The 57,158-nt window shown below is 73.2% G+C and carries 50 protein-coding genes and 5 tRNA genes (2 of these 55 cut by a window edge); 46 read left to right on the top strand and 9 right to left on the bottom strand.

All coding sequences use genetic code 11. From position 1 onward, the window contains the following. Positions 1-2,439, bottom strand: partial view of a nitrate- and nitrite sensing domain-containing protein gene (locus ACIQI7_RS34125; protein ID WP_401117589.1) — the 5' portion only. Its footprint begins 1,329 nt before the window's first position; 2,439 of the gene's 3,768 nt are visible here — the first part of the coding sequence; its start codon is at positions 2,437-2,439; its stop codon lies beyond the left edge, outside the window. Between the two features lie 638 nt (positions 2,440-3,077). On the opposite strand from ACIQI7_RS34125, the gene ACIQI7_RS34120 reads away from it, so the two are divergent. The 12 genes from ACIQI7_RS34120 (at position 3,078) to ACIQI7_RS34065 (ending at position 10,631) form a co-directional block, all read left to right on the top strand. Then, entirely contained in the window at positions 3,078-3,296 is a 219-nt protein-coding gene (locus tag ACIQI7_RS34120) for a hypothetical protein (protein ID WP_360349040.1), read from the top strand. A 538-nt stretch (positions 3,297-3,834) separates the two neighbouring features. Further along, entirely contained in the window at positions 3,835-4,635 is an 801-nt protein-coding gene (locus tag ACIQI7_RS34115; protein WP_387759307.1) for a fumarylacetoacetate hydrolase family protein, read from the top strand. Positions 4,636-4,696: 61 nt separating this feature from the next. After that, entirely contained in the window at positions 4,697-6,127 is a 1,431-nt protein-coding gene (gene gltX, locus ACIQI7_RS34110) for a glutamate--tRNA ligase (protein ID WP_401117603.1), read from the top strand. A 238-nt stretch (positions 6,128-6,365) separates the two neighbouring features. Then, a tRNA-Gln gene (locus ACIQI7_RS34105) sits at positions 6,366-6,437 on the top strand. A 36-nt stretch (positions 6,438-6,473) separates the two neighbouring features. Further along, a tRNA-Glu gene (locus ACIQI7_RS34100) sits at positions 6,474-6,546 on the top strand. Between the two features lie 27 nt (positions 6,547-6,573). Next, positions 6,574-6,646: transfer RNA gene (locus ACIQI7_RS34095), tRNA-Glu, on the top strand. A 26-nt stretch (positions 6,647-6,672) separates the two neighbouring features. Next, positions 6,673-6,745 (top strand) — tRNA-Glu (locus ACIQI7_RS34090). Positions 6,746-6,794: 49 nt separating this feature from the next. Beyond that, positions 6,795-6,869: transfer RNA gene (locus tag ACIQI7_RS34085), tRNA-Gln, on the top strand. A 324-nt stretch (positions 6,870-7,193) separates the two neighbouring features. Beyond that, positions 7,194-8,618, top strand: coding sequence for a 3-isopropylmalate dehydratase large subunit (gene leuC, locus ACIQI7_RS34080; RefSeq protein WP_401117587.1), 1,425 nt, complete (start codon positions 7,194-7,196; stop codon positions 8,616-8,618). A 3-nt stretch (positions 8,619-8,621) separates the two neighbouring features. Beyond that, positions 8,622-9,218: a 3-isopropylmalate dehydratase small subunit gene (gene leuD, locus ACIQI7_RS34075; protein ID WP_401117585.1), complete on the top strand. Its 597-nt coding sequence runs from the start codon at positions 8,622-8,624 to the stop codon at positions 9,216-9,218. A 182-nt stretch (positions 9,219-9,400) separates the two neighbouring features. Beyond that, on the top strand, positions 9,401-9,748 hold the full coding sequence (locus ACIQI7_RS34070) for a hypothetical protein (RefSeq protein ID WP_387759310.1): 348 nt from the start codon (positions 9,401-9,403) through the stop codon (positions 9,746-9,748). A gap of 133 nt (positions 9,749-9,881) precedes the next feature. After that, positions 9,882-10,631, top strand: a complete 750-nt coding sequence (locus ACIQI7_RS34065; protein ID WP_401117582.1) for an HU family DNA-binding protein — start codon at positions 9,882-9,884, stop codon at positions 10,629-10,631. A 174-nt stretch (positions 10,632-10,805) separates the two neighbouring features. On the opposite strand, the gene ACIQI7_RS34060 is transcribed toward ACIQI7_RS34065, so the two are convergent. Together ACIQI7_RS34060 and cofC are read right to left on the bottom strand one after the other, a co-directional pair. After that, positions 10,806-11,027 carry a hypothetical protein gene (locus tag ACIQI7_RS34060; protein WP_189923473.1) on the bottom strand — a complete coding sequence of 74 codons (222 nt, stop codon included), beginning with the start codon at positions 11,025-11,027 and terminating at the stop codon, positions 10,806-10,808. Between the two features lie 109 nt (positions 11,028-11,136). Next, positions 11,137-11,820, bottom strand: a complete 684-nt coding sequence (gene cofC, locus ACIQI7_RS34055) for a 2-phospho-L-lactate guanylyltransferase (protein ID WP_401117580.1) — start codon at positions 11,818-11,820, stop codon at positions 11,137-11,139. 228 nt (positions 11,821-12,048) lie between these two features. On the opposite strand from cofC, the gene ACIQI7_RS34050 reads away from it, so the two are divergent. From ACIQI7_RS34050 to ACIQI7_RS34040, 3 genes are all read left to right on the top strand, one after another. Continuing rightward, entirely contained in the window at positions 12,049-12,879 is an 831-nt protein-coding gene (locus ACIQI7_RS34050) for a lysophospholipid acyltransferase family protein (protein WP_387759315.1), read from the top strand. Beyond that, a complete protein-coding gene (locus tag ACIQI7_RS34045) occupies positions 12,876-13,877 on the top strand; it encodes an NAD(P)H-dependent glycerol-3-phosphate dehydrogenase (protein ID WP_387759317.1) in 1,002 nt (333 codons plus the stop codon). The genes ACIQI7_RS34050 and ACIQI7_RS34045 overlap by 4 nt, the downstream gene beginning before the upstream one ends. Before the next feature lie 133 nt (positions 13,878-14,010). Beyond that, positions 14,011-15,156, top strand: coding sequence for a D-alanine--D-alanine ligase family protein (locus ACIQI7_RS34040; RefSeq protein WP_401117577.1), 1,146 nt, complete (start codon positions 14,011-14,013; stop codon positions 15,154-15,156). A gap of 80 nt (positions 15,157-15,236) precedes the next feature. Here the strand turns inward: ACIQI7_RS34040 and ACIQI7_RS34035 are convergent, their stop codons facing one another. After that, on the bottom strand, positions 15,237-15,755 hold the full coding sequence (locus ACIQI7_RS34035) for a DUF3515 family protein (RefSeq protein ID WP_401117575.1): 519 nt from the start codon (positions 15,753-15,755) through the stop codon (positions 15,237-15,239). Between the two features lie 51 nt (positions 15,756-15,806). Beyond that, entirely contained in the window at positions 15,807-16,040 is a 234-nt protein-coding gene (locus ACIQI7_RS34030; RefSeq protein WP_355265517.1) for an Lrp/AsnC ligand binding domain-containing protein, read from the bottom strand. Positions 16,041-16,247: 207 nt separating this feature from the next. On the opposite strand from ACIQI7_RS34030, the gene ACIQI7_RS34025 reads away from it, so the two are divergent. The 3 genes from ACIQI7_RS34025 (at position 16,248) to thiD (ending at position 19,222) form a co-directional block, all read left to right on the top strand. After that, positions 16,248-17,213 carry a thiamine-phosphate kinase gene (locus ACIQI7_RS34025; RefSeq protein WP_355265520.1) on the top strand — a complete coding sequence of 322 codons (966 nt, stop codon included), beginning with the start codon at positions 16,248-16,250 and terminating at the stop codon, positions 17,211-17,213. A 161-nt stretch (positions 17,214-17,374) separates the two neighbouring features. Next, the gene (locus ACIQI7_RS34020) at positions 17,375-18,400 is read left to right on the top strand and encodes an ATP-dependent 6-phosphofructokinase (RefSeq protein ID WP_401117572.1); all 1,026 of its coding nucleotides are present in this window, start codon (positions 17,375-17,377) and stop codon (positions 18,398-18,400) included. 24 nt (positions 18,401-18,424) lie between these two features. Continuing rightward, positions 18,425-19,222 carry a bifunctional hydroxymethylpyrimidine kinase/phosphomethylpyrimidine kinase gene (thiD, locus tag ACIQI7_RS34015; protein ID WP_401117570.1) on the top strand — a complete coding sequence of 266 codons (798 nt, stop codon included), beginning with the start codon at positions 18,425-18,427 and terminating at the stop codon, positions 19,220-19,222. A gap of 223 nt (positions 19,223-19,445) precedes the next feature. Here the strand turns inward: thiD and rpmB are convergent, their stop codons facing one another. Next, positions 19,446-19,631 (bottom strand): 50S ribosomal protein L28, encoded by a 186-nt coding sequence (gene rpmB / locus ACIQI7_RS34010; protein WP_014138233.1) that lies wholly within the window; start codon positions 19,629-19,631, stop codon positions 19,446-19,448. A gap of 300 nt (positions 19,632-19,931) precedes the next feature. Between rpmB and ACIQI7_RS34005 the strand changes: the two genes are divergently transcribed. The 10 genes from ACIQI7_RS34005 to mutM all read left to right on the top strand — a co-directional run bounded on the left by ACIQI7_RS34005 (position 19,932) and on the right by mutM (position 29,843). Then, positions 19,932-21,563, top strand: a complete 1,632-nt coding sequence (locus ACIQI7_RS34005; protein ID WP_401117567.1) for a DAK2 domain-containing protein — start codon at positions 19,932-19,934, stop codon at positions 21,561-21,563. Between the two features lie 38 nt (positions 21,564-21,601). Next, positions 21,602-23,821: an ATP-dependent DNA helicase RecG gene (gene recG / locus ACIQI7_RS34000; RefSeq protein ID WP_401117565.1), complete on the top strand. Its 2,220-nt coding sequence runs from the start codon at positions 21,602-21,604 to the stop codon at positions 23,819-23,821. Positions 23,822-23,924: 103 nt separating this feature from the next. Then, positions 23,925-24,458: a hypothetical protein gene (locus ACIQI7_RS33995; protein ID WP_387759335.1), complete on the top strand. Its 534-nt coding sequence runs from the start codon at positions 23,925-23,927 to the stop codon at positions 24,456-24,458. Between the two features lie 113 nt (positions 24,459-24,571). Further along, positions 24,572-25,156: a 16S rRNA (guanine(966)-N(2))-methyltransferase RsmD gene (gene rsmD, locus ACIQI7_RS33990; protein ID WP_387759337.1), complete on the top strand. Its 585-nt coding sequence runs from the start codon at positions 24,572-24,574 to the stop codon at positions 25,154-25,156. 49 nt (positions 25,157-25,205) lie between these two features. Further along, positions 25,206-25,697, top strand: coding sequence for a pantetheine-phosphate adenylyltransferase (coaD, locus tag ACIQI7_RS33985; protein WP_401117562.1), 492 nt, complete (start codon positions 25,206-25,208; stop codon positions 25,695-25,697). Positions 25,698-25,884: 187 nt separating this feature from the next. Continuing rightward, the gene (locus ACIQI7_RS33980; protein ID WP_401117560.1) at positions 25,885-27,078 is read left to right on the top strand and encodes an ATP synthase F0 subunit B; all 1,194 of its coding nucleotides are present in this window, start codon (positions 25,885-25,887) and stop codon (positions 27,076-27,078) included. 164 nt (positions 27,079-27,242) lie between these two features. After that, on the top strand, positions 27,243-27,887 hold the full coding sequence (locus tag ACIQI7_RS33975) for a YceD family protein (protein ID WP_387759344.1): 645 nt from the start codon (positions 27,243-27,245) through the stop codon (positions 27,885-27,887). 2 nt (positions 27,888-27,889) lie between these two features. Then, positions 27,890-28,063 carry a 50S ribosomal protein L32 gene (gene rpmF, locus ACIQI7_RS33970; protein WP_030056747.1) on the top strand — a complete coding sequence of 58 codons (174 nt, stop codon included), beginning with the start codon at positions 27,890-27,892 and terminating at the stop codon, positions 28,061-28,063. Between the two features lie 20 nt (positions 28,064-28,083). Further along, complete coding sequence (gene rnc, locus ACIQI7_RS33965) at positions 28,084-28,875, top strand: ribonuclease III (protein ID WP_401117557.1); 792 nt, start codon at positions 28,084-28,086, stop codon at positions 28,873-28,875. A gap of 89 nt (positions 28,876-28,964) precedes the next feature. Continuing rightward, the gene (mutM, locus tag ACIQI7_RS33960; protein ID WP_401117555.1) at positions 28,965-29,843 is read left to right on the top strand and encodes a bifunctional DNA-formamidopyrimidine glycosylase/DNA-(apurinic or apyrimidinic site) lyase; all 879 of its coding nucleotides are present in this window, start codon (positions 28,965-28,967) and stop codon (positions 29,841-29,843) included. A 62-nt stretch (positions 29,844-29,905) separates the two neighbouring features. Here mutM and ACIQI7_RS33955 read toward each other — a convergent pair whose 3' ends face one another. Further along, positions 29,906-30,826 (bottom strand): hypothetical protein, encoded by a 921-nt coding sequence (locus ACIQI7_RS33955; RefSeq protein ID WP_387759350.1) that lies wholly within the window; start codon positions 30,824-30,826, stop codon positions 29,906-29,908. Positions 30,827-31,146: 320 nt separating this feature from the next. Between ACIQI7_RS33955 and ACIQI7_RS33950 the strand changes: the two genes are divergently transcribed. The 5 genes from ACIQI7_RS33950 to ftsY all read left to right on the top strand — a co-directional run bounded on the left by ACIQI7_RS33950 (position 31,147) and on the right by ftsY (position 38,705). Continuing rightward, a complete protein-coding gene (locus tag ACIQI7_RS33950) occupies positions 31,147-32,505 on the top strand; it encodes a hypothetical protein (protein WP_401117552.1) in 1,359 nt (452 codons plus the stop codon). A gap of 153 nt (positions 32,506-32,658) precedes the next feature. After that, positions 32,659-32,958, top strand: a complete 300-nt coding sequence (locus tag ACIQI7_RS33945) for an acylphosphatase (RefSeq protein WP_387759354.1) — start codon at positions 32,659-32,661, stop codon at positions 32,956-32,958. Between the two features lie 447 nt (positions 32,959-33,405). Continuing rightward, on the top strand, positions 33,406-33,609 hold the full coding sequence (locus tag ACIQI7_RS33940; RefSeq protein ID WP_270143783.1) for a hypothetical protein: 204 nt from the start codon (positions 33,406-33,408) through the stop codon (positions 33,607-33,609). Positions 33,610-33,765: 156 nt separating this feature from the next. Next, positions 33,766-37,440 carry a chromosome segregation protein SMC gene (smc, locus tag ACIQI7_RS33935; protein ID WP_401117549.1) on the top strand — a complete coding sequence of 1,225 codons (3,675 nt, stop codon included), beginning with the start codon at positions 33,766-33,768 and terminating at the stop codon, positions 37,438-37,440. 47 nt (positions 37,441-37,487) lie between these two features. Beyond that, complete coding sequence (gene ftsY / locus ACIQI7_RS33930) at positions 37,488-38,705, top strand: signal recognition particle-docking protein FtsY (RefSeq protein WP_387759357.1); 1,218 nt, start codon at positions 37,488-37,490, stop codon at positions 38,703-38,705. Between the two features lie 106 nt (positions 38,706-38,811). On the opposite strand, the gene ACIQI7_RS33925 is transcribed toward ftsY, so the two are convergent. Beyond that, the gene (locus tag ACIQI7_RS33925) at positions 38,812-39,519 is read right to left on the bottom strand and encodes a bifunctional DNA primase/polymerase (protein WP_401117547.1); all 708 of its coding nucleotides are present in this window, start codon (positions 39,517-39,519) and stop codon (positions 38,812-38,814) included. 638 nt (positions 39,520-40,157) lie between these two features. Between ACIQI7_RS33925 and ACIQI7_RS33920 the strand changes: the two genes are divergently transcribed. From ACIQI7_RS33920 to ftsH, 7 genes are all read left to right on the top strand, one after another. Further along, the gene (locus ACIQI7_RS33920; RefSeq protein WP_387759360.1) at positions 40,158-41,612 is read left to right on the top strand and encodes a hypothetical protein; all 1,455 of its coding nucleotides are present in this window, start codon (positions 40,158-40,160) and stop codon (positions 41,610-41,612) included. 308 nt (positions 41,613-41,920) lie between these two features. After that, complete coding sequence (locus tag ACIQI7_RS33915; RefSeq protein WP_401117544.1) at positions 41,921-43,342, top strand: ammonium transporter; 1,422 nt, start codon at positions 41,921-41,923, stop codon at positions 43,340-43,342. Continuing rightward, positions 43,339-43,677 (top strand): P-II family nitrogen regulator, encoded by a 339-nt coding sequence (locus ACIQI7_RS33910; RefSeq protein WP_359829808.1) that lies wholly within the window; start codon positions 43,339-43,341, stop codon positions 43,675-43,677. Before ACIQI7_RS33915 ends, ACIQI7_RS33910 begins: the two co-directional genes overlap by 4 nt. A 254-nt stretch (positions 43,678-43,931) precedes the next feature. Then, positions 43,932-46,373, top strand: a complete 2,442-nt coding sequence (locus ACIQI7_RS33905) for a [protein-PII] uridylyltransferase (RefSeq protein WP_401117541.1) — start codon at positions 43,932-43,934, stop codon at positions 46,371-46,373. Between the two features lie 201 nt (positions 46,374-46,574). Further along, the gene (gene ffh, locus ACIQI7_RS33900) at positions 46,575-48,140 is read left to right on the top strand and encodes a signal recognition particle protein (RefSeq protein ID WP_401117601.1); all 1,566 of its coding nucleotides are present in this window, start codon (positions 46,575-46,577) and stop codon (positions 48,138-48,140) included. Between the two features lie 129 nt (positions 48,141-48,269). Then, positions 48,270-48,794, top strand: coding sequence for a GNAT family N-acetyltransferase (locus ACIQI7_RS33895; protein WP_401117539.1), 525 nt, complete (start codon positions 48,270-48,272; stop codon positions 48,792-48,794). Between the two features lie 93 nt (positions 48,795-48,887). Further along, the gene (gene ftsH, locus ACIQI7_RS33890) at positions 48,888-50,906 is read left to right on the top strand and encodes an ATP-dependent zinc metalloprotease FtsH (RefSeq protein WP_401117537.1); all 2,019 of its coding nucleotides are present in this window, start codon (positions 48,888-48,890) and stop codon (positions 50,904-50,906) included. 52 nt (positions 50,907-50,958) lie between these two features. Here the strand turns inward: ftsH and ACIQI7_RS33885 are convergent, their stop codons facing one another. Continuing rightward, on the bottom strand, positions 50,959-51,663 hold the full coding sequence (locus ACIQI7_RS33885; protein ID WP_401117535.1) for a class I SAM-dependent methyltransferase: 705 nt from the start codon (positions 51,661-51,663) through the stop codon (positions 50,959-50,961). A 332-nt stretch (positions 51,664-51,995) separates the two neighbouring features. Here ACIQI7_RS33885 and proS point away from each other — a divergent pair, with 332 nt between their 5' ends. From proS to trmD, 6 genes are all read left to right on the top strand, one after another. Continuing rightward, the gene (proS, locus tag ACIQI7_RS33880) at positions 51,996-53,408 is read left to right on the top strand and encodes a proline--tRNA ligase (RefSeq protein WP_387759371.1); all 1,413 of its coding nucleotides are present in this window, start codon (positions 51,996-51,998) and stop codon (positions 53,406-53,408) included. Positions 53,409-53,852: 444 nt separating this feature from the next. Next, positions 53,853-54,431, top strand: coding sequence for a hypothetical protein (locus ACIQI7_RS33875; RefSeq protein ID WP_049650398.1), 579 nt, complete (start codon positions 53,853-53,855; stop codon positions 54,429-54,431). A 390-nt stretch (positions 54,432-54,821) separates the two neighbouring features. After that, positions 54,822-55,250 carry a 30S ribosomal protein S16 gene (rpsP, locus tag ACIQI7_RS33870; RefSeq protein ID WP_045700219.1) on the top strand — a complete coding sequence of 143 codons (429 nt, stop codon included), beginning with the start codon at positions 54,822-54,824 and terminating at the stop codon, positions 55,248-55,250. A gap of 2 nt (positions 55,251-55,252) precedes the next feature. Further along, complete coding sequence (locus ACIQI7_RS33865; protein WP_030056773.1) at positions 55,253-55,492, top strand: RNA-binding protein; 240 nt, start codon at positions 55,253-55,255, stop codon at positions 55,490-55,492. A 157-nt stretch (positions 55,493-55,649) separates the two neighbouring features. Next, the gene (gene rimM / locus ACIQI7_RS33860) at positions 55,650-56,240 is read left to right on the top strand and encodes a ribosome maturation factor RimM (protein ID WP_401117532.1); all 591 of its coding nucleotides are present in this window, start codon (positions 55,650-55,652) and stop codon (positions 56,238-56,240) included. A gap of 125 nt (positions 56,241-56,365) precedes the next feature. Then, on the top strand, positions 56,366-57,158 hold the 5' portion of the coding sequence (gene trmD, locus ACIQI7_RS33855; protein ID WP_401117599.1) for a tRNA (guanosine(37)-N1)-methyltransferase TrmD. 26 nt of this gene lie beyond the right edge of the window; only the first 793 of its 819 coding nucleotides appear in the window; its start codon is at positions 56,366-56,368; its stop codon lies off the right edge, out of view.

Genomic DNA, 57,158 nt, shown 5'->3' with positions numbered 1-57,158 from the left:
CTGCGGGGCCGGCTGCTGCTGCGGCTGGGCGGGCTTGCGGCCCTGGCCCTGCTGACCGCCGCCCTGCGGGACGACGGGGTTGTCCCGCAGCGACTTGCCGACCTGGCGGGTCGGCAGACCGCCGCCGGGCGCACCCGGGCCGGCCTGCCCACCGGGACCGGCCTGCGGACCGGTCGGAGCGGCCGGACCGCCCTGGCCGAGCTGCGGACGGCTGCCCTGCGGGGCACCGCCGGCCGCCGGGCCCTGGCCCAGCGCGGCCGGAGCGCCCTGGCGGCCGGGCGCCATCTGGCGCTGCTGGCGCGGCGTCGGGGCGACCCCGCGCTGCTGCTTGCCCTGGGCGGCACCGGCCCGGCCGGAGCCGGCGCCGCGGCGGTCGCCGGAGTTGGTGACGTCCACCGGGAGCATGACCAGCGCGGTGGTGCCGCCGGAGTCGCTGGGGCGCAGCTGGATCCGGATGCCGTGGCGCAGCGACAGGCGGCCGACCACGAAGAGGCCCATGCGGCGGGAGACGGAGACGTCCACCGTCGGCGGGTTGGCGAGGCGCTCGTTGATCTCGGCGAGGTCGTCGGGGCTCAGGCCGATGCCGGTGTCGTGGATCTCGACCAGCACGCGGCCGTCCGGCAGCGCGTGGCCGGTGACCCGGACGCGGGTCTGCGGGCTGGAGAACGACGTGGCGTTCTCCAGCAGCTCGGCGAGCAGGTGGACGAGGTCGTTGACGACGCGGCCGGCGACCTCGGCCGACGGCACGGCGGCGAGCTCGATGCGCTCGTACTGCTCCACCTCGGAGGCGGCGGCGCGGAGCACGTCGACCAGCGGGACGGGACGGGTCCAGCGGCGGCCCGGGTCCTCACCGGCGAGGACGAGGAGGTTCTCGCCGTTGCGGCGCATGCGGGTCGCGAGGTGGTCCAGCTTGAAGAGGTTGGCCAGCTGGTCCGGGTCCGCCTCGCGGCTCTCCAGTTCGGAGATGAGCGACAGCTGGCGCTGGATGAGGCCCTGGCTGCGGCGCGAGAGGTTGGTGAACATCGCGTTGATGTTGCCGCGCAGGAGGGCCTGCTCGGCGGCGAGGCGGACGGCCTCGCTGTGCACCATGTCGAACGCGTGGGCCACGTGGCCGATCTCGTCCGTGGAGTCGACGGCGACCGGCTCCACCGTGGTGTCGACGTCGTGCGGGTCGGCCTCGGAGAGGGTCTTGACCAGCTCGGGCAGCCGGCGCTCGGCGACGTCCTCGGCCGCGGCCTGGAGGCGGGTCAGCGAGCGCACCATCGAGCGGGCGATCAGACCGGCGCCACCGAGGGCGACGAGCAGCACCAGGGCGACCGCGACACCGATGATCAGGGCGTCGGCGTCGGCCTGGGACTGGAGGTCCTGGGCCTTGCCGTCCAGGTTCTCGATGAGCTTGGACTCGATCCGGCGCTCGGCGGTGATCTTGGCGCTGGCCTTCTCGAACCAGTCCTTGTAGCTGACCGCCTCGGTCTGCCGGATGCCGCTCTGGGTGAGGATCGTGGAGGCGTAGCGGTCGGCGTCGGCGACCACCGAGTTGTAGCTCAGCTGGCTGCGCAGGTTGTCCAGGTCGTGCGCGGTGTAGATGTTGTTGAAGCTCGCGATCGCGTTGTCGTACGAGCTGCGCAGACGGATACCGAAGGACTCGTCGCTGGGGCTGAGGTCGGGGGTCTTCGGGTTGGCGAGCGCGGCGCTGATCAGGGCCCGCTGCTGGGAGGTCGCGTTCTTCGCCAGCGAGAACTGCTGGAGCGCGCGGGTGGAGACGACCAGGTCCTTGTTGTTCGACGCGAGCGCGATGTCCTGGGTGATGGACAGCAGGTCGCGGATGATCACGTCGTAGGCGGTGATCGTCGACTGGATGTTCTGGTTGTTCTGGTACGGCAGGCTGCGGGTGTCCGCGATCGAGTTCAGGTCCTTGCGGATCTGGAGCAACAGCGCCTTTCCGCCGGACAGTTCGAGGTTCTCGAACTTGTCGGAGGACGCGGTGAAGGTGCGGCTCAGGTCGTCGGTGGACTTGCGGGCCGCGACGATGTCGTCGTCCAGCGGGGCGGTCGGGTCGTGGGTGATCGGGCCGGCGCTGATGTCGCGCTCGGTCTGGAGCGCGTCCGCGAGGTTGGTCGCCTTCTTGGCCAGGTCGGACAGGTTGGCCATCTGGGCGAGTTGCTGCGAGTTCTCCATCGAGCTCTGGATGCGCAGCCCACCGAGGACCAGCGAGACCAGCACGGGGAGGGCGAGCAGCGCGATCAGACGGGTGCGGATGCGCCAGTTGCGCATCGCGAGCCGGTTCAGACCGGTGGCGCGGCGCCGGGTCAGGGACGTACGGAGTTTGTCCCGGGCGGTCTTGCGCTCCTGGCCGTCCTCCTCCGGGCGTCCGGGGCCCTCGGGCGTCACCGGCTCGGCCGGGCCACCGGGGGCCGCCGCCTGTTGAGGGGCTGCCACAGGCTCACGCGACTCCGGGTTTCCCGCGGCGCCGCTACCCCTTTTGAAACGTCCCTGCACTGGCGTCGCAACCTCTGGACCGGGCGTCCCGCCGCGTCGCCACGGCCTGGACGGTGTCGAGTTTCCATCCGCACCCCGGCCGGTCCGGGAGAGCGGGCACCGGGGTGGACCACTCCCTACCCACGGTCCGTCGCATTCCAGCACAGCCGGGGAATCCCAACAAGGGCCGCAGGAACCGGGCGCCCGACGCTACCGACCGCTTGCGCGATCTTACGGACTGTGCGGTAACCGGACCGGAATACCGCCCTTTTCGGACACTCGCCGGAGACATGCCAAGCGGGCCAGGGGTCGGGAAGAGTCGCAGACCTTCCGGAATGCCCCTTATCGGTGGAATGTCGGAAAATCCCGATGCGGCGAAATGTCGGATATCTGCGCTTTGCTCTGCATTTTGTGAGCAAAATCACAGTCTAATGTGTAGCTTTGGTCACGGTCTCTGTGGAATGAGATCTCGTAACCTGGCTGTCTCCGGAGCACGGCCCCGATCAGCCTGCCCAGAACCCCTCCGAATCAATCGGAATCCATCAGGCCGGTGCCGATCCGCCGCGATCGGCCCCGCCCATGAACACGAGGTGCTCTCGATGTCCCAGGCGAAGAACGCCACCAAGTCCACGCTGTCCTGCCGCCCCACGGCGAACCCGCGCCGGACGACGCTGGCCTCGGTCGAGGACTTCAGCAAGATCCCGGGCGCCCGCAAGCCCGAGGACGTCGTGACCTACGGCACCGAGCTGCCGGCCGCCACCGCCAACCCGCGCCGCACCCAGCTGATGGTGGCCCCGGTCGTCGTCGTGCGGGACTGACCCCGCCGCGTTCCGCCGAGGGCGCCGCCGTCACACCGGTGACGGCGGCGCCCTGCGTTATTCGCCCGCTCGCCTCCGGAGCGCTCGGGCCCGGTGCCGACGGTCGGCGCTCCGTCGCTCGTGCCTCGCTCCCTCGCTTCTCGCTTTCGGCACCGGCGCGCCCCTTCGGCTCGGGGCGGTGATTCGCCCGCTCGCCTCCGGGGCGCTCGGGCCCGGTGCCGACGGTCGGCGCTCCGTCGCTCGTTCCTCGCTCCCTCGCTCCCTCGCTTCTCGCTTTCGGCACCGGCGCGCCCCTTCGGCTCGGGGCGGTGATTCGCCCGCTCGCCTCCGGGGCGCTCGGCCCGGTGCCGACGGTCGGCGCTCCGGCCCGGGAGGGCGGATCCGCCCCGACCGTCCTGAACAGGGGCAAAGCGGTCAGCCGGGGCCCCACGCGATAGCCTGGAGGCCGATTGACGGGGCCGCGCCCACCGCGGGCGGCGCGCCCGACCAGCGCCCGGGCGCGCCCCGGGCGGCCGACGAAGCGAGGGGTAGCCCAGCCGTGCGCATTGCCAGGTTTTCCGTCCGGGAAGGGAGCCCTGCCGCCGGCAGCGTCTCCTTCGGCGTGGTGGAGGGCGACCCTTCCCAGCCCGACTCGCTGGTCGTCCACGCGCTGGCCGGCCACCCGTTCGGCCAGCCCCAGCCCACCGGTGAGAGCTACCGCTTCCAGGACGTCCGGCTGCTCAGCCCGATGCTCCCGAACAAGATCGTGGCGGTCGGCCGCAACTACGCGGCACACGCGGCGGAGCTGGGCAACGACGTCCCGGACGTCCCGCTCACCTTCTTCAAGCCGTCCACCTCGGTGATCGGCCCGACCGAGAGCATCGCCTACCCGCCGTTCTCCTCGGACGTCCACCACGAGGCGGAACTCGCCGTGGTGATCGGCCGGATGTGCCGCGAGGTGCCGCTGGACCGGGTGCCCGAGGTGATCCTCGGCTACACCTGCGCCAACGACGTCACCGCCCGGGACGTCCAGCAGCGCGAGGGCCAGTGGGCCCGGGCCAAGGGCTTCGACACGGCCTGCCCGCTGGGCCCGTGGATCGAGACCGACCTCGACCCGGGCGACCTCGCGATCACCTGCACGGTCAACGGCGAACTCCGCCAGACCGGCCGCACCTCCCTGATGATCCGCTCGGTCGCCGAGCTGATCGTCCACGTCTCCGAGGCCATGACGCTGCTGCCCGGCGACGTCATCCTCACCGGCACGCCCGCAGGGGTGGGCCCCCTCAACGTCGGCGACGAGGTCGCCGTCTCCATCGAAGGCATCGGCACTCTCACCAACAAGGTGATCAAGCGTGGCTAACACTGACCCGGCCGTCCGGGTTCGCTTCTGTCCCTCCCCGACCGGCAACCCCCACGTGGGGATGGTCCGCACGGCCCTCTTCAACTGGGCCTACGCCCGCCACAACGGCGGCACGCTGGTCTTCCGGATCGAGGACACCGACTCCGCCCGTGACTCCGAGGAGTCGTACGACCAGCTGCTCGAAGCCATGAGCTGGCTCGGCCTGGACTGGGACGAGGGTCCGGAGGTCGGCGGGCCGCACGCGCCGTACCGCCAGTCGCAGCGGATGGACATCTACGCCGATGTCGCCCGCCGCCTCCACGAGGCCGGCCACGCCTACCACTGCTACTGCTCCACCGAGGAGCTGGACGCCCGCCGCGAGGCCGCCCGCGCGGCCGGCAAGCCCTCCGGCTACGACGGCCACTGCCGTGAGCTGACGGAGGAGCAGCTGGCGGTCTTCAAGCTGGAGAAGCGCGAGCCGATCCTGCGCTTCCGGATGCCCGACAGGACCATCAGCTTCGACGACCTGGTCCGCGGCACGCTCACCTTCGAGCCGGAGAACGTGCCGGACTACGGCATCGTCCGGGCCAACGGCGCCCCGCTGTACACCCTGGTCAACCCGGTGGACGACGCCCTGATGGGCATCACCCACGTGCTGCGCGGCGAGGACCTGCTGTCCTCCACCCCGCGGCAGATCGCGCTGTACGCGGCGCTCGCCGAGATCGGCGTCGGCAACGGCACCACCCCGCGCTTCGGCCACCTGCCGTACGTGATGGGGGAGGGCAACAAGAAGCTCTCCAAGCGCGACCCGCAGTCCTCGCTGAACCTGTACCGCGAGCGCGGCTTCATCCGCGAGGGCCTGCTCAACTACCTGTCCCTGCTGGGCTGGTCGCTGGCCGAGGACCGCGACCTGTTCGACGTGGACGAGATGGTCGCCGCCTTCGACGTCACCAAGGTGAACGCCAACCCGGCCCGCTTCGACCTGAAGAAGTGCGAGGCGATCAACGCCGAGCACGTCCGCCGGCTCGCCCCGGAGGACTTCGTCCGCCGCCTGGTGCCGTTCCTCCAGGGCGCCGAGCTGCTACCGGCCGAGCCCACCGCCGAGCAGTTGGACCTGCTCGCCAAGGTGGCGCCGCTCACCCAGGAGCGGATGGTCGTGCTGAGCGAGATCGTGAACATGGCCGGCTTCCTGTTCGTGGCGCCGGAGAAGTTCGCCCTGGACCCGGACGACGCGGCCAAGGTGCTCACCTCGGACGCCCGCCCGGTGCTGGAGGCCAGCGTCAAGGCACTGGAGGAGCTCGCGGACTTCACCCCGGAGCCGATCCAGGCGGCGCTGCGCGCGGCGCTGGTGGACGGGCTGGGCATCAAGCCCAAGTTCGCCTTCACGCCGCTGCGGGTGGCCGTCACCGGCCGCCGGGTCTCCCCGCCGCTGTTCGAGTCCATGGAGCTGCTGGGACGCCCTGAGACGCTGCGCAGGCTGCGCGCCGCCCTGGACGCCCTGCCGGCCGCCTGAGCGGGCCGCCGAGCAGGCCGCGGGCCCGGCTTCGTGCCGGGCCCGCGGCGTACCCGGAGGTCATCCCCGGGCCTCCCGGCCGCTGCCTGGGGTTATCGATTTTGGAGCCTGGGCCGACGTCGGGTAATGTTCTTTCTGCGCCGCCCGGGAGGGAACGGACGAGGGAGCGAGAGCCCCTCGGAAGGGACCGACCGAGAGGCGCAACGCCTGAGAAGGGCCCGCAGGGGCTCAACTCTGGTGGGGTATGGTGTAATTGGCAGCACGAGTGATTCTGGTTCATTTAGTCTAGGTTCGAGTCCTGGTACCCCAGCGCAGTACGTCAGTACGGCACACAAAAGAAGATCAAGCCCCCGTTGTGTAGCGGCCTAGCACGCTGCCCTCTCACGGCAGTAGCGCCGGTTCGAATCCGGTCGGGGGTACTGATCCCGCAAGGGATCACCTGGAAAGCCCCCGTTGTGTAGCGGCCTAGCACGCTGCCCTCTCACGGCAGTAGCGCCGGTTCGAATCCGGTCGGGGGTACTGATCCCGCAAGGGATCGCCAGGAAGCCCCCGTTGTGTAGCGGCCTAGCACGCTGCCCTCTCACGGCAGTAGCGCCGGTTCGAATCCGGTCGGGGGTACTCCAGAGCAGGAAGCCGATGGGCTCGCCCATCGGCCCTTGCTTTGTGTTGGGGTATGGTGTAATTGGCAGCACGAGTGATTCTGGTTCACTTAGTCTAGGTTCGAGTCCTGGTACCCCAGCCAGAAATTGGAAAGGCCCCGGTTCCGGGGCCTTTTTCGTTTTGCGTCGAAGGTCCTCGAAAGGGCCCCACCCGGTCACGGGTGGGGCCCTTTCGGCGTTCCCGGGGCCTGCCGCGGGGCGGTCGGCCGGGGGCCGGGGCGCCGCTCGGGCACGCCCGCGCGCTGTCCATGCGCTAAGACTGCGGTCTCACTCCGCGAGACACAAGTTCAATCTCCGGCGAAAAGCGCCACCCTGGACGGGAGCGGCCCGGGAGTCTCAGGGCGGCGCACACGCTTTGACCTCGACACACGAGAAGGCCGGCAACGCGGCCGGCTGGAGGGAATCCGATGGGACGGACACTCGCAGAGAAGGTCTGGGACGACCACGTCGTGCGGCGCGCGGAGGGCGAACCCGACCTCCTCTTCATCGACCTGCACCTGCTCCACGAGGTCACCAGCCCGCAGGCCTTCGACGGGCTGCGGCTGGCCGGCCGCAAGGTCCGTCGCACCGACCTGACGATCGCCACCGAGGACCACAACACCCCCACCCTGGACATCGACAAGCCGATCGCCGACCCGGTCTCCAAGGTGCAGCTGGAGACCCTGCGCAGGAACGCCGCCGAGTTCGGCGTCCGGATCCACTCGCTCGGCGACGTCGAGCAGGGCGTCGTGCACGTAGTCGGCCCCCAGCTCGGCCTGACCCAGCCCGGCATGACCGTGGTCTGCGGTGACTCCCACACCTCCACCCACGGCGCGTTCGGCGCGCTGGCGTTCGGCATCGGCACCAGCCAGGTCGAGCACGTGCTGGCGACCCAGACCCTGCCGCTGGCGCCGTTCCGGACGATGGCGGTCACCGTCGAGGGCGAACTGCCCGAGGGCGTCACCGCCAAGGACCTGATCCTGGCCGTCATCGCGAAGATCGGCACCGGCGGCGGCCAGGGCTACGTCCTGGAGTACCGCGGTTCGGCGATCCGGAGCCTGTCCATGGAGGCCCGGATGACCGTCTGCAACATGTCGATCGAGGCCGGCGCCCGGGCCGGCATGATCGCCCCGGACGAGACCACCTTCGCCTACCTGGAGGGCCGCCCGCACGCCCCGAAGGGCGAGGACTGGGACGCCGCCGTCGCGTACTGGAAGACCCTGGGCACCGACGAGGACGCGGTCTTCGACCACGAGATCTTCATCGACGCGAACGAGCTGACCCCGTTCGTCACCTGGGGCACCAACCCCGGCCAGGGCGCCCCGCTGGGCGCGAACGTGCCGGACCCGGCCTCCTTCGCCGACCCGCAGGAGCGCCTGGCCGCCGAGAACGCCCTGGCGTACATGGGCCTGGAGGCCGGCACCCCACTGCGCGAGGTGAAGGTCGACGCGGTCTTCGTCGGCTCCTGCACCAACGGCCGGATCGAGGACCTGCGGGCCGCCGCGGCCGTCGTGGAGGGCCGCCGGATCGCCGACGGCGTACGGATGCTGGTGGTCCCCGGGTCCGTCCGGGTCGCCCTCCAGGCCGTCGAGGAGGGCCTGGACAAGGTGTTCACCGCGGCCGGCGCCGAGTGGCGCCACGCGGGCTGCTCGATGTGCCTGGGCATGAACCCCGACCAGCTCGCCCCCGGGGAGCGCTGCGCCTCCACCTCGAACCGCAACTTCGAGGGCCGGCAGGGCAAGGGCGGCCGCACCCACCTGGTCTCCCCGCAGGTCGCCGCCGCGACCGCCGTCCTGGGCCGGCTCGCGGCCCCCGCCGACCTGACCGCCGACGTCGCTGCCGTGGAGGCCTGAGCCATGGAGAAGTTCACCACCCACACCGGCCGGGCCGTCCCGCTGCGCCGCAGCAACGTGGACACCGACCAGATCATCCCCGCCCACTGGCTCAAGAAGGTCACCCGATCCGGTTTCGAGGGCGGCCTGTTCGAGGCCTGGCGCAAGGACGAGTCGTTCATCCTCAACCGGCCCGAGCGGCAGGGCGCCACGGTCCTGGTGGCCGGCCCCGAGTTCGGCACCGGCTCCTCCCGGGAGCACGCCGTCTGGGCGCTCCAGAACTACGGCTTCCACGCGGTCATCTCGTCCCGCTTCGCCGACATCTTCCGGGGCAACTCGCTGAAGAACGGCCTGCTGACGGTCGTCCTGCCGCAGGAGACCGTCGAGCGGCTCTGGGCGCTCACTGAGAGTGACCCCACCGCCGAGATCACCGTCGACCTGGAGGCGCGCGAAGTGCGTGCCGAGGGCGTCACGGCGGCCTTCGAACTGGACGACAACGTCCGGTGGCGGCTGCTCAACGGCCTGGACGACATCAGTATCACGCTGCGGAACGAGGCCGACATCGCGGCCTTCGAGGCGACCCGTCCGGCGTTCAAGCCCCGTACTCTGCCGGTCCCCTGAGTTCCCTTCAGAACAAGCATTCTGACGATCCGCCGGATGGCCCGCGCCCCCCTCGGGGGGGCCGGGCCATCCGGCGTTCCGGAGCACGAGTTAGCGCCGGGGGCCGCCCCGGATTGCCCATTTGGCTTTGCGGAAGAGGGCCCCGCGCAAGTACAACTGCGGGTAGATGGCACAATCAGTACATGCACCGGCACCATGAACCTCCGTACGCGGGCGGCGAACCCGCGGCTGAGGACTCCATGGGCCGGCCATCCGAACGCCGAATTGACGACCGGCCGGACGTCACCTCCGCGCCAGCTGAGGGGCCGGACGACCAGGAAGTCGCAGCGCTCTACGCGCTCGTGGCCGAGCGGTTGAAGCAAGCTCACGACCGCGTGCATGCGCTGAACGTGTCTGCCGATGCAAAGACCGCTCTCACCCGTCAACTCCTCATCGTCACCGAGGCCGCCAAGCGCGATCTTCCGGAGGCGGCAAGGCGGTTGAGTCGCTTTGTACATGACCTCGACGAGCGGCCCCCGCCGCTCGACTGAGGTCGCCGACGCGCAAATCCATTGCGACACTAGGGTGATTCGCGCGTTTGGTAATTGAAAGTCCGCAGATACATACCTAACGTGCGAAAAGAACGGATGGAATCATCCGGCGCCCGTTTCCGAAGGGGAAGACGTGAACAAGGCTCAGCTTGTCGAAGCGGTGGCCGAGCAGCTGGGCGGTCGCAAGGCTGCCGCAGAGGCCGTCGACGCAGTGCTCGACACCATGGTCCGTGCCGTTGTGGCCGGTGACCGGGTTTCGGTCACCGGGTTCGGCACCTTCGAGAAGGTGGAGCGCTCCGCGCGCTTCGCCCGCAACCCGCAGACCGGCGAGCGGGTCAAGGTCAAGAAGACCTCGGTCCCCCGCTTCCGTCCCGGCCAGGGCTTCAAGGACCTGGTCAGCGGCAGCAAGAAGCTGCCGAAGGAAGGCCCCTCGGTGAAGAAGGCCCCCAAGGGCTCCCTCACCCCGGGCAAGAGCGGCGTCGCCGCCACCCCGGCCGCCAAGCGTGCCGCCACCAAGCGCTCCGCCGCTGCCGCCGCCGCTCCGGCCACCAAGAAGGCCGCCGCCAAGAAGACGGCGACCACGGCCGCCGCCAAGAAGGCGACCGCCACCCCGGCCGCCGCCAAGAAGACCACGGCCACCGCCAAGAAGAGCGCCGCGAAGACCACGCCCGCGAAGACCACCGCCGCCAAGAAGACCACGGCGACCGCGACCAAGGCCGCCGCGACCAAGAAGACGGCCGCGGCGAAGAAGGCGACCACCACGGCCGCTGCCAAGAAGACCACGGCCACCGCCAAGAAGGCGACCGCCACGGCCAAGAAGACGGCGCCGGCGAAGAAGACCGCCACCCGCAAGACCACCGCGCGCAAGACCTCCGCCAAGTAAGGTCCCCGCGCGACCGTCCCAGGACGGCCTTCGGCTGAGAGCCGCGGCACCCCCTCCCGTGAACCACGGAGACCGGTCGCCGCGGCTCTTTCGATTTCCGGGCGCTTAGTCAGGATCCGAGGGCGTGCGGCGGCGTTCGCCGGGCCGCGGCGCGGCGCGGCGCGGGTCGGGCGGTCAGCCCTCGGCGGGATCGGGGAAGGTCTGCAGCGTCACGAAGACCACCCGGCGGGCCTCGCCGGCGCCCTCGGTGCGGATCCGCACCCGCTGGCCGGGGCGCAGCAGCCGCAGGCCGCCGGCGTCGAAGGCGGCCGCGTCGAACGGCACCGGGGTCCCGTCGTCGAGCAGCACGGAGCCGGCCCGGGTGGCGGGGTCGAAGGTGAACGCGGTGGCCTGCATGCGAGCAGCATAGCGAGCGGGCCGGTCCCGGCCGGGGATCAGGTCGCGGTCGGGCCCGGGCGCGTCCGGGACGCGCTCGGAAGGCGCTCAGGACGGGTCCGGGACGGGCTCAGGACAGGCTCAGACGGGCGAACAGCGCGCTGGTGTGCGGGCCGAGGCCGAGCGCCGCGGCCTCGCCGAGGTCCGTCCCGGTGTCCACGTCCCGGCGCACCGACTCCACGTCCGCGAGGCGCAGTTCGAGCGCCCCGCCGGCCGCGTGCCGGGCCCGCGAGCCGTCCCCGAAGGCGGGGGAGAGCGGGCGGCCCGGGGCGCAGGCGAGCAGGGTGGTGCCGAGGCCGGGGGAGTCCGCCAGGAAGGCCCGGCCGCCCGGCGGCACCGCGCCCAGCACCCGGGCCAGTTCGGCCGCGCGCAGTGCCGGGAGGTCCGCCGAGAGCGCCGCCAGCGGGGAGCACGGAGCCAGGGCCAGGGCGCTCGCGGCGCCGTGCGCCAGCGCCCGGTTGAGGCCGCCGCCGGGTTCGTCGGCGACCACCAGGGCGCCCAGCGCGGCCAGCCGGGCGCCGGCCGCGGCGTCCCGGGTGACCACCAGGACCCGGTCGACGCCCGGGGTCGCCAGGGCGGCGGTGACGGTGTCCAGGGCGAAGGACAGCGCCAGGTCGGCCCGGTGCGGCCCGGCGTACGGGGCCAGTCTGCTCTTGGCCAGGGCGAGCGGCTTGAGCGGAAGCACCAGCGACCAGCCGGCCGTGGGTGCGGGGGGCGCGACGGGCCCGCTGGGGCGTACGGTGTCCTGGGTCATCGGCGTCATTGTGACGCCGGTCCCGGAGCCCTCGCCAGGCCGTCCGAGCTGTGCGGACGTGCGTTTGATCACGCCCGCCGGGCGGGTTGGCGCGGTTGCTCGACAGCCGGTGAGCGGGCGGGCGACACTGTTCCGCGCCCGCGGCCCGGGCACCGGTCGGAACGGTGCGCGGCACCGGGACACCATGACCGCGGTAATCCGTGCCGCATCGGATGAGAAGGAGCTGGGGTGGCCCGCCGCTCGTACGCCAAGTTCGGCAACGCCGACTACGGCATCTGGTACCGCTTCGCGGCCGTGCTGGTGAAACCGGTGACAACCGCCCTGGTGAAGCCCGACTGGCGGGGCTGGGAGCACATTCCGAAGGACGGCGGCTTCATCGCCGCGGTGAACCACAATTCGATCATCGATCCGGTGATCTACGCGCACTGGCAGTACAACAGCGGACGTCCGCCGCGGATTCTCGGCAAGTCCTCGCTGTTCTCGATCCCCTTCATCGGATTCATGCTGCGCAAGACCGGCCAGATTCCGGTGTTCCGCGAGTCCACCGACGCCGCGCAGGCGTTCCGGGCCGCGATCGACGCGGTCAACGGCGGTCAGTGCGTGCAGTTCTACCCGGAGGGCACGCTCACCCGGGACCCGGACCTGTGGCCGATGACCGGCAAGAGCGGGGTCGCCCGGGTCGCGCTGATGACCGGCGCGCCGGTCATCCCGGTGGCGCACTGGGGCGCCCACGAGATCATCCCGCCGTACGGCCGGCCCGGTTTCGGGAAGGGCAGGTTCAACCTCTTCCCGCGGCACCGGGTCACCGTCGCGGCCGGGCCCGCGGTGGACCTGAGCAAGTACCAGGGGCAGGAGCTCACCGCCCAGGTGCTCGCCGACGCGACCGAGGACATCATGACGGCGATCACCGCCGTGCTGGCCGAGGTCCGGGGCGAGGAGCCGCCGGCCGAGCGCTACGACATGCGCAGGGCCGCCCGGGAGCGGGCCGCCGCCGCGCTGGCCGAGCGCCGGCGCGCCAAGGGCGAGCGGGGCAAGGGCACCGAGGAGGCCGGCAAGTGACCCGCTGCGCCGTGATGGGGACCGGCTCCTGGGGCACCGCGTTCGCGATGGTGCTCGCCGACGCGGGCTGCGAGGTCGTGCTGTGGGCCCGCCGCCAGGAGCTGGTGGACGCCGTCAACTCCACCCACGAGAACCCGGACTACCTGCCCGGCGTCCGGCTGCCCGACACCGTGCGGGCCACCACCGACGCCGCCGAGGCGCTGGCCGGCGCCGACTTCGCGGTGCTGGTGGTGCCCTCGCAGACGCTGCGCGACAACCTGGCCGCCTGGACGCCGCTGATCGAGCCGCAGACCGTGCTGGTGAGCCTGATGAAGGGCATCGAACTCGGCACCGCCAAGCGGATGAGCGAGGTGATCGACGAGGTCACCGGGGTCGGTCCGGAGCGCGTCGCGGTGGTCAGCGGGCCCAACCTGGCCAAGGAGATCGCCAACCGCCAGCCCGCGGCCAGCGTGGTCGCCTGCTCGGACGAGGCGGTCGCCAAGCGCCTCCAGGCGGCCTGCCACACGCCGTACTTCCGGCCGTACACCAACACCGACGTGGTGGGCTGCGAACTCGGCGGCGCGGTCAAGAACGTGATCGGCCTGGCGGTCGGCATGGCGGCCGGCATGGGGCTCGGCGACAACACCAAGGCGACCCTGATCACCCGCGGGCTGGCCGAGACCACCCGGCTCGGCGAGGTGCTGGGCGCGGACCCGCACACCTTCGCGGGCCTCGCCGGGATGGGCGACCTGGTGGCCACCTGCTCCTCGCCGCTGTCGCGCAACAACACCTTCGGCATGAACCTGGGCCGGGGCATGTCGCTGGCGGAGACCGTCGCGGCCACCCGGCAGACCGCCGAGGGCGTCAAGTCCTGCGAGTCGGTACTGGACCTGGCCCGGCGCAGCGGGGTCGACATGCCGATCGTCGAGGCCGTGGTGGACGTGGTGCACAACGGTCGGCCGACCCAGGAGGTGCTGCGGGCGCTGATGTCGCGTTCGGCGAAGGCGGAGCGGCGCTGAGCCCGGCCGGTCACCGTCCGGGCCGGCGGTCGCGGGCCGGGGCCGGCGGTCGCGGGCCGGGGCCGGCGCACGTCCGGTTCCCCGGCGCCGCTGACTTTCCGGAAACATCCCGCACGGTAGTCTCAAACCCGATATGAGCATCGAACAGACCTCCCCGAACCGGCCTGACCGGAAGCCGCGCGTCGCGCTGGTCTTCGGCGGGCGCAGCTCCGAGCACGCGATCTCGGTCTCCACCGCGGGCAGTGTGCTCAGGGCGATCGACCGCGACAAGTACGACGTGCTGCCGATCGGCATCACGCACGAGGGCCGCTGGGCGCTGACCAGCGACGAGCCGGCCCGGATGGCCATCACCGACGGCAGGCTGCCGGACGTGGCGCACGTCGCCGAGGGCGTCGACGGCCAGGTCGCGCTGCCGGTCGGCCCGGGCAGCCGCGAGGTGGTCCTGACCGAGCCGGGCAGCGCCCCCAAGGCGCTCGGCGAGGTCGACGTGGTGTTCCCGCTGCTGCACGGCCCGTGGGGCGAGGACGGCACGCTCCAGGGCCTGCTGGAGCTCTCCGGCGTCCCGTACGTCGGCAACGGCGTGCTGGCCAGCGCGGCCGGCATGGACAAGGAGTTCGCCAAGCGCATCCTGGCCTCGCACGGTCTGGACGTCGGCCGGTACACCATCGTGCGGCCGCGCGAGTGGGACTCCGAGGAGGGCCGCGCGGCGGTGCGCGAGCGGGCCGCCGAGCTGGGCCTGCCGCTGTTCGTGAAGCCCTGCCGGGCCGGCTCCAGCATCGGCATCACCAAGGTGAAGGACCTGGCCGACCTCGACGCCGCGATCGAGGAGGCCCGTCGGCACGACCCCAAGCTGATCATCGAGGCGGGCGTCACCGGCCGCGAGATCGAGTGCGGGGTGCTGGAGTTCGAGGACGGCCCGCGGGCCAGCGTGGCCGGCGAGATCCTGGTCGGCGAGGGCTTCGACTTCTACGACTTCGAGGCCAAGTACATCGACTCCTCGGACGTGAGGATCCCGGCGGACCTGACCGCCGGGGAGCTCGCCGAGATCCAGCGCCAGGCGGTCGAGGCCTTCGAGGCGCTCGGCTGCGAGGGCCTGGCCCGGGTGGACTTCTTCCTGCTGGAGGACGGCACCTGGATGATCAACGAGATCAACACCATGCCCGGCTTCACCCCGATCTCGGCCTACCCGAAGATGTGGGAGGCCAGCGGCGTCTCGTACCCGGAGCTGATCGACCGGCTGCTCGGGACGGCGCTGCGGCGCTCGACCGGACTGCGCTGACGCGTCCGCGGCGGAGGGCGGGCCGGGAAGCTCCCGGCCCGCCCTCGGTACGTCCCGTCAGCCGACGGCCGACGCCCGGCTCAGCCCGGGACGTTGGCCTTGACCACGCCGCTCAGGGCGGCCGCCGGGTCGAAGGGGTTCCGCGCGGCCCCGGCCGGGACGGTCACCTCGACGTACGCGGCGCGCATGGTCGTCACGAAGCGGTAGCCGCCGTCGGCGAGCTCCTGCGACCACCACGTGACGTCGTCGACGCTCGGGGACCAGTCCGCGGCGTGGGCGCCGTCCAGCTCCTCCGGCCGGTCGATGCCGCAGCGCAGCACCGTCCGGGGCGAACCCCCCCAGGCGGCCACGTACGGCGAGGCGGGCGACGGGTCCCGGCGGGCGTGCCCGAGCAGCTCGGCGGGCAGCGCGGCGGCGAGCGACCGGCAGTACCCGGCCGCCCGGCCGCTCGGCTGCGGGACCTCCACCTCCGGGTCGGCCGGGCCCCAGCTGCCGAGCAGCACCACGACCGTGGAGGTCAGCGCGACGGGCAGGGCCAGCCAGCGGACCGGGGCCGGCAGGGCGGTCAGCGCCTTGGGGACGCGCAGTTCTCTGGCCACCCGCCGATGGTAACCGGGGCCCGGGTGCCGGGGACGCGCCGGTGCGCCGGGTCAGAGGTGCACCACGGGGCAGGTGAGGGTGCGGGTGATGCCCTCGACCTTCTGGACCCGGGCCACCACCATGCGGCCCAGCTCGTCCACCGTCTCGGCCTCGGCCTTGACGATCACGTCGTAGGGGCCGGTGACGTCCTCGGCGGTGAGCACGCCGGGGATCTCGGCGATGGTCCGGGCCACGGCGGTGGCCTTCCCGACCTCGGTCTGGATCAGGATGTATGCCTGTACCACGGGGACCTCCCGGCGGGCGGTTAGGGGGATCGCCGCCGTGATCGCCCGGTCAGGCGCATTGGGTGGGACGGGCTCACCGGCAGTCTGATCACCACGCTACCGCGCAGCGGGCCGGGGAGGGGAGACCCCGGGGCCCGGGAAGGGCGTACGCTGCGCGCGGGGGAGCGCGACGGGGGCGAACCGGATGGAAACGCGAGAGGACGGCAGATGCAGGGGACCGTGGGCGAGCTCGGCGAGTTCGGACTCATCAGGGAGCTGACCGCCCGGGTACCGCTCACCGACGCGGTCGACCTCGGCCCGGGTGACGACGCCGCGGTGGTGCGGGCTCCGGACGGCCGGGTGGTGGCGACCACGGACGTCCTGATCGAGAACCGGCACTTCCGCCGGGACTGGTCCACCGCCTACGACGTGGGCCGCAAGGCCGCCGCCCAGAACCTCGCCGACGTGGCCGCGATGGGGGCGGTGCCGACCGCCATACTGCTCGGCCTGGTCGCCCCCGCGGACCTGCCGACCACCTGGGCCACCGAGTTGATGGACGGGCTGCGCGACGAGTGCCAGGTGGCCGGGGCGACGGTGGTCGGCGGCGACGTCGTGCGCGGCGACACCGTCACGCTCGCCATCACGGCGCTCGGCGACCTCCAGGGGCGTGCGGCGGTGACACGCGCCGGCGCCCAGGTCGGCGACGTGGTCGCGGTGACCGGCTGGCTCGGCTGGTCGGCCGCCGGCCTGACCGTGCTCCAGCGAGGTTTCCGCTCCCCGCGCGCCTTCGTCGAGGCGCACCGCCGGCCCGAACCGCCGTACCACGCGGGCCCGGCGGCGGCCGAGTTGGGCGCGACCTCGATGATCGACGTGAGCGACGGGCTGGTCGCCGACCTCGGCCACGTGGCCCGGGCCAGCGAGGTGGACATCGACCTCAGGGCCGCCGACTTCGACGTCCCGGCGCAGATGGCCGACATCGGCCAGGCGGTCGGGGTGGACCCACTGGTCTGGGTGCTCTCCGGCGGCGAGGACCACGCGATCGTGGCCACCTTCCCGCGCGGGGTCCAACTCCCCGCCCGCTGGCGGGTGGTGGGCGAGGTGACCGGCCGCCCGACGGGCAGCCGCAGCGGCCGGGTGACGGTCGACGGCGCGCCCTGGGACCGGGTCGGCGGCTGGGACCACTTCGCCGAGTAGCGCGCGGCCGCACCGATCCCCGTACGGCGGGCGGCGCGTGACGCTCCGGCGCGTGCGGGGGACGGGCTTCGCGGGGGCGTTGTGCGTAGGCTTTGCGGCATCCCGGCCCGCCCGTCCGACGCGGGTGGTCCGAACCCCCTGCGAGTGGGAGCACACCAGACATGCGCATCGGTGTACTGACCAGCGGTGGCGACTGCCCCGGCCTCAACGCGGTGATCCGCTCGGTGGTGCACCGGGGCACCGACGTCCACGGGGACGAGATCGTCGGCATCCTGGACGGCTTCCTCGGGCTGATCGAGGGCCGTGCCAGGACGGTCACCCACGACGACGTCACCGGCCTGCTCACCCTCGGCGGCACCGTCCTGGGCTCGGCCCGGGTGCGGCGGGACCGGATCGCCTGGGCGGTGGAGAACGCCAAGCAGCTGGCCCGGGAGATCGGCATCGACGCGCTGATCGCGATCGGCGGAGAGGGGACGCTGACCGCCGCCAAGCTGTTCAGCGACGCCGGGCTGCCCGTGGTCGGGGTGCCGAAGACCATCGACAACGACATCGACGCCACCGACGTGACCTTCGGCTTCGACACCGCGGTGCACGTCGCGACCGAGGCCATCGACCGGCTGAAGACCACCGCCGAGTCCCACCAGCGCGTCATGGTGGTCGAGTTGATGGGACGGCACACCGGCTGGATCACCCTCACCGCGGGCATGGCGGGCGGCGCGCACGGCATCCTGATCCCGGAGAAGCCCTTCGACATCGAGGCGGTGGCCCGGATAATCGAGGACCGCTTCGCGCGCGGAAAGAAGTTCGCCATCATCGCCGTCGCCGAGGGCGCCTGCCCGGTGCCCGGCACCATGCGCTTCGACCACGGCGAGGTCGACCAGTACGGCCACCGGACCTTCGGCGGGATCGGCAACCGGCTCGCCCACGAGCTGGAGGACCTGCTCGGCAAGGAGGCCCGCCCGGTCATCCTCGGCCACGTCCAGCGCGGCGGCACCCCGACCGCCCGGGACCGGGTGCTCGCCACCCGGTTCGGCTGGCACGCGGTGGAGGCCGTCCACCGGGGGGCGTTCGGGCACTTCACGGCGCTGCGCCGGACCGGCGTCGAACTGCTGCCGATCGGCGACGCGGTGACCCGGCTGAAGACGGTCCCGCGGGACCGCTGGGCGGAGTCCGAGGCGGTGCTCTGAACCACCGCGGGTAGGTTGGGGACCATGTCCTCCACCGCACCTCCCCGCGTGCTCACCGTCGCCGGCTCCGACTCCGGCGGCGGCGCCGGCATCCAGGCCGACCTCAAGGCGATGCTCGCCCTCGGCGTCCACGGCATGAGCGTGATCACCGCCGTCACCGCGCAGAACTCGCTCGGCGTCCAGGGCTACTGGGAACTGCCCGCCGAAGCCGTCCGGGCGCAGTTCCGCAGCGTGGTGGACGACATCGGGGTGCAGGCCGTGAAGACCGGCATGCTCGCCTCCGTCGAACTCGTCGAGACCGTCGCCGAACTGCTCGCCGGGGTGGACGCCCCGGTGGTGGTCGACCCGGTCGGGGTCTCCAAGCACGGGGACGCGCTGCTGGTCGCCGAGGCCGTCGCCACCGTCCGGGAGAAGCTGCTGCCGGTCGCCACCCTGGCCACCCCCAACCTGCACGAGGTGACCCAGCTCACCGGGCTGACCGTCGAGGACGAGTCGCGGATGCTGGACGCCGCCAAGGCGCTGGTCGACCTCGGGCCGCGCTGGGCGCTGGTCAAGGGCGGCCACCTGCCGGGCGAGGCCGCCGACCTGCTGTACGGCGGGCCGGACGAGGTGCACTGGTTCCGGGCGCCGCGCTACGACAACCGGCACACCCACGGCACCGGCTGCACCCTGGCCAGCGCGATCGCGGCCGGCCTGGCCAAGGGCGAGCCGCTGCCGCGGGCCGTGGCCTCGGCCAAGGAGTACGTCACCGGCGCGATCGCCGGGGGCTTCGCGCTGGGCGCCGGCATCGGCCCGGTCGACCACGCCTGGCGCTGGCGCTGAGCGGCTCCCGGGGCTGAACGGCCGGGAGGCCGGACGGCCCGGCGGAGCCCGGGTGGCGCGCCGAAGCCGGACGGCCCGGAAAACAGTGGTGGGCGGGCTCCTGGGAGGAGTCCGCCCACCACTGGTGAGTCCGGAAAACGGCGTACCCGGCCAGGGAAACAGCGAAGCCGGCTCATCCGAGGATGAACCGGCTCACTGGAGGACCGGCTTGCCGGTCTGCGCGTCAGCGCGAGACCTTACCGGCCTTGATGCACGAGGTGCAGACGTTGAGCCGCTTCGGCGTCCGCCCAATCACAGCGCGCACCGTCTGGATGTTGGGGTTCCAACGACGGGGGGTACGGCGGTGAGAGTGGGAGATGCTGTTGCCGAAGCCCGGCCCCTTGCCGCAGACGTCGCAGTTGGCAGCCACAGGAGTCACTCCAAGACTTCAGATCAGATACTTTCGAAAACCCCGCTCAGCCACCAGAACACTCACGTGAACCAGACCGGTCAAGGGGGTGAGCCTGGACGGTTCCAGGCAACCGGAAGAGCATACAACGCTTGCTTCCGTCCCACGAAACTACCATGACCGGCCGAGTGATCGCTCCGGTCGCCGGTCCGGACGGTCCTCCCCGGCCCCCGATAACCTGCCGGTATCACCCCTCGCCGTCGGCCCCGAACGTGCCGCTGCCCCTCGGGCGACCGCGGCGTCCCATCCGGAGGAGACCTGGTGCTGCACACGCTCGACGCCCCGGCCGTGCGCACCTGGTGCCAGCTCGCCCTGCGCGCGCTCGGCCAGGCCCGCGAGGAGATCGACGCGCTCAACGTCTATCCCGTCCCGGACGGCGACACCGGCACCAACCTCTACCTGACCGTCGAGTCCGCCGCCGCCGAGGTGGAGAGCCGCTTCGCCGACCCCGCCGTCGACCCGGCCCCCGGGCTGGCCGACGCGGTCCGGGCGATGGCCCGCGGCGCGCTGGTCGGCGCCCGCGGGAACTCCGGGGTGATCCTCGCCCAGTGGCTGCGCGGCACCGCCGAGACGCTGGCCGACGGCGGAAGCGCCGAACAGCTGCGGGCCGCCCTGCAGCGGGCCGCCGACTCCGCCTACCAGGCCGTCGCGGAGCCCGTCGAGGGCACCCTGCTGACCGTGGCCCGGGTCGCCGCCCGCGAGGCCGTCCGGGCCGGGGACGGGCTCGCGCAGGTCGCCGACACCGCGTACCGGGCCGCCCGGGACGCGCTGCGGCACACCCCCGAGCAGCTCGCCGTCCTGGCCGAGAACGGGGTGGTGGACGCCGGCGGGCGCGGCCTGGTGGCCGTGCTGGGCGCGCTCGCCGACGCCGTCGCCGGACAGCAGCCGATGGGGCCGGTCGCGCTGCGCGGGGACGTCCGGGCCGTCGAGAGCTGCGAGGCCCACCTCAGGCCGCCCGGCCCCGGCCACCCCGCCTTCGAGGTCATCTACCTGCTGGACGCCCCCGACGAGGCGCTGCCCGCGCTGCGCGAGCGGCTCGCCGGGCTCGGCGACTCGCTGGTGATCGGCGGCGGCGACGGCCTGTGGAACGTGCACGTCCACGTGGACGACGCGGGCGCCGCTGTGGAGGCCGGGGTCGGGGCCGGCCGCCCGCACCAGATCCGGATCACCCACTTCGCCGAGGCCGCGGCCCGGGCCGGCACCGCCGCCGAGACCGGCGAGCGCGAGGACCGGGCCCGCGCGGTGCTCTCGGTGGTCTCAGGCGGGGGCCTGGCCGAGCTCTGCGAGCAGGCCGGCGCCGTCGTCCTGCACGCCGACCCGGACCGCCCGCCGGCCAGCGCCGAACTCGCCGCCGCGGTGCGCCGCTCGGCCGCCCGCGAGGTCGTCCTGCTGCTCAACGACCCCGAGCTGCGCGCCGCCGCCGGGGCCGCCGCCGACCAGCTGCGCGAGGAGGGGGTGCGGATCGCCGTCCTGCCCACCCGCTCGCCGGTGCAGGGGCTGGCGGCGCTCGCGGTGCACGAGGGCGGCCGCCGCTTCGACGAGGACGTGGTCGCCATGACCTCCGCCGCCGGGGCCACCCGGTACGCCGAACTGGCCGTCGCCGAGGGGGAGTCCTGGACGATGGCCGGGGTCTGCCAGGCCGGGGACGTGCTCGGGCTGATCGACGGCGACGTCGCGGTGATCGGCACGGGCCTCGCGGAGGTCGGCGAGAGCGTGCTGGACCGGATGCTCGGGGCGGGCGGCGAACTCGTCACCCTGATCCTCGGCGAGGGCGCCGACGAGGAGCTCGCCGAACGGCTGGTCGCCCACGTCCGGCACCGGCGGCCCGAGGTGGACGCGGTGGTCTTCCACGGCGGGCAGGAACCGGCGCCGCTGCTCATCGGGGTGGAGTAGGGCCGCTTCGTCGGTGCCTTGGTGTAAACAGGGGCCTGATGGGCGCTCTCGATGAACCACTGACCAAGCTCGTCGGCGACCGCACCGCGAAGGTGCTCGCCGACAGCCTCAAGCTGCGCACGGTCGGGGACCTGCTGCACCACTACCCGCGCCGCTACGTCGAACGCGGCCAGCTCACCAGCCTGGACGAGCTGGAGGTCGACGAGCACGTCACCGTGCTGGCCCGGATCGAGAAGGTCACCCTGATCCCGTTCCGCGGCCGCAAGGGCGACCGGCTGGAGGTCGTCGTCACCGACGGCCGCAGCCGGCTCTCGCTGGTCTTCTTCAACCAGGGCTGGCGGCAGAAGGAGCTCAGGGCCGGCGCCCAGGGCCTGTTCGCCGGCAAGGTCGGGGTCTTCAACCGGACCCGCCAGCTGGTCTCGCCGGACTACCAGCTGCTCGACGAGGACGCCGGGTCGGACGCCGCGGAGCGGTTCGCCGGCCGGCTCATCCCGGTCTACGGCGCCAGCGCGCAGATGCCCAGCTGGAAGCTGTCGATCTGCGTCGAGACCGCGCTCGCCAAGCACCTCGGCGACGTCGGCGAACCGCTGCCCGCCGAACTGCGCGAGCGGCACGACCTGATCCCGCTGCCCGAGGCCCTGGAGCTGATCCACCGCCCGCGCGGCCACGCCGACCGCGAGCGCGCCCAGAGCCGGCTGCGCTGGGACGAGGCCTTCGTGCTCCAGGTCGCCCTCGCACAGCGCCGGGCCGCCGACTCCGCCCTGCCCGCCAAGCCGCGCCGGGCCCGCGAGGGCGGCCTGCTGGACGCCTTCGACGCCCGGCTGCCGTTCACCCTCACCGAGGGCCAGCGGAAGGTCTCCGCCGAGATCGCCGCCGACCTCGCCACCGACCACCCGATGCACCGGCTGCTCCAGGGCGAGGTGGGCTCCGGGAAGACGCTGGTCGCGCTGCGCGCCATGCTCGCCGTGGTGGACGCGGGCGGCCAGGCGGTGCTGCTGGCGCCCACCGAGGTGCTCGCCCAGCAGCACCACCGCTCGATCGTCGAGATGATGGGGGACCTCGCCGAGGGCGGCATGATCGGCGGCTCCGACCTCGGCACCCGGGTGGTGCTGCTGACCGGCTCGATGGGCGTCGCCGCCCGCCGCCAGGCGCTGCTCGACATGGCCTGCGGGGACGCCGGGATCGCCATCGGCACCCACGCGCTGATCGAGGACAAGGTCCAGTTCCAGGACCTCGGCCTGGTCGTGGTGGACGAGCAGCACCGCTTCGGCGTCGAGCAGCGGGACGCGCTGCGCGCCAAGGGCGAACAGCCGCCGCACCTGCTGGTGATGACGGCCACCCCGATCCCGCGCACCGTCGCGATGACGGTCTTCGGGGACCTGGAGACCTCCGTCCTGGACCAGCTGCCGGCCGGCCGCTCGCCGATCTCCACCCACGTCGTCCCGGCGCTGGAGAAGCCCAACTTCCTCACCCGGGCCTGGGAGAGGGTCCGCGAGGAGGTCGCCAAGGGCCACCAGGCGTACGTGGTCTGCCCCCGGATCGGGGACGAGGAGCCCGCCGCGGACCCGAAGAAGAAGCGCCGCAGGGCCGCCGAGGACGGCTTCGAGGAGGTCGCCGACGCGGGCGCCGGGAGCGACGAACGGCGGCCCCCGCTCTCGGTGGTGGAGACGGCCGGGAAGCTGGTCGAGGGCCCGCTGAGCGGCCTGCGGGTGGAGATCCTGCACGGCCGGCTCGCGCCGGAGGCCAAGGACGAGGTGATGCGCCGGTTCGCGGCCGGCGAGGTGGACGTGCTGGTCGCCACCACGGTCATCGAGGTCGGCGTCAACGTCCCCAACTCCACCGCGATGGTCATCATGGACGCCGACCGCTTCGGCGTCTCCCAGCTCCACCAGCTGCGCGGCCGGGTCGGCCGCGGCAGCGCACCGGGCCTGTGCCTGCTGGTCAGCGAGATGCCCGGGGGCAGCGCCGCGCGGGCCCGGCTGGACGCGGTGGCGGGCACCCTGGACGGCTTCGAGCTGTCCCGGATCGACCTCGAACAGCGCCGCGAGGGCGACGTGCTGGGCCAGGCCCAGTCCGGGGTGAAGTCCTCGCTCAAGGTGCTCTCGGTGCTGGAGGACGAGGAGGTCATCCTCACCGCCCGCACCGAGGCCACCCGGCTGGTCGCCGAGGACCCGGAGCTGACCGCCCACCCGGAGCTGCGCACCGCGCTGGAGAGCCTGCTCGACGAGGACCGCGCGGCCTACATGGAGAAGGGCTGAGCGGTCCCGGACAGGCCGGATTGTCAGACCCCCGGGAGAGAATGAAGGTGTTCAGGGCGCACCCCCAAGGTGCGTACCTGGCACGACACTTGGGGGTCAAGCCATGGCATTCCGTCATCTCAACGAGCTCCCGCTGGGCGACAAGGTCTTCCGGATCGAACTCGCCAGCGACGACGACCGCGAGGTCACCCTCACCCTGACCGGCTGGCGCGAGGGTGCGGCCGCCGCGCCGCTCGCCTCGGGCAAGCTCCGCCTGCCGGTCGAGGACGTCGCCTCGCTGCGGATCGCGCTCAACCGCGCGCTGCGGGCGCTGGCGATCGTCGCCGACGTCTCCGAGCCCATCCCCGACCGCGACGTGCTGCGCGAGCTGTACCCCGGCCACGGCGCCCCCTGGGTGCCGCAGCACGAGGAGGAGCTGGTCCGGCGCTTCCACGACGGCGAGACCATCGCCCGGATCGCCGCCCGCTTCGGCCGCACGCCCGACTCCGTCCGGACCAAGCTGCGCGAGCTCGGGCACGACCCGCGCCGCCCCGAGTTCTGCCCGCCCGACGGCTGCCTGTCCTGGTCCCGCTACGCCTCGCCGGCCCTGCTCGGCGCGGGCACCCCGGCCCCGGCGGCGGGCTCCGAGGCGAGCTGACCACCCGAGTGCGCGACCGTGGCCCCTGCCGGACGAACCGGCAGGGGCCACGGCCGTCACCCGCCGGCTCGGGATAGCGTGGTCGGGCAGCGACGAAAGGACCTCCCACCACCATGACCCGCGTGATCGCCGGGGCGGCCGGCGGCCGCCGGCTGGCCGTACCGCCCGGCCGGGGCACCCGACCGACCTCCGACAAGGCCCGCGAGGCGATGTTCTCCACCCTGGAGGCGCTGCGCGGCACCGTGCACGGGGCCCGGATGCTGGACCTGTTCGGCGGGTCGGGCGCGGTCGGGCTGGAGGCGCTGTCGCGCGGCGCCGAGCACGTCCTGCTGGTCGAGGCGGACGGCCAGGCCGCCCGGGTGATCCGGGAGAACGTCCGGACGCTCGGCCTGCCGGGGGCCGAGGTGCGGGCCGCCAGGGCGGAGAAGGTGATCGCCGGCCCGCCTCCGCAGACCCCGTACGACCTGGTCTTCCTCGACCCGCCGTACGCCGTGACGGACGCGGAACTGCGCGAGATGCTGATCACACTCCTGGCCACGGGCTGGCTCGCGGAGGACGCACTCGTCACCGTGGAGCGCAGCACCCGTGGTGGCGAGTTCCACTGGCCCGAGGGTTTCGAGGGGCTGCGCTCCCGCCGCTACGGCGAGGGCACGCTCTGGTACGGTCGCGCCGCCGCCGCGGCCGGCGAGCAGGAATAGCGGGCCGCGGCCCGCTGCAGTCGTCACCCCACGAGGGAGCACAAACGCCATGCGCCGAGCCGTCTGTCCTGGTTCGTTCGACCCGATCACCAACGGCCACCTCGACATCATCGAGCGGGCCTCGAAGCTGTACGACGTCGTGCACGTCGCGGTGGCGATCAACCGCAGCAAGCAGGGCATGTTCACCGTCGAGGAGCGGATCGAGCTGATCGAGGAGACCACCGCCCAGTACGGGAACGTGGTGGTCGAGGCGCACCTCGGCCTGCTGGTGGACTTCTGCCGCGAGCGGGACATCCCGGCCATCGTCAAGGGCCTGCGCGCGGTCAGCGACTTCGACTACGAGCTGCAGATGGCCCAGATGAACCACGGCCTGACCGGTGTCGAGACGCTCTTCCTGCCGACCTCGCCGACGTACAGCTTCCTCTCCTCGACGCTGGTCAAGGAGGTCGCCTCGTACGGCGGCGACGTCTCGCACCTGCTGCCGGAGACGGTGCACCGCCGGCTGGTCGAGCGGATCGCGGAGCGCAAGGCCCAGCAGTAGTCCACTGCCTGTCCCTTTCTGCCGGTTCGTCATGGATTGTCCCGGGGGCGGGAGACCGGTTCGGCTCAGGCGTTGTGACCCCGCAGCGCACTGGCCGTACAGTCTGTATTCCTGCCCCGCGGTGAGGTCCACCGCGTCGGGCCTGCCTCCGCCGGACCGTCGGCGGCACACGGAAAGACGAAGCCCCGTGGACGTGCAGAACAAGGTCGACGAGATCGTGGCGGCGGTCGAGAACGCCCGCTCGATGCCGATGTCGGCCTCCTGCGTGGTGAACCGGGCCGAGCTGATCGGCCTGCTCAACGACCTCAGGTCGGCCCTGCCCGCCGAACTCGCCCAGGCCCAGTCGGTGATGGCCGACCACGAGCAGGTGGTGGCGGACGCCCAGGCCGAGGCCGAGCGGATCATCCAGGGCGCGCACGCCGAGCGCGGCTCGCTGATCTCGGACACCGAGGTGGTCCGCCAGGCCCAGGCCCAGGCCGACCGGATCCTCGCCGAGGCGCGCGCCGAGGTCGACGCCAAGCGGGCCGAGGCCGACGACTACGTGGACAGCAAGCTCGCCAACTTCGAGGTCGTGCTGACCAAGACGCTGGGCGCGGTCGGCCGCGGCCGCACCAAGCTGCGCGGCGACTCCAGCGTCTTCGAGACCGAGTCCGAGGGCGAGTCCGACGGCGAGGAGTTCCGGCCGCAGCGGATCAGCCCGAGCCCCGAGGTCGACGAGTACGTCGATGTGAAGCTCGCCACCCTGGAGAACGTGCTCGGCGCCACCCTGGAGGCGGTCGGCAAGGGCCGCGACAAGCTGCTCGGCAAGCGGCCGATCGACGAGCTGGGCGCCTACCTGGCCGCCGCCGACCAGGCCCAGCAGGCCAAGGAGCGGGCCGAGGCGGTCGCGGCGGGCTTCGCCCAGGACGCCGACGGCGCGGACATCGCCTGGTACCGCGAGGACGTCCCGCAGCAGCAGACCTGGCCGGAGCAGACCCCGGCCGCGGCCGGCTGGCAGGCCCCCGGCACCGACCAGTACGCGGCCGCCCAGCAACCGGGCGGGCAGTACGCCGAGGTGTACGGCGGCGGCTACGACCCGGCCGGCCAGGGCGACCCGTACAACACCCAGTGGGGCCAGCAGCAGGGCGGCTACCAGCAGCAGGGCTACCCGGACCAGCAGCAGGGCGGCTACGCCTATCCCCAGCAGCAGCAGGGCTACCCGGCGCAGTCGTACGACGGTTACACCTACCCCCAGCCGCCCGCCGCCCCGCCGGCCGTGCCGCACCAGCAGCAGGGCCAGGGCCAGCAGGGCCAGGCCCAGGGCCAGGGCCTGGACGAGACCAGCTTCTTCGACACCAGCATGATCGACATGACCAGGCTGCGGGAGCTCGGCGGGCGCTGAGCAGCACGTCGCGGGAGTCTCCTGACGGGACCGAAGTTGGGCCTGGCGGGAGACTCCGGTAGTCTGACCACTCCGGCCTCTCCATGTCCGGCTGTCGGCTTGCCCTCGCAACGCCGTCCGGTACGGAGACGCAATCGAAGATTCCCCATGGAAGTCAGGACACCGTGAACCGCCTCGACCACCGCGACCCCCTCGTGTTCGACACGCACGAGCTCGGTCGTCGCCCGGGCTCGATGCGCAAGGTGAGCCGGACCCTGGAGGCCCCCGAGGGCTTCGGGATCATCGACGTGATCGGCGTGCCGGAGAAGAGCCCGATCGAGCTGGAGCTCCGCCTGGAGTCCGTGGTCGAGGGCGTGCTGGTCACCGGTACCGCCGGGGCCCACGTCGAGGGCGAGTGCGTCCGGTGCCTGGAGCCCGTCGAGTTCGACGTCGACGTGGACTTCCAGGAGCTGTACTACTACCCGGAGTCCGACGAGCGCCACCGCGCCCGGACGGCCGGGGCCGAGGACCTCGACGAGGACTCGGAAGAAGAGACTTACCGTCTGGAGGGCGACTTCTTCGACCTCCGGCCGGTGCTGCGTGACGCGGTGGTGCTCGCACTGCCGCTGCAGCCGGTGTGCCAGGAAGACTGCCTGGGCCTGTGCTCCGAGTGCGGAGCGCGCCTGAGTGACGACCCGGCGCACCACCACGATGCCGTCGACCCCCGGTGGGCGGCTCTGCAGGGACTCTCCGCCGCCCCCGGCGACGAGGGTGACGGATCTAAGAACAGCGACACCCGTGAGGGTCTCGCCGAGAACCAGGAGAAGTAGCCGTGGCTGTTCCGAAGCGGAAGATGTCGCGCAGCAACACGCGCCACCGCCGTTCCAACTGGAAGGCCGTCGTTCCGGCCCTCGTGGCCTGCGACCGCTGCCACGAGCCGAAGCTCGGCCACATCGCGTGCCCGAGCTGCGGCACGTACAACCGTCGCCAGGTCCTCTCGGTCTGATCGGCGGGGTGTACGGATCGATGTCGGACGGTAACTCCACCCGCAAGGCGTCCACCGCCCCGAAGGGTTCCTCTTCAGGCGGAGGCAAGGCCGGCGGGCCGGCTTCGACCGAATACGACGTCCTGGAAGGGCGCCTCGGGTACACACTCGAGCGCGCCCTTCTGGTACGTGCCCTGACCCACCGCTCGTACGCGTACGAGAACGGCGGGCTGCCCACCAACGAGCGCCTGGAGTTCCTCGGCGACTCGGTGCTGGGCCTGGTGGTGACGGACACCCTCTACCGCGTCCACCCGGACGTCCCGGAGGGCACGCTCGCCAAGCTGCGCGCCGCGGTGGTCAACTCCCGCGCGCTCGCGGACGTCGGCCGCGGCCTGGAGCTCGGCGCGTTCATCCGCCTCGGCAAGGGCGAGGAGGGTACCGGCGGCCGCGACAAGTCGTCGATCCTCGCCGACACCGTCGAGGCCGTGATCGGCGCCGTCTACCTGGACCAGGGCCTGGAGGCGGCCACCGAGTTCGTCCACCGGCTGTTCGACCCGCTGATCGAGGAGTCCTCTCAGCTGGGCGCCGGCCTGGACTGGAAGACCAGCCTCCAGGAGCTCACCGCCTCGGTGGGCATCGGAGTGCCGGAGTACGTGGTCATGGAGTCCGGCCCGGACCACGAGAAGACCTTCACCGCGGCGGCCCGGGTGGCCGGCGAGGACTTCGGCAGCGGCGTCGGCCGCTCGAAGAAGGAAGCCGAGCAGAAGGCCGCCGAGAGCGCCTGGCGCGCGATCAAGGAGAAGTACGCCGACCGGCTGCCCGCCGGGGCGTAGCGCGGGCCCGCCGGGCACCCCTCCGGGCGGCGACGCGTCCGAGTAGCCTTCACTCCTGCTGATCCCTACCGAGCAGGAGGCGTGTTCCGGTGCCCGAACTTCCCGAGGTCGAGGTCGTCCGCCGTGGTCTGGCCAACTGGGTGGCCGGGCGGACCGTCGCCGACGTCCAGGTGCTGCACCCGCGCGCGGTGCGCCGCCAGCCGGCCGGCGCGGCGGACTTCGCGGCCCGGCTGAGCGGCACCACCCTCGGCACCGCGCAGCGGCGCGGCAAGTACCTGTGGGTGCCGCTGGCCGGTACCGGCGTGGGGTTCTCGCTGATCGGCCACCTCGGGATGAGCGGCCAACTGCTCGTCCAGGAGCCGTCCGTCCCCGACGAGACGCACCTGCGGGTGCGGCTGCGCTTCGCCGACGGCGGGCGCGAACTGCGCTTCGTCGACCAGCGGACCTTCGGCGGCCTGGCGGTCGAGGAGGCCGAGGAGGGGGACCCGGAGGGCACCCCGGTCTCCATCGCGCACATCGCCCGCGACCCGCTGGACCCGCGCTTCGACGACGCCGCCTTCGCGGCCGCGCTGCGCGCCAGGCGGACCACCGTCAAGCGCGCCCTGCTCGACCAGACCCTGATCAGCGGCGTCGGCAACATCTACGCCGACGAGGCGCTGTGGCGCTCGAAGCTGCACTACGACCGCCCGACCGCGACCCTCACCCGCCCGCAGGCCCTGCTGCTGCTGGCCAACGCCCGGGACGTGATGACCGCGGCGCTCGCCGTCGGCGGCACCAGCTTCGACAGCCTCTACGTCAACGTGAACGGCGAGAGCGGCTACTTCTCCCGGGACCTCGACGCCTACGGCCGCGAGCAGGAGCCCTGCCGCCGCTGCGGCACCCCGATCCGGCGGGCGGCCTGGATGAACCGCTCCAGCTACTTCTGCCCCCGCTGCCAGCGCGTGCCGCGCACCCGCACCGGGGCCTGAGACAGGGCGTGGCCCGTGGGCACCCGCCGGATCCGACGGGTACCCACGGGCCACGCCCCGGGTCACTTGCGGGCGAGTTCGGGCTCCTCCGCGGACGCCTCCCCGGGCGCGCCGTGGGTGTCCTGGCCGAAGTAGGCGACCCCGACCGCGGCGACCACCGCCAGCAGGAAGCCGGCCGCGCCGAGCCAGCCGAGGCCGGCCTTGGTGGAGTCCCCGAGCCAGAGCACGCCGGCCGCGCCGGGCAGCACCGTCTCGCCGACCACCAGGGCGGCGGTCGCGCCGTTCACCGAGCCGATCTGGAGCGCCACGGTGTGGATGTACATGCCGCCGATGCCGCCGACCAGGACGGCGTAGAGGGCCGGGTCGGTGAGCAGCGAGCCGAGGTCGAACGGCTCGATGCCGTTGAGGACGCGCACCCCGACGCCCAGGGCGCCGAAGCCGAGGCCGGAGAGCAGGCCGGCGACGATCGCGCCGTTGGCGCCCATCCGCCGCACGACCAGGCTGCCGCCGACCAGCAGCACGGTGGTGACGATCAGCAGCCACCAGTGGAAGGACATCGCCGCGTGGTGGCCGCCCTCCGGCCCGGCCGACACGGCCAGCAGCACCAGCGCCGAGCAGAGCACCGCGATCGAGGCCCACTCCAGCTGCTTGAGCCGGATGCCCAGCAGCTTGATGCTGAGCACCGCGGTGATCACCAGGTTGGCGCTGATGATGGTCTGGGAGAGGAACAGCGGCAGCAGCCGGGCGGCCAGCGCGCCGAGCCCGAAACCGATCAGGTCGAGCACCGTGCCGAGGATGAACTCCCAGGTGACGGCGGCCTTCGCGGTCGAGGAGAGGCTCGGGCCGCCGTGCTCGGTGGTCGAGCTGGTGGCCCCCTTGGCCGCCTCCTCCCGGGCGGAGCGGCGGGAACCGACGGCCTGGAGGACCGAGCCGGTGCCGTAACAGGCGGATGCCGCCACAGCGGTGACGAGGCCGATGATCACCGAGCGCTCCGATCGGGAGTTGGGTCAGGAACGGGCTGAGTAAAGAAAAGGCAATGGGACCGGTGGTCCGGGACCACTATGCCGGTTCGCACGGTACGGTCGGCACGCCCCCCGGAGTACCCCGGAACCGGGCCGGGCCTGCCGGAACGTACGACCGGCGGCCTCCCGCGGTTCCCGGGCGGGCCGCGGGTCAGGGACGGCTGGGGGAAACATCATCCCCGAGGAGGGGAGCGGCCCCGGCGGTCGGCGGGGACTCTTGTCAACACCAGTATGCGAAGGGTATGGCGTGCTCGGGGGCAGGTCGCGGTAGCGTCGGGGGCATGAGAACCCTTGCACGACCTTCCCGGGGCGCCGGGCCGCTGGCCCTGGTGGCGGCGCTGCTCGGGCTGCTGCTCCTGCTGGCGCCGGCGGCCTCCGCGGCCGGGCTGAGCGACGCCGCGGCCACCCTGAAGAAGGGCCAGGTCTACGTCGACCCGGCGATGACGGGCCGCTTCAGCCAGGCCCAGGCCGACGCCCTGACCAAGAAGATCGACAAGGCCGACAAGCCGATCTTCGTCGCGGTGGTCCCCGACTCGCCCTCCTACGCCAAGGAGACCGTCTTCAAGGACCTCCGCACCAAGGTCGGCATCGACGGGGTGTACGCGGTCTGGCGCGGTGACCAGTTCACCGCCCGGGCCGACCGGGGCGCGCTGGGCGCCGGCCTCCCGGAGCGGATCGCCGGCGCGGCCTTCCGCTCGAACAACGGCGACATCGACGCCACCCTGAACGAGTTCGTCGACCAGGCCGCCCCGCAGACCAAGGGCACCGGGGTCAACCACAGCACCTCGATCGCCTGGGTGGTCGTCCCGGTGGTGCTGGTCGCACTGGCCGGCGCCGGTGTCTTCCTGCTCTTCCGCCGTGCCAGGAAGCGCAAGGAGGAGCAGGCCCGGGCCGAGCTGGAGCAGCTGCGCCGGGTGGTGGACGAGGACATCACCGCCTTCGGCGAGGAGCTGGACCGGCTCGACTTCAACCCGGCCGCGGCCGACGCCGACGACGCCCAGCGCACCGACTACACCCACGCCCTGGACTCGTACGAGAAGTCCAAGCGGCTGATGGACGAGGCCAAGCGGCCGGAGGACGTCAAGCAGGTCACCGAGGCGATCGAGGACGGCCGGTTCGCGCTGGCCGCCCTGAGCGCCCGGCGGGGCGGGCGCCCGCTGCCCGAGCGCCGTCCCCCGTGCTTCATGGACCCGCGGCACGGCCCCTCCGTCAAGGACGTCGACTGGTCCCCGGCCGGCGGCTCGGTCCGTTCCGTGCCGGTCTGCCAGGCCGATGCGGACCGGGTGGCGGCCGGTCTCGACCCGGCCGTCCGCACCGTGGACACCGAGCACGGCCCGCAGCCGTACTGGAACGCCGGCCCGGCGTACGCCCCGTACGCGGGCGGCTACTACGGCGGCTTCGGCGGCGGGCTGCTGCCGGCCCTGCTGGTCGGCACCATGCTCGGCTCGGTGATGAGCTCCCCGGCGTACGCGGCCGCGCCGATGATGGACGGCGGCCACGGCTACCAGGACCAGAACGAGGGCGGTGACTTCACCGGCGCCGACTTCAACGGCGGCGACTTCGGCGGGTTCGGCGGCGGCGACTCCGGTGGCGGTGGCGACTTCGGCGGGGGCGGCGACTTCGGCGGCGGCGACTGGTAGCCCGCCGGACCGACCGTCCGCTCCAGCGGCCCCGCCGGTGCTCCGGCGGGGCCGCTGCCGTTCCTCCGCGCGGTCTGGCGTGCCCCGGTCGGCTGCGCGGGGCGGGTCGAGGCCGGGCGCGCGGGGGGTCGGGGCGTGTCCTAAGGTCGGGGCATGCACGGTCGCGACGCCCACAGTGAGGAACCGGTCCGGGTGACCGCCTGGGTCCGGGGGAAGGTCCAGCAGGTCGGGTTCCGCTGGTGGACCAGGGCGCGGGCGCTGGAGATCGGACTGACCGGCTACGCCAGCAACCTCGGCGACGGCCGGGTGCAGGTGGTGGCCGAGGGGCTCGCCCCCGACTGCGAACAGCTGCTGGCCCGGCTGCGCGGCCCGGGGACCCCGGGGAACGTCAGCGGGGTCACCGAGATCTGGACGGCCGTCGGCGCCGGTTACGAGGGTTTCGAGATCCGCTGAGCCGCCTCCGGACCGCCCCGGGGCGCACCCGTCGACGGCCCACCGGGGGCCCGCCGCACGGGCTTCCGGGAAAAGATCGGGAACCGGCGGTGTCACGAGGTTGCCATCCGGGCAGACTCGTGGTTGACTCCGCATCGAACGATGATCCACGAGCACGTGGTGGACCCGTCCCGGAACCCCCCAGGCGTGACGACACCGCCGGGCAGGTGACAGGGGCGCGGTAGCGTGCGGTGATCGTGTTGACCCTTTCCGTCTTTGGTGAGACGCTGGAAGCCCGCGCACACGACCGCGTTCTCCGGGTAGGCGCATGCCCTCGTGAGCCCAGCTCACGGTGGTTGTGCCGTAGTGCCCAGCCAGCACTTCCGGTGACGCGCCGCGCGTGCGTCCCCCTTCCCCCTAGACCTGTACCGTTCCGGTTCGGTCACTCAGCGTGGAGGACCATTCATCATGGCAAAGGCGCTTCTCGGGTACGTCGGCGGCCCCGACCCGCGAATGCTCTCCGAGATGCGACGGCTTCAGCAGCGCGTCCAGGATCTTGAAGCCGAGCTCCTTCGGATGCAGGCTGAGAACGACGCACTGACCGCTGTCGCTGGCGAGCACTCGCTGCTCAACAGCATCGATCTGGATCAGCGGGAGCCGGCTCTCACCTGAGTCCCGCCCGGTCCTCGCAGATCGACGCCGCTGTGCACTGAGCCGCCCCGAAAGGGACGCAGCTTGCAAGGGACGCCCGGATGTGGCGTCCCTTCGTCGTGCCGGACTCCCGATACAGTCGGTTCCCGTCGTGAGCGAAAGAGGGGAACCGGCCGCGTGCACCTGAAGAGTCTGACGCTGCGCGGGTTCAAGTCCTTCGCCTCCAGCACCACCCTGCGCTTCGAGCCCGGCATCACCTGCGTCGTCGGCCCGAACGGCTCCGGCAAGTCGAACGTGGTCGACGCGCTTTCCTGGGTGATGGGCGAGCAGGGGGCCAAGTCGCTGCGCGGCGGCAAGATGGAGGACGTCATCTTCGCCGGGACCAGCGGGCGCGCCCCGCTCGGCCGCGCCGAGGTCAGCCTCACCATCGACAACGGTGACGGCGCCCTGCCGATCGACTACTCCGAGGTGACGATCACCCGGACGATGTTCCGCAACGGCGGCAGCGAGTACGCGCTCAACGGCGAGACCTGCCGCCTGCTGGACATCCAGGAACTGCTCTCCGACTCCGGCATCGGCCGCGAGATGCACGTCATCGTCGGGCAGGGGCAGCTGGACTCCGTCCTGCACGCCGACCCGATGGGCCGCCGCGCCTTCATCGAGGAGGCGGCCGGCGTCCTCAAGCACCGCAAGCGCAAGGAGAAGGCGCTGCGGAAGCTGGACGCGATGCAGGCCAACCTCAACCGGGTCCAGGACCTGGTGGCGGAACTGCGCCGCCAGCTCGGACCGCTCGGCCGGCAGGCCCGGATCGCCCGCCGGGCCGCCGGCATCCAGGCCGACCTGCGCGACGCCCGGCTGCGGCTGCTCGCCGACGACCTGTGCGCGCTCCGCCGGGCCGTCGAGGCCGAGATCGCGGACGAACTGGCGCTGCGGCTGCGCCGCACCACCGTCGAACAGGAACTGGCCCGCGCGGTGCAGCGCGAACGCGTCCTGGAGGCGCAGGTCCAGCAGCTCGGGCCCGGCCTGGAGATTGCCCGGCAGACCTGGTACCGGCTCTCCGCGCTCGCCGAGCGCACCCGCGGCACCATCGGGCTGGCCGAGGCCCGCGCCCGGCACGCCGTCGCCGGGGGCCGGGGCGAGGAGCGGCGCGGGCGCGATCCGGAGGAGCTGGAGCGGGAGGCCGAAAGGGTCCGCGAGGAGGAGGCCGCGCTGACCGAGGCGCTGGAGGAGGCGCGGTACGCGCTGGCCGAGGCGGTCGAGCGCAAGGACGGTGTGGAGCGGGAGCTGGCCGCCGAGGAGCGCCGGCTGCGGGACGCCGCCCGGGCGATCGCCGACCGCCGGGAGGGCCTGGCCCGGCTGCAGGGACAGGCCGCCGCCGCCCGGTCCAGGGCCGCCGCGGCGCAGGCCGAGACCGGCCGGCTCGCCGAGGCCCGGGACGAGGCGCTGCTGCGCGCCGAGGCCGCCCAGGGCGAACTGGAGGAACTCCAGCAGCAGGTCGACGGCCTGGCCGGGGCCGACGAACAGGCCGAGGACCGGTACCGGCGGGCGCGCGAACGGCTGGCCGCCGTCGAGGCGGAGCTCGCCGCGGCCCGGGAGACGGCCGGCGCCGCCGAGCGCGAGCGGGCCGGGCTGACCGCGCGGCACGAGGCGCTCTCCCTCGGGCTGCGCCGCAAGGACGGCACCGGCGCGCTGCTCGACGCGGGGGAGCGGCTGGGCGGGCTGCTCGGCCCGGCGGCCGCGCTGCTGCGGATCGAGGCCGGGTACGAGGTGCCGCTCGCCGCGGCGCTCGGTGCGGCGGCCGACGCGGTGGCCGTCGACTCGCCGTCCGCCGCCGCCGGGGCGCTGCGGCTGCTGCGGGCCGAGGACGCCGGCCGGGCCGCGCTGCTGATCGCCGGTGCCGCCGACCCGGCGGAGACGGCGGGGGAGCCACTGCCGGACGGCGCCCGCTGGGCGGCCGAACTGGTGGACGGCCCAGCCGAGTTGATCGGTGCGGTCCGGCGGCTGCTGGCCGGGGTGGCGGTGGTCGCCGACCTCGACCGGGCGCTGCGGCTGGTGGCCTCGAACCCCGGACTCTGTGCCGTCACCGCCGACGGGGACAAGCTCGGTGCCGGCTTCGCCCAGGGCGGCTCCGGCGGCGCGCCGAGCCTGCTGGAGACCCAGGCGGCGGTGGACGAGGCGGCCCGGGCGATCGGTGAACTCACCGCCCGCTGCGCCGAGTCGGCCGAGCGGCTGGCCGAACTCGCCGAGCTGCGGCGGGAGTCGGCCGCCGAGGTGGAGCAACTGGCCGAGCTGCGACGGCAGCAGGAGAGGAAGCGGGCCCAGGTCGCCGGGGCGCTCGGCCGGCTCGGCGGGCAGGCCCGGGCCGCCGCCGGGGAGGCCGGGCGGCTGTCGGCCGCCGCCGCGCGGGCCGAGCAGGGGCTGACCGAACTGCTCGATAGCGCCGAGGAGTCGGCGCAGCGCCTGGCCGCCGCAGAGGAGTCGGCGCAGGCGGGGGAGGACGAGCCGGACACCGCCGAGCGGCAGCGGCTGGCCGAGGCCGCCGGCGCCGCCCGGCAGGCCGAACTGGAGGCCCGGCTCGCGGTGCGCACCCACGAGGAGCGGGTCCGCGCCCTGACCGGCCGGGCCGACCAGCTGGACCGGGCCGCCCGCGCCGAGCGCGAGGCGCGCGCCCGGGCCGCCGAGCGCCGCCGGCGCGCCGAGCACGACGCCTCGGTGGCGAACGCCGTCGCGGCGGGCGCCCGGCAGCTGCTGGCCTGCCTGGAGGTGTCGCTGGCCCGCGCGGACGCCGGGCGGGCGGCCGTCGAACAGGCGCGCACCGAGCGCGAGCAGGAGCTGCGCGAGCACCGGGAGCACGGCCGCGCGCTCAAGGAGGAGCTGGACAAACTGGTCGACGCCGGGCACCGGGACGAGGTGCTGCGCGCGGAGAAGCGGCTGCGGATCGAGCAGCTGGAGGCCCGCGCGCTGGAGGAGTTCGGCATCGACGGCGGCGAGCTGGTCGCCGGGTACGGTCCGGACCAGCCCGTCCCGCCGTCGTCGGCGGCGGAGGGCGCCGACGACTCCGGCGCGGGAGGCGCGGGAGGCGCGGAAGGCGCGGAAGGCCGGGAGCCGGGGAAGCCGTACCCGTACGTCCGGGCCGAGCAGGAGAAGCGGCTGCGGGCGGCCGAGAAGGCGTACCAGCAGCTCGGCAAGGTCAACCCGCTGGCGCTGGAGGAGTTCACCGCGCTGGAGGAGCGCCACCGGTTCCTCGGCGAGCAGCTGGACGACCTCAAGCGCAGCCGGCGCGACCTGCTGGACATCGTCCGGGACGTGGACCAGCGGGTCGAGCAGCTGTTCACCTCGGCGTACCACGACACCGCCGCCCAGTTCGAGGGCGTCTTCGCCCGGCTCTTCCCCGGCGGGGAGGGCCGGCTGGTGCTGACCGACCCGGACGACATGCTCGGCACCGGGGTCGAGGTGGAGGCCCGCCCGCCGGGCAAGAAGGTCAAGCGGCTGTCGCTGCTGTCCGGCGGCGAGCGATCGCTGACCGCGGTGGCGCTGCTGGTGGCGATCTTCAAGGCCCGGCCCAGCCCGTTCTACGTGATGGACGAGGTGGAGGCGGCGCTGGACGAGACCAACCTGCGCCGGCTGATCGGGATCATGGAGGAGCTGCGGGAGAGCTCCCAGCTGATCGTGATCACCCACCAGAAGCTCACCATGGAGTCGGCCGACGCCCTCTACGGCGTGACCATGAAGGGCGACGGCATCTCGCAGGTGATCAGCCAGCGGCTGCGCGTGGGGGCACCTCCCGGCCGCCGGGCCGGGGGAGAGCACCGGGAACCGCGGCCCCGGGCCGCGCCAACCGCGTCGGTGTAGAGCGGCTGCGGTCCATCCGGGCTCCGGTCGCGGATACTGGAGCGGTTATGGAATACGTGATCCTTGCCGTAGTCATCGCCGTGGTCGCCGTCGGCGCGATCGCGGGCCTCGTCGTTTCCGGCAGACGACGCCAGCAGCTGCCCCCGAAGTCGCAGGCGCCGGTCATCACGGCGCCGAAGCCCACCCCGCGGGAGCCCCAGGTCGGCGAGGAGTCCGCGCCGCCGACCGAGGCGCCCCGCCGCACCATCGAGGAGGTGGAACTCCCGGCGGAGGCCGAGGCCCCCGAGGCCGTCGAGGTCGCGCCGGCCGAGGCCGAGGCGGCGCCCGCCGTCGAGGTCCCCGAGCCCACCGCCGGCCGGCTGGTCCGGCTGCGCTCACGGCTCTCCCGCTCGCAGAACTCGCTCGGCAAGGGCCTGCTCTCGCTGCTCTCCCGGGAGCACCTGGACGAGGACACCTGGGAGGAGATCGAGGAGACGCTGCTCACCGCCGACGTCGGCGTCGCGCCGACCCAGGAGCTGGTCGAGCGGCTGCGCACCCGCGTGAAGGTGCTCGGCACCCGGACGCCCGACGAGCTGCGCGCGCTGCTGCGCGAGGAGCTGGTCGAGCTGGTCGGCAAGGACTCCGACCGCGCCGTGCGCTCCACCAAGCACGAGGAGGGCCCGGCGGTGGTCCTGGTGGTCGGCGTCAACGGCGTCGGCAAGACCACCACCACCGGCAAGCTGGCCCGCGTCCTGGTCGCCGACGGCCGCAAGGTGGTGCTCGGCGCCGCCGACACCTTCCGTGCCGCCGCCGCCGACCAGCTCCAGACCTGGGGCGAGCGGGTCGGGGCGCGCACCGTGCGCGGCCCGGAGGGCGGCGACCCGGCCTCGATCGCCTTCGACGCGGTCAAGGAGGGCATCGCCGAGGGCGCGGACACCGTGCTGGTCGACACCGCCGGCCGCCTGCACACCAAGACCGGCCTGATGGACGAGCTGGGCAAGGTCAAGCGGGTCGTCGAGAAGCACGGCCCGGTGGACGAGGTGCTGCTGGTGCTGGACGCCACCACCGGTCAGAACGGCCTGATCCAGGCCCGGGTGTTCGCCGAGGTGGTCGACATCACCGGCATCGTGCTGACCAAGCTGGACGGCACCGCCAAGGGCGGCATCGTGGTCGCGGTCCAGCGCGAGCTGGGCGTACCGGTCAAGCTGATCGGCCTGGGCGAGGGCGCGGACGACCTGGCCCCGTTCGAGCCGGGGGCGTTCGTGGACGCGCTGATCGGGGACTGACGCAGCCTGCGCGAAGGCCGTACGAAGGGCCCGCCCCCTGCCGGGGCGGGCCCTCTCGCGTACCCGTGGCCGGGCGGGTCGGTGCGCCCCGGGACCGGCGGGCCGGTCAGGAGGCCAACCAGGCCGGTTCGGCGGTGCGCTCCCGGCTGCGGTGGCAGGCGTAGGCGAGGGTGCCGAGCAGCAGCCGCGCCTCCGGCGGGCAGCCCGCGTTGTCGCGGGTGGGGCGGCGCAGCCAGCGGACCGGGCCGAGGCCGTCGAGGACGGTGGGCGGAGCGGCGACGTAGCTGCCCTCGCCGTGGCAGGTCAGGTCGAGCGCGGCGTCGTCCCAGCCCATCCGGTACAGCAGGTCGGGCAGGCGCCGGGCGGTACCGGCGGCGACCAGGAACTGGAGCCGGCCGGTGGGGGCGGCGAGCACCGGGCCGACCTGCGTCCCCATCCGCTCCAGCCGGACCAGCGCCTGGAGGCCGGCCTGCTCGGGGACGTCCAGCACGTCGAAGGCGCGGCCGGTGGGGAACAGCACGGAGGCCTCGGCGCGGGCGGCGCGGGCCCGGCCGCCGCCGCCCGGTACGGGGTGCAGGCCGGGCGCGGCGCAGCGGGGGGAGCCGCAGGGACAGCGGGTCGGGGTGGTGGCGCCGGTGACCGGGGCACCGGCGGCCGGGGTGCCGGTGACCGGGTCGCCGGTCGTGACCGCCCAGCCCCAGCGGCCGGTGTACTCCGCGGCGGCCTGGGACGCGGTGACCTTGGTGCGGCGGCGCGCGCCCAGCGGTGCCAGCCGCAGGTGCCCCAGTCGAAGTTCGCCGAACAGGTTGTCCATGCCTCCCCCAACAGGTTCTCGTTGCCGATGGTTACGGGACGGTGACTGTGTGTTGATTGTCAGCTGTGTGGTGCGTAGTGCGGTGGCGGCGCGCAGCGCGCGATGTGCGCCTGTTCCGCCGGTGCGCCTCGGGCGCCGCCTTGTGGGGGCGGCGCCGATGCCGGATCGTCGTGTTCGTGAGACTGTCGCCGTCCCGAGTGGACGGTGAACTCGCCTGTGGCTGCGGTGGGTTGTGGACGCCGCCGGGTCCTCCGGGAGGCGCCGGGGGACTTGGCGGCCCGCATATGCCGGGCCGTCGGGACTCCCTAAGTGAAGCGTGTGCCCCCGGGCTTCGGTTCACTCCTGGGGGTGGCGAAAGGTGGCGTTTCGCCAGGGCCGCTCCCACGGGCCCCTCGCGGGGCATTACGTTCAGCACGCGGATGTCGTCGAGGAGTCTGTTCCGGGCCGTCGAGGAGCGGGAGTTGGGAACCTGACGGATCGTCCGCAACGATGGCACACCAGTGCGAGGGTGCCGCGGGTCCGGCAGCTCCGCGGCACGGCAGCACCTCAGGCACGGCACGTCTGGCAAGAGCCCGCAACCGTCGGGCGGTCACGATCGGGGGCCCCGCTAGGGGCCGGGCGGGATGGGGACGTTACCCATGGCAGAGAAGCAACCGAATGAGAAGCTGACCACGTGGTTCGCCCGCAGCGGCTGGTCCAAGGGCGAGCTGGCCCGCCAGGTCAACCGCCGGGCCCGGCAGATCGGCGCCCACCACGTCTCCACCGACACCTCGCGGGTGCGCCGCTGGCTCGACGGCGAGCAGCCCCGCGAGCCGATCCCCAAGATCATGTCGGAACTCTTCTCCGAACGGTTCGGCTCGGTGGTCTCGATCGAGGACCTCGGCCTGCGCGCCGCGATCCCGGTCTCGACCGTGGGCGGCGGCGTCGACCTGCCGTGGAGCGGCCCGCAGACCGTCCAGCTGATCAGCGACTACTCCCGCAGCGACCTCATGCTCAACCGCCGGGGCTTCCTCGGCACCTCTCTCGCGCTGACCGCGGGCGCCGCGCTGATCGAGCCGATGCAGCGCTGGCTCGCCCCCGGTCCGACCGGCGTGCCCACCCCGATCCTCACCGCGGCCAACGGCGGCGAGGCGTTCACCGGCCGGCTCTCCGAACCCGAGCTCGAACTGCTCGAGCAGACCACGGTCATGTTCCGGCAGTGGGACGCGCAGAACGGCGGCGGGCTGCGCCGCAAGGCCGTCGTCGGCCAGCTGCACGAGGTCACCGACCTGCTCCAGGAGACGTACAGCGAGGACACCACCAAGCGGCTGTTCCGGCTCACCGCCGAACTCGCCCACCTGGCCGGGTGGATGTCGTACGACGTCGGGATGCACCCGAGCGCGCAGAAGTACTACGTGCTCGCCCTGCACGCGGCCAAGGAGGCCGGCGACCGCCCGTTCGGCGCGCTGATCCTCACCGACATGAGCCGCCAGATGATCCACCTCAACCGGGGCGAGGACGCCCTGGAGCTCATCCACCTCGCCCAGTACGGCAGCCGCGACGCCGCCACCCCGCGCCAGCAGTCCCTGCTGTACGCGATGGAGGCGCGCGCCTACGCCACCATCGGCGAGGTCAACCGCTGCGCCCGGGCGGTCCGGCTGGCCGAGGACACCTTCACCGACATCCGGGACGGGGACCAGGAACCGGACTGGCTGAAGTTCTTCTCGCCGGCCGAGCTGAACGCCGAGAACGCGCACTCCTTCCGCGACCTCGCGTACCACTCGGACAACGCCGAGCTCTACGCCTCGATGTCCGCGCCGGTGATGGAGCGCGCGGTCGACCTGTTCCGCCAGGACGCCGACCACGTGCGCTCGTACGCCTTCAACCTGATCGGCATGGCCAGCGTCCACCTGCTGCAGAAGGAGGCCGAGCAGGCCGCGGTGATGGCCGAGCAGGCGGTGGACATCGCCACGAAGGTGCGCTCGGAGCGGCTGAACTCCCGGGTGCGCAAGACCACGGAGGCCGCGGCGGCCCGGTTCAAGGGCGTGGACGCGGTGAGCCGGCTCAAGGAGCGGGTGGTCCAGGACATCCCGGAGTTCGTCTCGGTGGTCTGACCGGCCCGGCCGGGGGCCTCCGAGGAAGCTCCACCGACCGTGGCGGCCGCCGCCGCCACGGTCGGTGGCCTGTCCGGCGCCGGTGGCGGGTCCGGTGCCCGGCTGCGGGGCGGGGCGGCGGGAGACCGGCGGCGCGGCGGCGGTTCACGCAGCCGTAACCCGCGCGCCGCACGCGTCACGGCGGTGAAACAACCGGCCGCACCGGCCGAAACCAGCCTTCGGCACGCTCCTCCTCAACGCCGACACCCCGGTGACACCACGGGACGGGTCCCCGGGTGCGGATCGGCCTGGACGCAGAGGAGACGCCGATGCCGGACGGCTTCAGTGCGGGCGACACCGCCTTCGTACTCATCAGTGCGGCCCTGGTCATGCTGATGACCCCAGGGCTGGCCTTCTTCTACGGGGGCATGGTCAGGGCCAAGAGCACGCTGAACATGCTGGCGATGAGCTTCCTCTCGCTCGGCATCGTCAGCGTGCTGTGGGTCCTCTACGGCTACTCGCTCAGCTTCGGGTCCGACTCCTTCGCCGGCCTGATCGGCGACCTGGACCACCTCGGGATGCGCGGCCTCGGCATCGACGAGCTGACCGGCACCATCCCGGTCACCGCCTTCGCGCTCTTCCAGCTGATGTTCGCGGTCATCACTCCGGCGCTGATCAGCGGCGCCGTCGCGGACCGGGCGAGATTCGCCGCCTGGGGCCTGTTCATCGCGCTCTGGGTGACGATCGTCTACTTCCCGGTCGCGCACTGGGTGTTCTTCTTCGACGGCGGCCGGGGCGGCTGGCTGGGCGACCGCAACGGCGTGATCGACTTCGCCGGCGGCACCGCCGTGCACATCAACGCGGGCGTCGCCGGGCTGGCGCTCTGCCTGGTGCTGGGCAAGCGGATCGGCTTCAAGAAGGACCCGATGCGCCCGCACAGCCTGCCGCTGGTGATGCTCGGCTCGGGGCTGCTCTGGTTCGGCTGGTTCGGCTTCAACGCCGGCTCGGCGCTGGCCGCCAACGGCGTCGCCGCGATGGCGATGGTCAACACCCAGGTCGCCACCGGTGCGGCGCTGGTCGGCTGGCTGGTCTACGAGAGGCTCAAGCACGGCGCCTTCACCACGCTGGGCGCCGCCTCCGGAGCGGTGGCCGGACTGGTGGCGATCACCCCGGCCTGCGGCTCGGTGAGCCCGCTCGGCGCGGTCGCGATCGGGCTGGTCGCGGGCGCGGTCTGCTGCGCCGCCGTGTCGCTCAAGTACCGCTGGGGCTTCGACGACTCGCTCGACGTGGTGGGCGTGCACGCGGTCGGCGGGGCGGTCGGCTCGCTGCTGGTCGGCCTGTTCGCCACCGGTGGGGTCGGCCAGGAGGTCAAGGGCCTGTTCTACGGCGGCGGGATCGGGCAGCTGGGCAAGCAGGCGATGGGCGTGGCGGTGGTCGCGGCGTACTCCTTCGTGCTGTCCTGGCTGCTGGCCAAGGCGGTCGACCGGTTGGTCGGCTTCCGGGTCGCCGGGGAGGTCGAGGTGGCCGGCATCGACCAGGCCGAACACGCCGAGTCCGCCTACGATTTCAGCGCCGTGGGGGCGGGTCTGGCCCGGGCCCTGCCGGGCCTGGCCGCCGCTGCCGCGACGCCCGCCGCCGAACGGGCCGCCGCCGCGGAGCCGGTCGCCGCGCCGGCCGCCGCCGAACGGGCCGCCACCACCGGGTCCGCCGTGAAGCCCGCCGAGAAGAAGACCGAGGTCGACGCCCGATGAAGCTCATCACCGCCGTGATCAAGCCGTACCGACTCGACGAGGTGAAGGCCGCCCTGCAGGCCTTCGGGGTGCACGGCCTGACCGTCACCGAGGCCAGCGGCTACGGCCGCCAGCGCGGCCACACCGAGGTGTACCGGGGGGCCGAGTACACCGTGGACCTGGTGCCGAAGGTCAGGATCGAGGTCCTGGTCGAGGACGAGGACGCCGAGGACCTGATCGACGTCCTGGTGAAGGCGGCCCGGACCGGGAAGATCGGCGACGGCAAGGTGTGGAGCGTGCCGGTCGACACCGCCGTACGGGTCCGCACCGGCGAGCGCGGACCGGACGCCCTGTAGCCCGGCGGCCCCGACGGCCGACGGCCCCGCAGCGGACGGCGGGCCCGTTCACCCGGAAGGGTGCGGGTCCGCCGGACGGCGTACCGGCGTCGTCCGGGCGGCCGAACGGTGCGCCCGCCCTCCGTCCGCACCCGGCCGCTCCACCCCCCCCGGCACGCTCCACCCCGGCACGCTCCACCCGGTGGGACGCCCACCCCGTGGAGACGGCGCACCAGCAGGACGGTTCACCAGCACGACGGACGGGACCCACGCGCATGACCACCGAGACCGCCCCCTCCGACCCCGCCGACCCCTCCGGCCACTGCGCCGCCCGGGCCGCGCTGCTCGCCGGCCCCGGCCCGGGCGGCCGGCCCCGCCGCCGGGCGCTGGCCCGGCTCACCGACGACTGGCTGACCGGGCTGCTCGCGGCCGCCGGAGCCCCGCCCGGCGTCGCGCTGGTCGCGGTCGGCGGCTACGGGCGCGGCGAGCTGTCCCCGCGCAGCGACCTGGACGTCCTGCTGCTGCACGACGGCCCGATCGCCCGGGAGCTGCCCGAGCGGATCTGGTACCCGGTCTGGGACTCGGGCGCCAAGCTCGACCACGCGGTGCGCACCGTCGCGGAGGCCCGCGCGGTCGCCGCCGCCGACCTCAAGGCCCAGCTCGGCCTGCTGGACGCCCGTCACCTCGCCGGGGACCGGGCGCTCACCGACGCGCTGCGCTCCGCGGTGCTCACCGACTGGCGCGCGAGCGCGCCCGCGCGCCTGCCGGAGCTGCGCGAGCTGGGCCGCGAGCGGGCCGAACGGCACGGTGAGCTGTCCTTCCTGCTGGAACCCGACCTCAAGGAGGCCCGCGGCGGCCTGCGCGACGTCGTGGCGCTGGACGCGATCGCCGCCACCTGGCTGGCCGACGCGCCCCGGGACGGCCTGGACGCCGCCGCGCAGCGGCTGGCCGACGTGCGCGACGCCCTGCACCTGGCCACCGGCCGGGCCACCGACCGGCTCAGTCTCCAGGACCAGGACCAGGTCGCCGAGCGGCTCGGGGTGCTGGACGCCGACACCCTGCTGCGCCAGGTCTACGAGGCCGCCCGCACCGTCGCGTACGCGGGCGACGTCACCTGGCGGGCGGTGGACCGGGTGCTCGCGGCCCGCGGCGACCGGGGCCGGCGGGTGCGCCGGCTGGGCATCCCGTTCGGCGGCGCCGGACGCGGCACCGGCGCGGTGGCCCGGGGCGCGGTCGAGCGGCGGCCGCTCGCCGAGGGCGTGGTCGAGCAGGACGGCGAGGCGGTGCTCGCCCAGGGCGCCCGCCCGGCCGCCGACCCGGTGCTGCCGCTGCGCGCCGCGGCTGCCGCTGCGCAGAACGGGCTGACCGTCTCGTACGCCACGGTGCGCCGGCTGGCCGCCGAGTGCCGCCCGCTGCCGGTGCCCTGGCCGGACGAGGCGCGCGAGCAGCTGGTCACCCTGCTGGGCGCGGGGGAGTCGGCCGTCCCGGTGTGGGAGGCGCTGGAGGCGGAGGGGCTGGTCCGCCGGCTGCTGCCGGACTGGGAACGGGTGCGCTGCCGCCCGCAGCGCAACGCGGTGCACCGCTGGACGGTGGACCGGCACCTGGTGGAGACGGCGGTACGGGCCGCCGCGATGAGCCGCAGGGTGGCCCGGCCGGACCTGCTGCTGGTCGCCGCCCTGCTGCACGACATCGGCAAGGGCTGGCCGGGGGACCACAGCGAGGCCGGCGAGGTGATCGTCCGCGACCTCGGCGCCCGGATGGGCTTCGGCCCCGAGGACACCGAGACCCTGGCGGTGCTGGTCCGCCACCACCTGACCCTGGTGGACACCGCGACCCGGCGCGATCCGGACGACCCGGCCACCGTCGAGGCGATCACCAAGGTGGTCACCAGCGTGCCGGAGCTGGAACTGCTGCACGCGCTCACCGAGGCGGACGCGCTGGCCACCGGCCCGGCCGCGTGGAGCGGCTGGCGGGCCTCGCTGGTGGACGGCCTGGTGGCCCGGGCGGCGGACCGGCTGGCCGGGGCGGGCGTCCCGCCGGTGGAGGCGGCGCCGACCGCCGAGCAGGAGCGGCTCGCGGTCGAGGCCGCCCGGACCGGGCAGCCGGCGCTGTCGCTGCTGGCCCGGTCGGAGGGGGCGGAGCCGGGCGCCGAGCCGATGGGCGTCGAGCTGAACCTGGCGGTCCCGGACCGTCCCGGGCTGCTCGGCACCGCGGCCGGGGTGCTCGCGCTGCACCGGCTGGCCGTCCGCTCGGCCGGACTGCGCGAGCTGGACCCGGCGGGCGCCGGGCCGGTGCTGCTGCTGTCCTGGCGGGTGGCGGCCGAGTACGGCGAGCTGCCGGAGGCGGCCCGGCTGCGGGCCGACCTGCGCCGGGCGCTGGACGGCTCGCTGGACGTCGCCCGCCGGCTCGCCGAGCGGGACGCCGCCGCCCCGCGCCGCCGGGGCATCCCCACCCCGCCGCCGCTGGTCGCGGTGGCGCCCGCGGTGGCCTCGGCGACCGCGACCGTGCTGGAGGTCCGCGCGCACGACGCCCCCGGGCTGCTGCACCGGATCGGCCGGGCGCTGGACGGGGCGGGCGTCCGGGTGCGCACGGCACACGTCTCCACGCTGGGCGCGGAGGCCGTCGACTCGTTCTACCTGACCGACGAGGCGGGCCGCCCGCTGACCGCCGTGCGGGCCGGCGAGGTGGCGGCGGCGGTCCGGGCCGCGCTGGGCTGAGCACCGGCCCGGGCCGGGCCGAGCACCGGTCCTCGCTGGGCCGAGCGCTGCTCCGGGCCAGGTGCGGGGGCGTGGACGGGACCCGGGTGGGGGCCGCGGACCGGGGTTCCGCACGGGGGTGGAGACCGTACCCGGGGCGGCCGGATACCCTGGGGGGCGACGACCGTACCGATTCCGATGCCGCAGAGGACCCGCGACGACGTGTTCGACACCCTTTCCGATCGCCTCGCAGCGACGTTCAAGAACCTCCGGGGCAAGGGCCGCCTGAGCGAGGCGGACATCGACGCCACCGCCCGCGAGATCCGCATCGCGCTGCTGGAGGCGGACGTCGCGCTGCCGGTCGTCCGGGCCTTCATCAAGCAGGTCAAGGAGCGGGCGCTCGGCGCCGAGGTCTCCGGTGCGCTGAACCCGGCGCAGCAGATCATCAAGATCGTCAACGAGGAGCTCATCGCGATCCTCGGCGGCGAGACCCGCCGGGTGCGGTTCGCCAAGAGCGGTCCGACGGTGATCATGCTCGCCGGCCTCCAGGGCGCCGGTAAGACCACCCTCGCGGGCAAGCTCGGCCACTGGCTGAAGAAGCAGAAGCACACCCCGCTGCTGGTCGCCTGCGACCTCCAGCGCCCCAACGCGGTCAACCAGCTCCAGGTGGTCGCCGAGCGCGCCGGCGTGGCCTTCTACGGCCCGCAGCCGGGCAACGGCGTCGGCGACCCGGTGCAGGTGGCCAAGGACTCGATCGAGTACGCCAAGCAGAAGCAGTACGACGTCGTCGTCGTCGACACCGCCGGCCGCCTGGGCATCGACGCCGAGCTGATGCAGCAGGCCGCCGACATCCGCGCCGCGGTGAACCCGGACGAGGTCCTGTTCGTCGTCGACGCGATGATCGGCCAGGACGCGGTCACCACCGCGCAGGCCTTCCTCGACGGCGTCGACTTCACCGGTGTGGTGCTCTCCAAGCTCGACGGCGACGCCCGCGGTGGTGCGGCCCTGTCGGTCGCGCACGTCACCGGCCGGCAGATCATGTTCGCCTCCAACGGCGAGAAGGTCGACGACTTCGACGCCTTCCACCCGGACCGGATGGCCTCGCGCATCCTCGGCATGGGTGACGTCCTCTCGCTGATCGAGAAGGCCGAGCAGACCTTCTCGCAGGCCGAGGCGGAGAAGATCGCCGCCAAGCTGCGCGGCGGCCCGAAGCAGTTCACCCTGGACGACTTCCTGTCCCAGCTGGAGCAGGTCCAGAAGATGGGCTCGATCTCCAAGCTGCTCGGCATGCTGCCCGGCATGGGCCAGATCCGGGACCAGATCAACAACATCGACGACAAGGACGTCAACCGGGTCGGCGCGATCATCAAGTCGATGACCCCGGTCGAGCGCGCCGAGCCGGAGCTGATCAACGGCTCCCGCCGGGCCCGCATCGCCAAGGGCTCCGGTGTCCAGGTCGGCGAGGTGAAGAACCTGGTCGAGCGGTTCTTCGAGGCCCGCAAGATGATGTCCGCGATGGCCTCCGGCAAGGGCGTTCCCGGCATGCCGGGGATCCCGGGCATGGGCGGCGGCGGGAAGAAGTCCGCCAAGAAGGCCCCGCAGGCCAAGGGCAAGCGCAAGAGCGGCAACCCGCTGAAGCGCGCGCAGGAGGAGGCCGAGGCCGCCCAGCGCCGCGCGCTCGGCCCGGGCGCCGGCCAGGCCCCGGCGGACGGCGGCGCGTTCGGCCTCGGCGCGGGCAAGGGCCCGGCCGACTTCGAACTGCCCAAGGAGTTCAAGGACATGCTGTAGTCCTTGATCACCATCCGATGGCCGTCCGATCATCCTCTGATCGACGGCGATCGGCCTTGATCGATTTTGGTCGGCCCGCCGCCCGGTGTTTCCGGGCGGCGGGCCGATCGCGTGTCCGATGATGGGGGCATGCGAGTGATGATCAGGGCCCCGAGGGCCGAGGACACGGCCGGGTACGCCGAGGCGGTCCGGCGGTCCGCCGAACACATCGGCCGGTGGAACCCGGTGGAGCCGGACGGACTGCCCGACCTGCTGAAGCGCCAGGGGTCCGGGCTGCGCACCTTCCTGATCCTCGACCGGGACACCGGCGGACTGGTCGGCAAGGTGAACGTCGCCAACATCGTGATGAGCCGGTTCTGCAACGCCACGCTCGGCTACGACTCGTACCTCCCGTTCAACGGCACCGGGCGGATGACCGAGGGCATGCGGCTGGTCGTGGACCGCTGCTTCGCCCCGCAGTCGGCCAACGGGCTGGGGCTGCACCGGCTGGAGATCAACGTCCAGCCGGACAACGAGCGCTCGATCGCGATGGCCAGGCGGCTGGGCTTCCGGCACGAGGGCTTCTCCCCGCGGATGCTGTTCCTCCAGGGGGACTGGCGCGACCACGAGCGGTTCGCGCTGACCGCCGAGGAGTGGCCGGGCGCGACGGCATAGCCGCTGGTCGGACGGCCGGGGGCGGGGCGTGCGGAGGGCCGGGCGCGGCGTTGCGATTGGCTCGCCCGAGCGCCTGTCCGTATTGTCCGACGGGTGACCGAACCCGTGCCGCCACGTCAGACACCCGACCAGCCCTGGCGTTCGGAGGGCGCTCCGCCTCCGCCGCCGCCCAAGCGCCGGATGCCCGGCGGATGGGTGGGCCTCGCCCTCACCGCCCTCGTGGTGTTCCTGATCTCGGACCTGCTGCTGTCCTTCTTCGGCCCCGCCGGTGCCACCACGATCTCGTACACCGAGTTCAACAACCAGCTGAACAAGGGCAACATCACCAAGATCTACGCCAAGGGCGACGCGATCGAGGGCACCCTCAAGTCGGCCCAGCCCAAGCCGGACGGCGGCAAGGGCGACTACACCGAGTTCGACACCCAGCGGCCCTCCTTCGCGGGCGACAACCTCTGGACCACCCTGCAGCAGCAGGGCGTCGAGGTCACCGCCACCTCGCCGGTCCAGCAGCGCAGCTTCCTCACCAACCTGCTGCTCTCGCTCGCCCCGATGCTGCTGCTGGTCTTCATCTGGGTGCTGCTCGCCCGCCGGATGGCCGGCGGACTCGGCGGCGGGCCGCTCGGCCGCAAGGCGCCGCCCAAGCCGGTCACCGCCGACGAGGGCCGCCGCACCACCTTCGCCGACGTGGCCGGCATCGACGAGGTCGAGGCCGAACTCACCGAGGTCGTCGACTACTTGAAGAACCCCGAGCGGTACCGCAGGCTCGGCGCCAAGATGCCGCGCGGGGTGCTGCTGAGCGGCCCGCCCGGAACCGGCAAGACCCTGCTGGCCCGGGCCGTGGCCGGCGAGGCGAACGTGCCGTTCTTCTCCGCCTCCGCCTCCGAGTTCATCGAGATGATCGTCGGCGTCGGCGCCAGCCGGGTCCGCGAACTGTTCGCCGAGGCCCGCAAGGTCGCCCCGGCGATCATCTTCATCGACGAGATCGACACCATCGGCCGCCAGCGCGGCGCCGGCGGCGGCATGGGCGGCCACGACGAGCGCGAGCAGACCCTCAACCAGATCCTCACCGAGATGGACGGCTTCACCGGCTCCGAGGGCGTCATCGTGATCGCCGCCACCAACCGGGCGGACGTGCTCGACCCGGCCCTGCTGCGCCCCGGCCGCTTCGACCGGCGGATCACCGTCAGCCCGCCCGACCGGGAGGGCCGCGCCGCGATCCTGCGCATCCACAGCCGCAGCGTCCCGCTGTCCGGCGACGCCGACCTCAACCAGCTGGCCAAGGTCACCCCGGGGATGACCGGCGCCGAGCTCGCCAACCTGGTCAACGAGGCCGCGCTGCTGGCCGTCAAGCGCAAGCAGGACGCGGTCAACGAGCGGGACCTCTCGGACGCCCTGGAGAAGGTCCAGCTCGGTGCGGTGCGGCCGCTGGTGATGCCGCAGGAGGAGCGCGAGCGGACGGCCTACCACGAGAGCGGGCACGCGCTGCTGGGCATGCTCCAGCCCGGCGCGGACCCGGTCCGCAAGATCACCATCGTGCCGCGCGGCCGGGCCCTCGGCGTCACCCTCTCCACCCCGGAGAACGACCGCTACTCGTACACCGAGCCCTACCTGCGCGGCCGGATCATCGGCGCGCTCGGCGGCATGGCGGCCGAGCAGGTGGTCTACGGGGTGATCACCACCGGTGCGGAGAGCGACCTGGAGCAGGTCACCAACATCGCCCGCGGGATGGCCGGGCGCTGGGGGATGAGCGAGCGGGTCGGCCGGCTCACCGCGGTGCCCTCCGACCCGCAGGGCGCGTACGGGCTCTCCGCCGCGCCGACCACCCTGGACGCGGTGGACGAGGAGGCCCGGCGGATCGTCTCCGAGTGCTACGACGACGCGGTGCGGATCCTGACCGAGCAGCGGCACCGGCTGGACGCGCTGGCGGCGGCGCTGCTGGAGGCGGAGACGCTGGACGAGGAGGCGGCGTACCGGGCGGCGGGGGTGCCGCGGGAAGTGGCCTCGGCGGATTCCGACGGCTCTGCGGGCTCCGGCGGGTCCGAGGGGTCTGGCGGGCTCGAGGGGTCTGGCGGGCCCGACGGGGCCGACGGGAAGTCGATCGACCAGGCGTGAAGCGGGGTGCCGGGGGCGCTCGCCATGGTGGCGGGCGCCCCCGGTTCGCGGGCTAGCGCGGCCGCTCGGCGACCAGGTACCGGAACAGGTTCTCCATCCGCACGGAGCCGTCCGCGCGCAGGTACGGCTGGAGCGCCTCCTCCAGCTCCTTGACCACCAGCGAGGCGCCGGAGAACTCCTCGGCCGGTTCGAACAGGCCGGTGGAGAGCAGGCCGCGCACCGCGCTGTCGAGATCGGCGTAGGCGAACGGGCAGCTCACCCGGCCGCTGCCGGCCGGGCGCAGACCGGCCGGGGCGAGCAGGTCCTCCAACGCGCCGGGCACGCTCAGCTCGAACGGGTCGCGCGCCGTGGTCCGACCCGCCATCCGCCGGGCCACGTCCAGCACCGGCGCGCTCTCGCAGCGCTCCGGCGGGCCCCAGGCGGCCAGCACCACGTGCCCGCCCGGGAGGGTGAGCCCGGCGGCCTCGGCGACCACCGGAGCGGACCCGGCGCCGCCCGGCAACCGCTCGAAAACCGTCACCAGCGAATGGGCCGAGCGGGGGACGGCGGCGGCCGTCCCGGACCCGGCGCACACCCGTAGCCGACGGTCGTGGGCCAGCTCGCGCAGCTCGTCCCGCGGCTCCTGCCCGGCGACCTGGGCGCCCCGGCCGGCCGCGATCAGCAGGGCCAGTCCGGACCGGCAGCCCAGGCCCAGCACGCTGGTCGCCGGACCGACGTCCAGCCGGTCGTAGACCGCCTCGTAGAGCGGCACCAGCATGCGTTCCTGGATCTCCGCCCAGTCGCGCGCCCGCGCGGAACGGGCGGACCCGGTCCGCGGGTGGTGCGGTCGTGCGCCGGTCGGTCGTGCGGTCGTGCCGGTCGTCCGAGCTGAAGCCATGGCGGCCTCCCATCCGGTCCTTCGGTGTGCTGCTACGGCTCCCCCAAAGTCCCGCCCCACACCAGCGAACAGCGGCTCGGGCCCGGCGTCCAGAGGGGTGCGGGGTGGTACGCGGGTGTCGCGGTGGTGCGCCCCCGCCCGGCGGTGCGGCGCGCCCCCGTCCGGTGATACCGATTCGAAACCGGGGCCCCGGGCCCCGTACCATTCGCCCCATGGCTAAGGCACCCGTTCTCACCCCTCAGGCGGAAGACTTCCCGCGCTGGTACCAGGACCTCATCAACAAGGCCGAGCTGGCCGACAACGGTCCGGTGCGCGGCACCATGGTCATTCGACCGTACGGCTACGGCCTGTGGGAGCGGATGCAGCAGGAGATGGACGCGCGGATCAAGAAGGCCGGCGCGCAGAACGCCTACTTCCCGATGTTCATCCCGCAGTCCTACCTGACCAAGGAGGCCGAGCACGTCGAGGGCTTCGCCCCCGAGCTCGCGGTGGTCACCCACGGCGGCGGCAAGCAGCTGGAGGAGCCGGTCGTCGTCCGGCCGACCTCCGAGACGATCATCAACGAGTACTTCTCGAAGTGGGTGCAGAGCCACCGCGACCTGCCCCTGCTGATCAACCAGTGGGCCAACGTGGTCCGTTGGGAGCTGCGCCCGCGCGTCTTCCTGCGCACCACCGAGTTCCTCTGGCAGGAGGGCCACACCGCCCACGCCACCTACGAGGACGCCCGCGACTACGCGTCGATGATCCACACCCAGGTCTACGGCGACTTCATGACCAACGTGCTCGGCATCGACGTCGTGCTCGGCCGCAAGACCGCCAAGGAGCGCTTCGCCGGCGCCATCAACACCCTCACCCTCGAGGGCATGATGGGCGACGGCAAGGCGCTGCAGATGGGCACCAGCCACGAGCTGGGCCAGAACTTCGCCAAGGCGTTCAACACCACCTACCAGCTGCAGGGCGCCGAGCGCGAGCACGTCTGGCAGACCTCCTGGGGCGTCTCGACCCGCATGGTCGGCGGCCTGATCATGTCCCACGGCGACGACAACGGCCTGCGGGTCCCCCCGCGCCTGGCCGCCGTCCAGGCCGTCGTGCTCGCGATCAAGGGCGACGACGCGGTCATCGCCAAGGTCCGCGAGATCGGCGCCCAGCTGGAGGCCGCCGGCATCCGGGTCGTGGTCGACGACCGCACCGACACCCCGTTCGGCCGCCGCGCCGTCGACTGGGAGCTCAAGGGCGTTCCGCTGCGCATCGAGGTCGGCCCGCGCGACCTGGAGAACGGCACCGCGATGCTGGCCCGCCGCATCCCGGGCGGCAAGGAGCCGGTCTCCATCGACGCCCTGGCCGCGCTGCTCCCGGGCGTGCTGGAGGAGGACCAGGCGCTGCTGCTGCGCCAGTCCCGCGAGCGCCGCGAGTCCCGCACGGTCGACGTGAAGACCGTCGACGAGGCCGTCGAGGCCTCGGCGACCGGCTGGGGCCGGATCTCCTGGGCCGACCTCGGCGCGGAGGGCGAGGCCAAGCTGGCCGAGCAGGGAGTCACGGTGCGCTGCATCGTCGCGGCCGACGGCTCGGTGCCGCAGGCGGACGACCAGGAAGGCAACGTCGCGATCGTCGCCCGCGCGTACTGACCTCCGTCCGGTGCCCGGCGGATGTCCCCTCGGCGTCCGCCGGACGTCCGTCGTCCACGGGTAATGGCCGTCACCGGCGACATTTGCCCGGAATGCGGATGGGTAAGAATCCGGTAACTGTTCAGGTGTGTCCCTGCGGTGGACATCCCTACTGGCCGGTCAACTCCCGGTATTAACGGAATAGCGGTACGGTGTACGGCCCGTGGCCCTGTCAATCCGGCAGGCCCACGGGCCGTACGTCCTGGGTGGCGACAGCCCGCCCCCCGGACGGAATTCAGCAGGCCCGTCGGCGTTGCGACGGGCCGAAACCGGCAGGGGGTTGGTCTTGCGTCAGATCCGGAACGCGCAATTCGCGCGCGGCCTTGCATTCCTGGGAGTTCCCTGTGAATTCCCCGGGAACGAGAACATGCGGAACATCGGCTCGCACTCCATCGTTGGTCTAGCGTGAGCACGACACAGCCCCTCGTTCTCGCGGCCGAACTGGCCGCCGCCTGGAGCGACATCCAGGCCTACCACCAGGACCTCCCCGACCTCGCCTCGCCCGAGGCGCTGATCGGAGAGTCCTCCTCGGCCTGCGGGACGCGGCTCGGATTCGAGCGCCTACTCCACGAGGCCGCCCACGGTCTGGCCGCGGCCCGGGACATCCGGGACACCTCGCGGGCCGGCCGCTACCACAACCGGCGCTTCCTGATGCTCGCTTCCGAGCTGGGCCTGGCGCACCCGGTCGAACCGCACGCGAGCAGCGGCTTCTCCCAGGTGACCATGCTCAAGGAGACCCAGGAGCGGTACGCCGAGACCATCGAGCGCCTGGACCGCGCCCTCGGGGCGCACCAGGAGGCGGTGGCCGGCGACGGCGCCACGCGCGCCTTCCGCGGCCCGGCGGCCCGGCACGGCTCCTCCGGGGGCGGCGTGCGGGTCAAGGCGGTCTGCGGTTGCGGGCGCAACGTCCGGGTCGTCCCGTCGGTGCTCGCGCAGGCGTCCATCGTCTGCGGGGCGTGCCAGCAGCCGTTCAAGATCGCGTAGTCGGCGCCGACGTCCCGGCGGGCTGCTGTGCGGGCAGCCGTCCCGCCGGAATGAGCGGCACGGCGTCGCGGCTCGGACCCTTGAGCTCCTGGGCTCCTGAACTCCTGGGCTCTCGAGCTCCTGGGCAGTGAAGAGCGAGCGGTACGGCAGGACAGCGGTGATGTCTTCGGGTTGGACCGGGAGCGGGGGCTCCCGGTCGAGCCCTGACCGGGCGCCCGGTCCCGCGTACAGGCGGTTCTCGCCGATGTGGCAGAATGGACAGCTGAGTACTCGGCAGCCGGGCAGGACCCCTCTCTCCTACGGCTGGCGTGTCCCTTGAACGGTCCGCCGCGCAACCCCACGCGATGGCGAGCCCGTTCACCCACGTCAACACCAGGAGAATCCACTCCCGTGGCAGTCAAGATCAAGCTGAAGCGTCTCGGCAAGATTCGCTCCCCGCACTACCGCATCGTCGTCGCCGACGCCCGCACCAAGCGTGACGGCCGCGCGATCGAGGAGATCGGCATCTACCAGCCGACCTACAACCCCTCGAAGATCGAGGTCGACAGCGACCGCGCCCAGTACTGGCTGTCCGTCGGCGCCCAGCCGACCGAGCCGGTTCTCGCCATCCTGAAGCTGACCGGCGACTGGCAGAAGTTCAAGGGCCTGCCGGCCCCGGCGCCGCTGAAGGTCGCCGAGCCGAAGGTCGAGGACTTCTCGCACCTGTTCGCGAAGGCCGTCGCCGGCTTCGAGGACGCCACCACCGGCGTCGCCATCACCCCGAAGGCCAAGAAGTCGGACAAGGCCGAGGCTGAGGCCGACGCCGCTGCCGAGGCCTGATCGTGATCGAGGACGCCCTCGACCACCTGGTGAAGGGCATCGTCGAGCACCCCGACGAGGTGCAGGTGCGCTCGCGCAACCTGCGTCGGGGTAACACCATCGAGGTGCGGGTGCACCCCGATGACCTCGGCAAGGTGATCGGCCGGGGCGGCCGTACGGCGCGCGCTCTGCGCACCGTGGTCGGCGCCCTCGGCGGTCGCAACGTCCGGGTCGACCTGGTCGACGTGGACAACATTCGCTGACGCTGCTGCTCGTTCAGCCGTCAGGGCTTGTGAGGCCGACCGGGACGCATGTCGTCCCGGTCGGCCTTTCGCATTTCCGTTCGCATTTCCGTCGCACCATCGCTTCGCAGCCCGTCGCTTTTCGTTTCGGCTCAGGAACTCCAGGAGAACGATCACCGTGCAGCTCGTCGTCGGCAGGATCGGCCGTGCCCACGGCATCAGGGGGGACGTCAGTGTCGAGGTCCGCACCGACGAGCCGGAACTCCGGCTCGGCCCCGGTGCCGTCGTCCTCACCGACCCCGCGTCGGTCGGACCGCTGACCGTCGAGTCCGGCCGGGTGCACAGCGGCCGGCTGCTGCTGCGCTTCGCCGGCGTCAAGGACCGCAACGCGGCCGAGGCCCTGCGCGGCACCCTGCTCATCTCCGAGGTCGACCCGGAGGAGAGCCCCGAGGACCCGGAGGAGTACTACGACCACCAGCTGATCGGCCTGGACGTGGTGCTGCTCGACGGCACCCCGGTCGGCGAGCTGACCGAGGTCGTCCACCTGCCGTACCAGGACCTGCTCACCGTCCGGAAGGCCGACGGGACGGAGGTGCTGGTGCCGTTCGTCACCCAGATCGTGCCGACCATCGACCTGGAGAACCAGCGCGCCGTGATCACCCCGCCGGCCGGGCTGATCGACCCGGAGCGGGCCGAGGTCGCGGGGAGCTCCTCGGCCGAGGGCGCCGAGGGTCCGGAGGGCGCCGAGGGTTCGGAGGAGTCGGAGTGACCGTCGAGGAGAACGCCGGGGCGGGCGACGCGGCTGGTTCGGGCGGCGCGGCTGTTTCCGGCGGCGCGGTCGATTCGGGCGGCGGGGTGTCCGGCGACGCCGGTTCCGGGGGCGTGCAGAGCGGCATGCGGATCGACGTCGTCACGATCTTCCCCGAGTACCTGGAGCCGCTGGACGTCTCGCTGGTCGGCAAGGCCCGCGCCCGCGGCCAGCTGGACGTGCACGTCCACGACCTGCGCGGGTGGACCCACGACGTGCACCGCACGGTCGACGACAGCCCGTACGGCGGCGGCCCCGGCATGGTGATGAAGCCCGAGCCGTGGGGCGAGGCGCTGGACGCGGTGGTCGCCGCCGGCCCCGAGGGGCAGGTGCCCACCCTGGTCGTGCCGACCCCGAGCGGGCGCCCGTTCACCCAGGAGCTCGCCCAGGAACTGGCCGGCCGCCCCTGGCTGGCCTTCACCCCCGCCCGGTACGAGGGCATCGACCGCCGGGTGATCGAGGAGGCGGCCACCCGGATGCCGGTGGTCGAGGCCTCGATCGGCGACTACGTGCTGGCCGGCGGCGAGGTCGCCGTGCTGGTGATGGTCGAGGCGATCGCCCGGCTGCTGCCCGGGGTGCTCGGCAACGCCGAGTCCCACCGCGACGACTCCTTCGCACCGGGCGCGATGGCCGACCTGCTGGAGGGCCCGGTCTACACCAAGCCCGCCGAGTGGCGCGGCCGCACCGTGCCGGACGTGCTGCTCAGCGGCAACCACGGCAAGATCGCCCGCTGGCGCCGCGAGCAGGCCTTCGCCCGGACCCTGGCCAACCGGCCCGACCTGGTCGAGCGCTGGCAGTACGGCTCCTTCGACAAGAAGGAGCGCGAGGCGCTGGGCATCCTCGGCCTGGCCTGGGACGAGCGGCTCGGCCGATTTCGGT

This window comes from Kitasatospora sp. NPDC092039 (assembly GCF_044756065.1).
Lineage (GTDB): Bacteria > Actinomycetota > Actinomycetes > Streptomycetales > Streptomycetaceae > Kitasatospora.
The sequence above is the reverse complement of the archived record's forward strand: the minus strand, read 5'-3'. Positions and strand labels throughout refer to the sequence as shown.

Coding starts and splice junctions, on each gene's coding strand:
- coaD (WP_401117562.1), top strand. CDS start 25,206: ATGCGCCGAGCCGTCTGTCCTGGTTCGTTCGACCCGATCACCAACGGC.
- ACIQI7_RS33945 (WP_387759354.1), top strand. CDS start 32,659: ATGCACGGTCGCGACGCCCACAGTGAGGAACCGGTCCGGGTGACCGCC.
- ACIQI7_RS33915 (WP_401117544.1), top strand. CDS start 41,921: ATGCCGGACGGCTTCAGTGCGGGCGACACCGCCTTCGTACTCATCAGT.
- leuC (WP_401117587.1), top strand. CDS start 7,194: ATGGGACGGACACTCGCAGAGAAGGTCTGGGACGACCACGTCGTGCGG.
- ACIQI7_RS34060 (WP_189923473.1), bottom strand. CDS start 11,027: ATGCAGGCCACCGCGTTCACCTTCGACCCCGCCACCCGGGCCGGCTCC.
- rnc (WP_401117557.1), top strand. CDS start 28,084: ATGTCGGACGGTAACTCCACCCGCAAGGCGTCCACCGCCCCGAAGGGT.
- thiD (WP_401117570.1), top strand. CDS start 18,425: ATGTCCTCCACCGCACCTCCCCGCGTGCTCACCGTCGCCGGCTCCGAC.
- leuD (WP_401117585.1), top strand. CDS start 8,622: ATGGAGAAGTTCACCACCCACACCGGCCGGGCCGTCCCGCTGCGCCGC.
- ACIQI7_RS33995 (WP_387759335.1), top strand. CDS start 23,925: ATGGCATTCCGTCATCTCAACGAGCTCCCGCTGGGCGACAAGGTCTTC.
- gltX (WP_401117603.1), top strand. CDS start 4,697: ATGGTCCGCACGGCCCTCTTCAACTGGGCCTACGCCCGCCACAACGGC.
- ACIQI7_RS33920 (WP_387759360.1), top strand. CDS start 40,158: ATGGCAGAGAAGCAACCGAATGAGAAGCTGACCACGTGGTTCGCCCGC.
- ACIQI7_RS33910 (WP_359829808.1), top strand. CDS start 43,339: ATGAAGCTCATCACCGCCGTGATCAAGCCGTACCGACTCGACGAGGTG.
- ACIQI7_RS33905 (WP_401117541.1), top strand. CDS start 43,932: ATGACCACCGAGACCGCCCCCTCCGACCCCGCCGACCCCTCCGGCCAC.
- ACIQI7_RS34020 (WP_401117572.1), top strand. CDS start 17,375: ATGCGCATCGGTGTACTGACCAGCGGTGGCGACTGCCCCGGCCTCAAC.
- ACIQI7_RS34040 (WP_401117577.1), top strand. CDS start 14,011: ATGAGCATCGAACAGACCTCCCCGAACCGGCCTGACCGGAAGCCGCGC.
- ACIQI7_RS33885 (WP_401117535.1), bottom strand. CDS start 51,663: ATGCTGGTGCCGCTCTACGAGGCGGTCTACGACCGGCTGGACGTCGGT.
- ACIQI7_RS34025 (WP_355265520.1), top strand. CDS start 16,248: ATGCAGGGGACCGTGGGCGAGCTCGGCGAGTTCGGACTCATCAGGGAG.
- proS (WP_387759371.1), top strand. CDS start 51,996: ATGGCTAAGGCACCCGTTCTCACCCCTCAGGCGGAAGACTTCCCGCGC.
- ACIQI7_RS34120 (WP_360349040.1), top strand. CDS start 3,078: ATGTCCCAGGCGAAGAACGCCACCAAGTCCACGCTGTCCTGCCGCCCC.
- ACIQI7_RS33895 (WP_401117539.1), top strand. CDS start 48,270: ATGCGAGTGATGATCAGGGCCCCGAGGGCCGAGGACACGGCCGGGTAC.
- rsmD (WP_387759337.1), top strand. CDS start 24,572: ATGACCCGCGTGATCGCCGGGGCGGCCGGCGGCCGCCGGCTGGCCGTA.
- ACIQI7_RS33940 (WP_270143783.1), top strand. CDS start 33,406: ATGGCAAAGGCGCTTCTCGGGTACGTCGGCGGCCCCGACCCGCGAATG.
- ACIQI7_RS33950 (WP_401117552.1), top strand. CDS start 31,147: ATGAGAACCCTTGCACGACCTTCCCGGGGCGCCGGGCCGCTGGCCCTG.
- ACIQI7_RS34070 (WP_387759310.1), top strand. CDS start 9,401: ATGCACCGGCACCATGAACCTCCGTACGCGGGCGGCGAACCCGCGGCT.
- ACIQI7_RS33925 (WP_401117547.1), bottom strand. CDS start 39,519: ATGGACAACCTGTTCGGCGAACTTCGACTGGGGCACCTGCGGCTGGCA.
- cofC (WP_401117580.1), bottom strand. CDS start 11,820: ATGACCCAGGACACCGTACGCCCCAGCGGGCCCGTCGCGCCCCCCGCA.
- recG (WP_401117565.1), top strand. CDS start 21,602: ATGGGCGCTCTCGATGAACCACTGACCAAGCTCGTCGGCGACCGCACC.
- ftsY (WP_387759357.1), top strand. CDS start 37,488: ATGGAATACGTGATCCTTGCCGTAGTCATCGCCGTGGTCGCCGTCGGC.